A 55,467-nucleotide genomic window follows, 5' to 3' on the forward strand; every position below is an offset into this window, starting at 1 on the left:
GTCCGGCTGTTTTTGAACGCTGCCTTCCTCGACCAGCCCGCCCAGGCGGAAGTTGCGGTCGCCCACATGCTGGGCCTGCAGCTGGCTGGGGCTGTAGAAGAAGACGATGTTGTCCTGGAAGGCGGTCAGCGCCAGGGCGGTCGCCGTACCCAGCCCGAGAAGGGCGAGGCCCAGCATGTAGAGGCGGCGTTTCTTGCGGGTCATCCTTCGCTCGCTTCCGCCGGCGTTCCGGCGTTCTGATCGGCCGCTTTACGGCCGGCATTGCGGGTGCGGCGGCGGGCCGGGCGGGCGCTTTCCAGCGCCTTCAGCGTCGCCTCGGCGTTGCGCAGCCCCTTCCAGGTGGCGGCCAGCAGGCCCAGCAGGACCAGGGTGGCGATGCCGTAGGCCGGCCAGACGTAGGCGGCGTACCCGCCCATGTGGAAGAATTCGCTCATCATCCTTACCCCCGCATCCCGTCCGCCACGCCGCCGTCACCAGCGACCGAAAGCCGCAGCGTCTGGATTTTGCGCTGGGCGATCTCGGTGCGCACGCGCAGCATGACGACCGACAGGAAATAGGCGGTGAAGGCGCCGGCCATCACCAGCAGCGGCGTCAGCATGCTGGCGTCGATGCTGGGGCCGCCCATCCGCACGACGCTGGCGGGCTGGTGCAGCGTGTTCCACCAGTCGACCGAGAACTTGATGATCGGCACATTGACGATGCCGACCAGCAGCAGGACGTTGCCGGCCTTCATGCCGCGCTGCGGATCGTCGAAGGCGTTCACCAGGGCCATGTAGCCGAGATAGAGGAAGAACAGGATCAGCACGCTGGTCAGCCGCGCGTCCCACACCCACCAGGTTCCCCACATCGGCGCGCCCCACAGTGACCCGGTCACCAGGCAGACGAAGGTGAAGCCGGCGCCGATGGGGGCGGCGGCCTTGGCGAACAGGTCGGCCAGGGGATGCTTCCACACCAGACCCACGCCTGCGGCGATGGCCATGTTGGTGTAGATGAACATGCTCATCCAGGCGGCGGGCACATGGATGTACATGATCCGCACCGTCTCGCCCTGCTGATAGTCGGGCGGCGAGCCGAACAGGCTGAGCCACAGCCCGAGGATCGTCAGGATCACGGTCGCTCCAGCGCACCATGGCAGCAGCACGGCCGAGAGGCGCAGGAAGCGGGCGGGGTTGGCGAAACGATGCATAGAACGATGGCCCCGGTACAAGGTGACCTTGGTCAGGCTTGCGGACGATATAAGCGCATGTATGGCGGACTGCGAGGGGTTTCGCCTTGATCTCGGTCAGGAAGAGTCGTCGTTCATTCGTACTCTTATACAAAGGTATCAGGCAACTCTAATGGTTCCAGACGCCTGTTTCACCCCTCGTCGGACGCCGGCGGCAGGGCTTTTCATCCCTGTCCGCCGGTGATTTTCATCCGATCAGGCTGCCAATTCCTCCCGCACCGCCGCCCGCATGGCCTCGGCGATCCGGTCGAAATCGCCCTGGCTGACCGACAGCAGGCCGAAGCGGAAGGGATAGCCCCAGTTCCGCACCCCGGCGGTCAGCTCAAGCCGGTCCAGCAGCGGCTGGATCGGCGCTTCCTCCGATGGCCACCAGGACACGTCGCGCCGGAATGGGATGAAGCCGTCGCCCATGTCGAACTGGTAGGGCTCTCCCGGCAAGACGGTGCCGATGGCGGTGAAGGACTTCAGCCCGTCCGCCGCGCCGAACCGGTCGGTGGGGGAGTAGTAGACCACCCGGTCGCCCGGCCGGATCCGCCGCAGCGGGGCCGCCTTGCCGTGGCAGACCTGCATGAAGCCGCCGGCCCGGCCGCGCCGCACATGCTCGGCGCTGGCGACTGCGATCCAGGCTGCGATCGGGGCGCCGGTGCGCGTGGTTCCGCCGCTCACGACCGCACCTGTTCGGCCTTGGCTTCGTGCTGGTTGGCTTCCTCACCCTGGTTGGGGGCGAACACACGCAGACGGTGGCCGTCGGGGTCCTGTGCAACGAAGGTATGACCGAAATCCATCGCCGTCGGCTGTTGCAGGATGGTCAATCCACGGGCGCTCCAGTCGGCGTGCAGCTCGCGCACCGCGGCCTCGTCGGCGACGGTGAAGGCAATCTCGCCGCCGCCGGGCGCGGTCGCCGCCGGTTCCACCGTGTGGCGCGACCACAGGCCCAGCATCAGCCCGTCACCCGCCTTGAACATTGCGAAGGTGGGCGAGGCTTCCACCGCCGGCCGGCCCAGCAGGTCGGCATAGAAGGCGGCGCTGGCGGCCGGGCTGTCGACATAGAGCAGGACGAAATCGAGGGCGAGAGCAGCGGCGGAGGTCTTGGCGGCAATGGCGGTCATGGTCGGCTCCGGTCTTGAAGGATTGGGGTGGGGCGGTCGGTTCGATCCGTTCGTCGCCCTCACCGGCAAAGCCAAGACTAAGCCGACATGCTGACAGTTTCCGTCAGCATGGTGTCAGCCCCCAATCCAACCCTTATTGCGGGATGCCCTCCGCCGTGCGCCACTCTTTCAGCATCGCCTGCCGGCGGCGAGGATAGCGGGTCTCGGTGGCGGTCAGCGCCAGGATGCGGTCGGTGCGGAAATGCCGGAAGGACTGGCGCAGCTCGCACCACGCCACCATCACCCGAACCCGGTCGAAGAAGCCCAGCGCGAAGGGCCAGACGACGCGCCGGCTTTCCGACCCGTCGCGGTCGCGATAGGCGATCTCCAGCTTGCGTTCGGTCCGGATGGCGCTGCGGATGGTCGCCAGTTCGGCATCGCCGGCCGGGATGGGCTCGCCCGGACCGACCAGAAGGGCGGAACCGTCCAGCCCCTCGCGCTTGTCCGGCGGCAGCACCGCGGCGATCTTGGCAAGCGCGTTGCGCGCTGCACCGCCCAGCCGGCTGTCGCCGCGGTCCACCACCCAGCGCGACCCCAGCACCAGCGCCTCCACCTCCTCTTCGGTGAACATCAGCGGCGGCAGCAGGAAACCGGCACGCAGGAGGTAGCCGACGCCCGGCTCCCCCTCGATCATCGCGCCCTGCGCCTGCAGAGTGGCGATGTCGCGATAGAGCGTGCGCAGGCTGACCCCCAGCTCGCCGGCAAGCGACTTGCCGCTGACCGGCTGGCGATGCCGCCGCAGAACCTGCATCAGATCGAGGAGACGTTCGGCGCGGGACATGGGGGAACTGCGAAAAGGAAGGGGGCTCATAATGACAAGGGGCGCTCCCCGATGGGAAGCGCCCCTCTTCATGGCAGGTTTCGCCCGGCGGTTGCCCGGCGTTCCCGAACCCTATCGACGGATCACTCCGCCTTCTTGGTCAGGTCTTCGCCGGTGGCCTGGTCGACCTGCTTCATCGACAGCTTGACCTTGCCGCGGTCGTCGAAGCCGATGACCTTGACCTTCACCGAGTCACCCTGCGACACGACGTCCGACACCTTGCCGACGCGCTGCTGCGCCAGTTCGGAGATGTGGACGAGGCCGTCGCGCGAGCCCAGGAAGTTCACGAAGGCGCCGAAATCGACGACCTTCACCACCTTGCCGGTGTAGACGACGTTCATCTCCGGCTCGGCGACGATGCCCTTGATCCACTCGATGGCGGCGTCCGACTTCTTCTGGTCGACGGCCGAAACCTTGACGGTGCCGTCGTCGTCAATGTCGATCTTGGCGCCGGTCTGCTCCACGATCTCGCGGATCACCTTGCCGCCGGAGCCGATCACGTCGCGGATCTTCTCCTTCGGGATGTTGATGACGGTGATGCGCGGGGCGTTCTCGTTGACGCCTTCGCGGGCGCCGGTCAGCGCCTTGGCCATCTCGCCCAGGATGTGCAGGCGGCCGTCCTTGGCCTGGCCCAGCGCGATTTTCATGATCTCCTCGGTGATCGAGGTGATCTTGATGTCCATCTGCAGCGCGGTGACGCCGACCTCGGTGCCGGCGACCTTGAAGTCCATGTCGCCCAGGTGATCTTCGTCACCCAGGATGTCCGACAGGACGGCGAAGCCGTGGTCTTCCTTGATCAGGCCCATGGCGATGCCGGCGACCGGACGGGCCAGCGGCGCGCCGGCGTCCATCAGCGACAGCGAGGTGCCGCAGACGGTGGCCATCGAGGAGGAGCCGTTGGACTCCGTGACTTCCGACACGACGCGCAGCGTGTAGGGGAAGTCTTCCTTCTTCGGCAGCAGCGGGTGGATGGCGCGCCACGCCAGCTTGCCGTGGCCGATCTCGCGGCGGCCCGGGCTGCCCATGCGGCCGGCTTCACCCACCGAGTACGGGGGGAAGTTGTAGTGCAGCATGAAGTGCTCGCGGTACTCGCCTTCGAGCGCGTCGATGATCTGCTCGTCCTGGCTGGTGCCCAGCGTGGTGACGACCAGCGCCTGGGTCTCGCCGCGGGTGAACAGGGCCGAACCGTGGGCGCGCGGCAGGATGCCGACTTCCGACACGATCGGCCGCACGGTCTTGGTGTCGCGGCCGTCGATGCGGCGGCCGGTCTTCAGGACGGCGCCGCGCAGGATGTCGGCCTCAAGCTCCTTGAACTCGAAACCGATCGACTGGGCGTCGAATTCCTCGGCCAGCGTCTCGAGCGCCTTCGCCTTGGCGGCGCCGACCTTCTCATAGCGGGACTGCTTCACCGTCTCGGTGTAGGCGGCCTCGACGTCCGAACCGACGGTCTCGCGCAGGCGGGCCTTCAGGGCCTTGCGGTCATAGGCCGGCTCCGGCAGGTCCCACGGGTCCTTGGCGGCTTCCTCGGCCAGGTCGATGATCATGTTGATCACCGGCTGGAAATTGGTGTGGCCGAACATGACGGCGCCCAGCATGACCTCTTCGGTCAGCTCCTTGGCTTCCGATTCGACCATCAGCACGCCTTCGACGGTGCCGGCGACGACCAGATCCAGGTCGCTGTCCTCGACCTCGTCCATGGTCGGGTTCAGGATGTACTGGCCGTTCTTGTAACCGACGCGGGCGGCGCCGATCGGACCCAGGAACGGGATGCCGGAAATCGTCAGGGCGGCCGAGGCGCCGACCATCGCCACGATGTCCGGATCGTTCTCCAGATCATGGCTCAGCACGGTGCAGACGACCTGCGTCTCGTTGCGGAAGCCATCGGCGAACAGCGGACGGATCGGACGGTCGATCAGGCGGCTGACCAGCGTTTCCTTCTCGGTCGGACGGCCTTCGCGCTTGAAGAAGCCGCCGGGGATCTTGCCGGCCGCGAACGCCTTTTCCTGGTAATTGACGGTCAGCGGGAAGAAATCGACGCCCGGCTTCGGCGCCTTGGCGGCGACGGCGGTGCACAGGACGGTGGTGTCACCATAGGTGACCAGAACCGCGCCGTTGGCCTGACGGGCGATCTTGCCCGTTTCCAGGACCAGCTTGCGGCCGCCCCATTCGATTTCTTTGCGATGAACAGTGAACATGGATTCTTTCCTTCCATCCGACACCCTGCAACGGCCGGATTGCCGCCCAAGGCCGGGGCCATCGGTCGTAGGACCCCGCGAGAAAACTGGAGATATGGTGTTCGACAACAGGACTAAACGAATCAAGATAGAAGTGTCGTGGATGCAAAAAAGGCCGGTCCCCGAATAATCGGGCCGGCCTGTCCGTCACGAAACGCTCAAGATCGAGTTTCTATTGCCAATAACCAATGAGGTGTTCCGGAACGATACAGGGGAAACGCATCTTTGATAGTCCGCTGGACTGGACGGGAAACCCCCGGCCGTTGGCCGGCCAGGGGAACCCGAACCCGTCAGCGGGACAGCGCAGCCGTTAGCGGCGCAGGCCCAGACGCTCGATCAGAGCGGCGTAGCGCGACTGATCCTTCTTCTTCAGGTAGTCGAGCAGACGGCGGCGCTGACCGACCATCACCAGCAGACCACGGCGGGAGTGGAAGTCCTTCTTGTGGCCCTTCAGGTGATCCGTCAGGTTGCTGATGCGCTCCGTCAGGATCGACACCTGGACCTCGGGCGAACCGGTGTCGTTGGTGCCGCGGGAAAATTCCTTGATCAGCTCTTGCTTGCGCTCGGGCGTAATCGACATCGGGGTCTCCTGAATCACGTGAGGTTGAGTACGCGCACCGGACGGACCTCCGCCCCCTCGACACGGGCCAACGCCACCGGCGTTCCGCCGAAAAGCGCAATGACGGTGCCATCCCCACCGTCAGCACCCTGAACGGCCATCAGCCGTTCACGATCCTGCCGGGTGAGGAGAGCGACCGTCTGGCCGTGCCTCAGTCGGTGCGCTTCCGCTTCCGTCAGGGCCAGCGCCGGGATGTCGTCCAGCGCGGTCTCGATCGGCAACAGAAGTCGTTCGACGGCCGCACCTTGCTCCATGGCGGCCAGTTCGTCCAGGGAAATCGCGCGGTCCAGCGTGAAGGACCCGACGCGCAAACGGCGCAGAAGCCCGACATGGCCGACCGTGCCCAGCGCTTCCGACAGGTCGCGGGCCAGCGAGCGGACATAGGTGCCCTTGCCGCAATCGACCTCGAACACCGCATGGTCGGCGTCCGGTTCCTCGACCAGCTCGAAGCGGTCGATGCGCACGGTGCGGGCGGCAAGATCGACCGCGTCGCCTTCGCGCGCGATGTCATAGGCACGCTCGCCGTCGATCTTGATGGCGCAGAATTGCGGCGGCACCTGCTGGATCTCGCCGAGGAAGGCGGGAAGGGCGTCGCGGATCGCCTCGGTCGTCGGCCGGTGGTCAGAGCGGTCGATGACCGCGCCTTCGCGGTCGTCGGTGGTCGTGCGCTCGCCCCAGCGGATGGAGAAGCGGTAGGTCTTGGCGCCGTCCATGGCGTAGGAGACGGTCTTGGTCGCCTCGCCCAGCGCGATCGGCAGGATGCCGGTCGCCAGCGGGTCCAGCGTGCCGCCATGCCCCGCCTTCTCGGCGTTCAGCAGGCGGCGCACCTTCGACAGCGCCTGGGTGGAGGTCATGCCTTCCGGCTTGTCCAGCACGATCCAGCCATGGATCGGCGTACCCTTGCGCTTACGAGCCACGACGGCCGCCCCGGCTCTCACCCCGGCTCTCGTCGTTGCCCTCCCCCTTGTCCTCGTCGTCGAGCATGGCCTGGTCGTCGTCGAGATCGTCTTCCTCGTCCGCATCGTCGGGATCGAGATCATCCTCCTCGTCCGCCTCTTCGTCCCAGGAATCGTCCTCATCCTCGTCATGGTCGTCGTCGCCATTGACGCGGCCCAGCGGATGGCCGCTCAGGTCGCGGGCGACCTCCGGGCTGTGCAGGATGCTGTCGATGCGGTGGGCGTAGTCGAAGGAGGTGTCGGCCTCGAAGCTCAGCGTCGGGGCGTGGCGCAGGTTGACCATGCGCGCGACCTGTCCGCGCAGGAAGGCGGCGGCCCGCTTCAGCGCGACCTGCGCCTCCTCCATCCGCTCGCCGCCCAGCGTCGCGTAGAAGACGGTGGCGTTGGACAGGTCGGGGCTGATCCGCACCTCGGTGACCGTGACGTTCAGCGAGGCCAGCTCCGGATCGTGGAAATCCCCGCGGCGGAACAGATCGGCGAGGGCGTGGCGCACCTCCTCGCCGACGCGCAGTTGCCGTTGGGACGGGGGCTTGCCGGCGATGAACGCGCCGCGCTTCTTGCTGGCCATGGTACGTGTCTTTCGTCGATGTCACTGGGCCGGGCCGCTTCAGCTCTCCGGCCGGGCACTCGGGATCGGGGAGCCGTCGCTCTCCCACCCCAATATAGGAACAGGGCGCAGGAATCGATCCCGCGCCCTTCAAAGCGAAAAAGGCTACCCGATCCATCCCGGCGGATGCCGGAAGGGATCGGGTGAACTGTAAAGGTCACAGCTCGCGGGCGATTTCCTCGATCTCGAAGGCTTCGATCTGATCGCCGGCCTGGATGTTGTCGTAGTTCTCGAAGGCCATGCCGCACTCGTAACCCTCGCGCACGTCCTTGACTTCGTCCTTGAAGCGCTTGAGCGTCTTGAGCGTGCCTTCGTGAATGACGACGTTGTCGCGCAGCAGGCGGACGCCGGCGCCGCGCTTGACGGTGCCCTGCGTGACCATACAACCGGCGACCTTGCCGACCTTCGTGATGTTGAACACCTCGCGGATGGTCGCGTAGCCGATGAAGCGTTCCCGCAGCGTCGGAGACAAGAGACCGGTCAGCGCCGCCTTCACGTCGTCGATCACGTTGTAGATGATCGAGTAGTAGCGGATTTCGACGCCGTCGCGCTTGGCGAGGTCGCGGGCCTGCGGGTTGGCGCGGACGTTGAAGCCGATGATCATCGCGTTGGACGCATTCGCCAGCGTGATGTCGGACTCGTTGATCGCACCGACCGAGTTGTGCAGGACGCGGACCTTGACCTCGGTGTTCTCGGCCGTGAGCTTCTCCAGCGAGCTGGCGATGGCTTCGATCGAGCCCTGCACGTCGCCCTTGATGACGACCGGCAGTTCCTTGGCCTCGCCGGCCTGGATACGGCTGAACATGTCCTGCAGCGAACCGCGGGCGGAGGCCGCCACCACCGCTTCGCGCTTCTTGCGCTGACGGAACTCGGCGATCTCGCGGGCACGGGCTTCGGACTCGACGACGGTGAAGTCGTCGCCGGCCATCGGCGTGCCGTTCAGGCCCAGGACCTCGACCGGGACGGCCGGGGCCGCCTCGTTGACGTTCTGGCCGCGGTCGTTGATGAGGGCGCGGACGCGGCCCCATTCGGCACCGGTCACGAACACGTCGCCGACCTTCAGCGTGCCGCGCTGGACCAGCACGGTGGCGACCGAACCACGGCCACGCTCCAGCTTCGCCTCGATGACGACGCCTTCGGCGGCGCGCTCGGGGTTGGCCCGCAGCTCCAGGATTTCGGCCTGGAGGAGGATCGCCTCTTCCAGCTTGTGCAGGTTCAGCTTGGCCTTGGCCGACACCTCGACGTCGAGCACGTCGCCGCCCATCTCCTCGACCACCAGCTCGTGCTGGAGCAGTTCCTGGCGGACACGCTCCGGACGGGCGTCCGGCAGATCGCACTTGTTGATGGCGACGATGATCGGAACCTTGGCCGCCTTGGCGTGGCGGATGGCCTCGATCGTCTGCGGCATGACGCCGTCGTTCGCGGCGACCACCAGCACGACCACGTCGGTGACGTTGGCGCCGCGGGCACGCATCTCGGTGAAGGCGGCGTGACCCGGCGTGTCGATGAAGGTGATCTTCGCACCCGACTCCAGCTGCACCTGATAGGCGCCGATGTGCTGGGTGATGCCGCCGGCCTCGCCCGACACCACGTCGGTCTGACGCAGCGCGTCGAGCAGCGAGGTCTTGCCGTGGTCGACGTGGCCCATGATGGTGACGACCGGGGGACGCGGCACCAGGATGGCGCCCTCTTCCTCGGTGGCACGCAGGCCGATTTCGACGTCGGACTCCGACACGCGGCGGACGCGGTGGCCGAACTCGGTGATGACCAGCTCGGCGGTGTCGGCGTCGATGGTCTGGTTGATGGTCGCCATCACGCCCATGCGCATCAGCGACTTGATGACGTCGGCGCCGCGCTCGGCCATGCGGTTGGCCAGTTCCTGGACGGTGATGACTTCCGGCAGCACGACGTCGCGGGTGACCTTCGCCGTCTCCTGACGGCTCATCTGACGCAGGCGTTCACGTTCGCGGGCACGGCGCACCGCGGCCAGCGACCGGGTACGGTCACCGCCGTCGTCGCTGAGCGCCTGCGAGACGGTCAGCTTGGTGCCCTTGCGGCGGTCGGCGCCGGCGGGAGCCTTGGCGGCAGGACGGGCGGGAGCGGCCTTGGCCGGAGCGCCACCACGACCGCCCTTGCGGCGGTTGTCGTCCTCTTCCTCGACGGCGCGGGGGGCCGGAGCACCGGCACCCGGCAGGGTGCGGCCGGGAGCGGCATCGGCGGCGGGACGGGCGGAGGCACCGCCGGGGCGCTGGTCGCCGGCCGGACGGGCACCGGCCGGACGCGCGCCGTCACGGCCCGCACCGTCGCGGGCGCCATCGCGGCGGGGCGCCGGTTCGGCGTCGCGGCGCTTGGCGTCCTCGGCTTCCTTGCGCTTGGCCTCTTCCTCCTTGCGGCGGCGTTCGGCCTCTTCGGCGACCTTGCGGTCTGCTTCCTGGATGGCGCGCATCTCGTCCAGCTCGCGCTGGCGCAAGGTCTCGGCGTCCAGAATGATCGGCGGCATTTCCGGCGCGGTCTGGGCCGGGGATTCCGCAGCGGCCGGAGCAGCGGCTTCGGAGGGGACGGCCGGAGCGGCTTCGGGCTCCTCGGCGGCGCGGGCGGCGGCCTCGGCGGCGCGCGCTTCGGCGCGGACCGCTTCTTCCTCGGCTTCGATCCGGCGCTGTTCCTCGAACGCCGCGGCGCCGCGAAGCGCACGCAGGCGCGATTCCAGCTCCTCGCGGGTCAACTGGCGCCCGGCAGGGGCACCGCCGCCGCGGGGCCGTTGGCCCTGCGCACCGCGCATGGGCAGGCCCTGGGCAGCTTGACGCGCGGCGGCGCCGCCGTCGGCGACACCGGGCACGGCGCCCTTTTCAACATGACGCTTGCGCTTGACCTCTACGGTCACCGCTTTTGACCGGCCATGGGAGAAGCTCTGCCGGACCTGGGTCTCGACCGGCTTCTTCGACTCCAGCTTTCCTTTGCTGGCGCCGGTTAGGTGCAAGACTTTCTTCTGGTCCTGGTCGTTGCTGTCGGTCATCGGTTCCCGAATGGTCAGACGTTACATCGCAGGCCGGCCGGCCGTATCGCCGACTCCCAAGCCCTTATCAGAATCCTGGTGCGCATCCCGGTCCCCTTGGGGACCTTTCAGGTCCAGGTGCCCCTGGGGACCTTTCAGCCCCCGCAAGCGTGCCGCTTCGCGGACCAGCCCAGCGGCCAGCCTGCCTCGCGCCACCACGGCATGCACCGCGTGATCACGCCCGAGCGCCGCGGCCAAGGCCGAGGACTCGAACAGGTCGATCACCGGCAGCGACGGTGCGAGCGCCGTCACCTTGCCGCGCTGGTCCAGCGAGCCGTCCGCGGCTTCGACCAGCAGGGCCGGCGGGGGACCCGCACGGCCGACCTGGTTGGCCCTCAACGCCTCGCGCACCTTCTCGTATCCCGCCAGAACGTGGCCGGCACGGCGGGCAAGGCCCAACGCGTGCAGACAACGCCGTTCCAGCAGCCGTTCCAGCCTTTCGGCCAGATCGGGCGGTACTTTCACCGCCCGTCGGGCCGCCTTGGCGAAAACGGATTTCCCCATGGCTTTCGCCAGGGCATCCCTGTCGGCCGTGACCCAAAGGCCGCGACCGGGCAGACGTTCCTCCAGGTCCGGCACCACCTCGCCGTCGGGGCCGATCACGAAACGGATCATGCCCTCTTTCGGCCCGACCGTACCCGACGCGATGCAGCGGCGCAGAGGCCCCTTCTCGTCGGCCGGCAGGCGGTCCGTCCCGGCACCGTCATCCGGTGCCAATTCCTGATCCGGCACCGCATCCGCGGCGGCGGTCGGTGTCCGTTCGTCGTTCCGTTCGGTCATCCGATCGTCATCCGCTCGCGCGGTCCCGAATAATCGTTCCTGTCGGGCGCAGTTCCAACCGGCATTGCTGCCGGTCAGGCCTGCGCGCCCTGACCACCGGCGCTGCCATCTGCCGCAGGGGCCGTGGCGGCGCCGTCCTGTTCCTCACCCTCGAACCAGTGGGCGCGCGCGGCCATGATGATCGCGTTCGCTTCCTCTTCGGTGGGAGCGTCCTTGGCGCCGTCCTTGCTCAGGATCTCGACCAGTTCGTCGCCGGCCAGATCGGCCAGGTCGTCCAGCGTCTTCACGCCGTTCTCGCCCAGTTTCACCAGCTGCGTGGCGGTAAAGCCGGTCAGTTCGGCGACGATGTCCTCGACGCCCAGTTCCAGGCGGCGCTCGTTGGCCTGCTCGTCCTGCACTTCCAGGAAGGCGAGGGCGCGCTGCTTCAGTTCGTCGGCGACCGACTCGTCGAAGCCCTCGATCTCGGCCAGTTCCTCGGTCTCGACGAAGGCGATCTCCTCGACGGAGGTGAAGCCTTCGGCGACCAGAAGGTGGGCGATCACGTCGTCGACGTCCAGGGCCTGCATGAACAGGGCGGAGCGGTTGTGGATTTCCTCCGACCGGCGCTCCGACTCTTCCTGTTCGGTCAGGATGTCGATGTCCCAGCCGGTCAGCATCGAGGCGAGGCGCACATTCTGGCCGCGGCGGCCGATGGCCAGCGACAGCTGGTCGTCGGGCACCACCACCTCGATGCGGCGGTTGTCGTCGTCGAGCACGACCTTGGCGACCTCGGCGGGGGCGAGCGCGTTGACGACGAAGGTCGCCGCCTCGCCCGACCACGGGATGATGTCGATCTTCTCGCCCTGCAACTCGCCGACGACCGCCTGGACGCGGCTGCCGCGCATGCCGACGCAGGCGCCGACCGGGTCGATGGAGCTGTCGTTGCTGTGCACGGCGATCTTGGCGCGCGACCCCGGATCACGGGCGACCGCCCGGATCTCGATGATGCCGTCGTAGATCTCCGGCACTTCCTGGGCGAACAGCTTCGCCATGAACATGGGATGCGTGCGCGACAGGAAGATCTGGGGCCCGCGCGGTTCCTCGCGGACATCGAAGATATAGGCGCGGACGCGGTCGCCGTTCTTGAAATGCTCGCGCGGCAGCAGCTCGTCGCGGCGCAGGATCGCTTCGGCGCGGCCCAGGTCGACGGTGACGTTGCCGTATTCGACGCGCTTGACCAGACCGTTGACGATCTCGCCGTTGCGGTCCTTGTACTCGTTGAACTGGCGCTTGCGCTCGGCGTCGCGCACCTTCTGCACGATCACCTGCTTGGCGGTCTGGGCGGCGATGCGGCCAAAATCGATCGGCGGCAGCGGGTCGACCAGGAAGTCGCCGATCTTGGCGCCGGGCTTGCGGCGCAGGGCGTAGGGCAGGGTGACCTGCGTCGCCTCGTTCTCCACCGCCTCGACCACCTCCAGGTGACGGGTCAGATGGATATCGCCGGTCTTGCGGTCGATGCGGGCGCGGATGTCGTGCTCGTGGCCGTACTTGGAGCGGCCGGCCTTCTGAATCGCCTGCTCCATCGCCTCCAGGACTTCGTCCCGGTCGATGTTCTTTTCGCGGGCGACCGCGTCAGCGACTTGCAGCAGTTCCATCCGTTACACTTCCTGAGTCGGTCTTGTGTGATGCCGGTCTTGCGTGATGTCCGGTCGGGTCGGCGGGGTGGGGGCAGGCAATCTGGGCCAGGCAATCCGATGGCGCGTCCTGATGGACGGGTCCGTCAGTTCTGCAGGTCCTCCTGCTGCTCCTGGCTGGCGCGGATCAGCTCGTCCGTCAGCACCAGCTTGGCGCGCAGGATATTGTCGAACTCCAGCCGGGCGGCTCCCTGTTCGGTGTCGATGCACACGAGGCCGTCCTCGACGCCCTTCAGCATGCCCTTGAAGCGCTTGCGGCCATCGATGGCCATGCGGCTTTCCAGCCGGGCTTCGAAGCCGGCGAAGCGCTCGAAATCCTTGAGCCGGGTCAGCGGCCGGTCGATGCCGGGGGAGCTGACCTCCAGCGTGTAAGCCTCGCGGATCGGGTCTTCCACATCCAGCAATGCCGAGACGGAACGGCTGATGTCGGCGCAATCCTCGACGGTCATGGGCGCGCCGTCGGCGCGCTCCGCCATGATCTGGAGGATCGCCCGCTGGCCGCCGGAGATCTGTACGCGCACGACCTCATAGCCCATGGCTTCGACCGACGGCGTGATGATCTGTTCGATGCGACCTGTAGCGTCCATTCCACCTGACCCAAAGCCTGCGGCCGGGATCGAACCGGACGAGGTTTCCACAACAGAAGGTTCAACAAGCGCGTGCTTCCACACGCTCATAAAAAAATAAGTGGGCAAAAGCCCACCCGCAAAGCGTCTCGCCGGCCCGGTTGCCCGGGCCGCCGATCCGTATGGGTTCTCAGCGGTGAATATAGTCATTCCGTCCGATGCCGCAAGCCTTTTCCGGTCCGATCGCTGTGGTCGGCCGGAATCTCAAGCGGAACGGGTATGCGTCAGCCTCGCGGGCGGCGGACGAAGCGCATGAACACCGGCTTGCGGCCGGCGGCGATGGCCTTTTCCTCGTAGCGGGTGGAGGGCCAGTCGTCGGGGCGGATGCGCCAGTCCGACGGACGGCGCGCCGTCCATTCGAAATCGGGATGCTTCACCGTGTGTTCAAGCATCCAGCGAACCAGACCCATGTCGTCGCTGGCCAGACGCAGCTCCGCACCGTCCTTCAGGACGCGGGCGAGCCGCGGCAGATTCTCCGGCCCGATGAAGCGGCGGTCGGCGTGGCGCTTCTTCGGCCAGGGGTCGGCGAACAGCACGAAGGCGCGGCCGATGGAGGCGTCGGGCAAGGCGTCCAGCAACGGCCGGGCGTCGTCGGGCTGGATGCGCACATTCCGCAGATCGTCGTCATCGACCATGCCCAGCAGGCCGGCGATGCCGTTGAGGAAGGGTTCCGCGCCGATGAAGCCGACATCCGGATGGTGCCCGGCCTGCCAGGCGAGGTGGTGGCCCATGCCGAATCCGACCTCCAGCCAGACCTCCCGTTTCGGGCTGTCGAACAGGCCGGCGGGGTCCAGCCTGTCGCCGGGCTGCGGCAGCGTGATCTGGAGCTGCGGCAGCAGAACGTCGATCAGTTCCGTCCGGCGCTTGCGCAACGGCCGGCCCTTGCGGCGCCCGAACAGGCGGTTGGAGCTTTCGGAGAGAGGGCCGGAGGTGCTGTCGTCGGTCATGTCGGAACGCTGTATCGGGAAAGGGATGGGCCTCAAAAGAAAGCAGGGGCCGTTGCCAGCCCCTGCCGTCCATCCGCCTTGCGGCGGGTCCTATGGTGCGAACGCGTGTTTACAGGAGGGCGCTGCGCAGGTCGCCGACCAGATCGGTCTTCTCCCACGAGAAGCCGCCGTCCACCTCCGGCTCGCGGCCGAAATGGCCATAGGCGGCGGTGCGGGCGTAGATCGGCTTGTTCAGGCCCAGATGCGTGCGGATGCCGCGCGGGGACAGGTCCACCAGCTGCTGCAGCACGTCGGACAGGCGATCCTCGTCGACATTGCCGGTGCCGTGGGTGTCGACATAGACCGACAGCGGCTTCGACACGCCGATGGCGTAGGAGACCTGGATCGTGCACTTCTCCGCCAGTTCCGCCGCGACGACGTTCTTGGCGAGATAGCGGGCGGCGTAGGCGGCGGAGCGGTCGACCTTCGTCGGGTCCTTGCCGGAGAAGGCGCCGCCGCCGTGCGGAGCGGCACCGCCGTAGGTGTCGACGATGATCTTGCGGCCGGTCAGGCCGGCGTCACCGTCCGGGCCGCCGATGACGAAACGGCCGGTCGGGTTGACGTAGAGGTACTTGGGATCGCACATCCAGCCTTCCGGCAGGCAGTTGACGATGTGCGGCAGGACGATCTCGCGCACGGCGTCCTGGTCCAGCCCCTCGGCATGCTGGGTCGACAGCACGATGGCGGTGGCGCGGGTCGGGCGGCCGTCGATGTACTGCAGGGTGACCTGGCTCTTGGCGTCCGGGCCCAGCTGTGGGGCGGCGCCGGAATGGCGCGCCTCGGCCAGCGACTTCAGGATGGCGTGGCTGTAGTAGATCGGCGCCGGCATCAGGGCCGGAGTCTCGCGGCAGGCGTAGCCGAACATGATGCCCTGGTCGCCGGCACCCTCGTCCTTGTTGCCGGCGGCGTCGACACCGACGGCGATGTCGGCGGACTGGGAGTGGACGAAGCACTTGACGTCCATCTTCTCCCAATGGAAGCCGTCCTGCTCGTAGCCGATGTCCTTCACCGCGGCGCGGGCGACTTCGACCAACTGGTCGGCCTTGATGCTGTCGGGGCCGCGCACCTCACCGGCCAGGACGACCTGGTTGGTGGTCGCCAGCGTCTCGACGGCCACGCGGGCCTGCGGGTCGTGCGAAAGATAAAGATCGACGATGGCGTCGGAAATGCGGTCGCAGACCTTGTCGGGATGACCTTCCGACACGGACTCGCTGGTGAAGACGTAGTTCAGCTTTGCCACGGGAAACCTCGGCATTCGGCGGCACGCTATTTCATGAGCCGAAACGGCAGACCGGTACAGCGGCCGCAGACACCGATCCAAAACGGGTTGTGACAAGGAATTCAGCCGGGGTCAAGAAATCTACCGGCGGTAGGGGCCCGGACCGAATATCGCAGGCACCGCACGAAGGGGGAGCACGGTCGAGCCCGTGCCATCCCCGTTCGGTGGGTATCACATGCCGTGTGGCAACCGGCAGGAGTTACCTGACGGCGTTACTCCGCGGCTTCCGCAACGGCGGCGCTGGCCACTGCCTTGGTCAGTTCGAACAGACGCTTGCGCACCGACGGATCGCTGATCTTGTAGTAGGCGCGGACCAGCTCCAGCGTCTCGCGCTTGGCCATCGGATCGGGCTCGTAGGTGCTGGCGGAGCGCTCTTCGGTCGCACCGGACTCGTCTTCGTCGTCGACGCGGGCGGCAGCCGCTTCGGCCGGCATGTCGTCGAAGAAGAAGGAGACCGGCACATCGAGGACGCGGCTGAGGTCGAACAGACGCGACGCGCCGATGCGGTTGGCGCCGCGCTCGTACTTCTGCACCTGCTGGAAGGTCAGGCCGATCGCCTCGCCGAGCTTCTCCTGGCTCATGCCGAGAAGCGTGCGGCGAAGACGGACGCGGGATCCGACATGGACATCGATGGGATTCGGCTTTCCGGTCTTCGGACGGCCGGCACCCGCACGGCGCCCGCGCGGCGCCCCAGTTTCAGTCTGCATCTCGTTTATCCCTGCAACGGTTGTGCAACCTAGTTACGACATATCCACGTATGCAGTCAAGCCCGCTCCGGTCAAGCCGGTTACACGAAATTGTTCTGCCTGTGGCGGACGGATTGCCCGTATTGCTGCGTCACCGGTGATATCGCGAGGCCAAGGCCGCCATAAAACAGCCTAGAAGCACTATGCCGAAAATCCAGTCTCCCATGCGGGCATAGGCTGTGACGCCATCAGACGCTTTCGGCAACGTGGTATCGATGAAGCCACGCTCACCCAGACCGAGCAATTGTTGCACACGACCGTAGGAGTCGACCACCCCGGATATTCCCGTATTCGCCACCCGGACGAGGGGCAGCCCTTCCTCCACCGCACGGACCTGATTGATCGCGAAATGCTGGTGCGGGCCGGCGGTGCGTCCATACCAGGCATCGTTGGTCAGGTTCAGCAGCCAGTGCGGCCGGTCCGCGGTGTCGACCACGGCGCCGGGGAAGATGCTCTCATAGCAGATCAGCGGACTGAAGGACGGCAGGCCGGCCACACGACTACTTAGATGCAGGGTGCGCGGACCGGGGCCAGGGGAGAATTCCGCCCCGTTGCCGGCGATGGCGCCGACGGGCAGCCATTGCCGCAGCGGCATGTACTCGCCGAAGGGCACGAGGTGGAACTTGTCGTAGTCGGCGACCGCCGCGCCGCTGCCGTCCACCGCCACCATGCCGTTGAAATACCGACGCTCGCCGTCCGCATCCACCGTCGTGCGCGGCGCCCCGGTGATCAGCAGGCCGCCCGGCGGGATCACGGAGGCCATCGCCTGGCGCACCCGCGCATCCTCCTCGACGAAGAAGGGGACGGCGGTTTCCGGCCAGATGATGACGTTGGGCGGCGCGGCCGACGGATCGGCCGGCGGGGCGGCGGACAGGGCGAGATGGTTCTGGAAATTCTGCACCCGCTCGGCCGGCGCCCATTTCAGCCGCTGGTCGATCGCCGCCTGGACCAGCCGCAGCCGGACGCCCGGCACCGGCTCGTCCACCGCGCCGGCCAGCCTCCAGGCGCCCCAGCCGCCCAGCGCCGCCAGCAGCGCCAGCCCGGCGGCGACGCCGGCCCAGGCGCGGCGCGGCGTGGTGTCGCGGTCGGGCAGGGCGGCGGGCAGGCTGGCCACCAGTACCGTTACCAGCGTCAGGCCGTAGATGCCGACCAGCGACGCGGTCTGCAGCACCGGCAGAACCCCGACCCAGCCATAGCCGATCAGGTTCCAGGGAAAGCCGGTGAAGACATGGCCGCGCAGCCATTCCCACAGGCACCAGCAGGCGGCGAACAGCAGAGGCCGCCCCAGCCCGACGCCGAAGCCGCGCCGGCGCAGCAGATGGAAGGCCAGGGTGGCGCCGCCGCTGAACATCGCCAGCAGGACCGGCAGACCGACGGCCGACAGCGGCAGGGCCCACCAGAAGCGCTCGATGTCGGTGAACAGCGCGGCGCTGATCCAATAGAGCCCCAGCAGGTGATGGCCGAAGCCGAAGAACCAGCCGACGGCGAAAGCGCCCTTCTTCGTCTCAACCCCGTCGAGCAGCCAGATCAGGCCTGGAATGGCGACCAGCAGCACCGGTATCAGATCGGCCGGCGGTACCGCCAGCGTGGCGAGCCCGCCCAGCAGCGCCGCGGCAGCCAGCCGGCGCCAGCCGGTCAATGCGGCCAGCCGCGCGGAAACACGGCCCAGCCGGGCGGGGACGGGCAGCGCATCGGTGACGGTCAAGACGGGAAACTCCGGCAGCGGCAAGGAATGGCGGGCGGCGCCATAGGTAATGCGGCCGGAGAGGGGCGCCAAGGCTGTTGTGGGCGGGGCTGTGTTGTGGGGGTGGGGAGAGGTGTCAAGCCCCCACCCCGATCCTCACGCCGTCTCCGCCAGCTCGGAACTGTTGGCCGGGACGTTGTGGACGCGCAGGCGTTTCAGGCGGCGGGAGTCGGCGTCGACGATCTCGAACTCCAGGCCCGAGGGATGGATCAGCCGCTCGCCCAGCCCCGGCACGCGGCCGGCGATGGAAACGACCAGACCGCCCAGCGTGTCGATGTCCTCGCGCTCTTCCTCGGACAGGACCAGGCCGACGCGGTGCTCGAAATCCTCGATGGGCAGGCGGGCATCGGCGATCAGGCTGCCGTCGGGGCGCTCGACCAGACGCGGCGCCGCGGTCTCGTCATGCTCGTCCTCGATCTCGCCGACGATCTCTTCCACCAGATCCTCGATGGTGACGAGGCCGTCGATGCCACCGAACTCGTCCACCACCAGCGCCATGTGCTGGCGGGTCTGGCGCATCTGCACCAGCAGGTCGAGCACATGCATGGAGGGGGCGACGATCTTCGCCTCGCGGATGATGCCGGTCAGGTCCGGCTTCTGGCGCAGGCCTTCGGGGGAGGCGGCCTGCTTCGCCAGCAGGGTCAGCACGTCCTTGATGTGGATGATGCCGACCACGTCGTCCAGCGTCTCGCGGTACACCGGCAGGCGGGAATGACCTTCCTCGGCGACGCGCTGGACCAGGGCGGGGAAGGGGGTGTCGATGTCGACGGAGATGATGTCGGCCCGCGGCACCATGACGTCGGCGACGGTGCGGTCGCGCAGCTTCAGGATGTTGGTCAGCAGCGCCCGCTCGCCGGCGCCCAGCGAATCCTCGCCGTCCTCGCTCGCGGCATCGTCCAGGCCGGAGATCAGCTCTTCGATCGTGCCGCGCAGGGAGTTGTCCTCGCGGCCACCCCAGACGGTGCGGAGCCACCCCTTGAACAGGTGGCCCAGGGAATGGTCTTCGGCCCCGTGGTCATCACGGGGCGTGCGACTGTCGGATATCTCGCTCATCGGTCCGGCGGTTGGTGGTTGGCGGCATAGGGGTCGGCGATTCCGAACGTGGCGAGCAGCCGGGTTTCCAGCGCCTCCATCTCCTCGGCCTCGTCGTCCGTCTCGTGATCATAACCCAGCAGATGCAGAACACCATGCATCACAAGGTGAGTCATGTGGTCTTTGAAGCTTTTCCCCTGTTCGGACGCCTCGCGGGCGACCGTTTCATAGGCGAGGATGACGTCGCCCAGCATCACCGGCACGCCGTCCTGCGCTTCCGGCTCCTCCGCCTCCGTCAGGGCGAAGGACAGGACGTTCGTCGGCTTGTCCTTGCCGCGATACTCGCGGTTCAGCCTGTGGACCAGGGCGTCGTCGGCCAGCACGACCGACAGCTCGGCTGGGCCTTCCTCGTCGTCATAGGCCGCACCCAGGGCGGCGAGCGCCGCGCGCTCCGCCAACCACTCGGCATCCTCGGCCCAGTCGCCGGCTTCACGTGAAACAGTGACGTCAACCGCGCTGGTCATTCCGGATCTCCAACGATACCGGCCTCGCGGTCGTTCGTTCCGGGTTCGGAACCGGCACGGCGGGCCTGCTTGCGCGCCGCCTCGCGGGCATCGGCCTGGTCATAAGCGCGGATGATGCGGGCGACCATCGGGTGGCGGACGACGTCGGCGTCGGTGAAGCGGACGAAGCGCACGCCCTCCACCCCGCGCAGGATGTCCAGCGCGTCGCGCAGGCCCGACCGGGTGCCCGACGGCAGGTCGATCTGCGAGATGTCGCCGGTGATGACCATCCGCCCGCCTTCGCCCAGACGGGTCAGGAACATCTTCATCTGCATCGGCGTGGTGTTCTGCGCCTCGTCCAGGATGACGAAGGCGTTGCCCAGCGTCCGGCCGCGCATGAAGGCCAGCGGCGCGATCTCGATCTCGCCGGACTCCAGCCGCTTCTTCACCTGTTCGGCCGGCAGCATGTCGTGCAGCGCGTCGTAGAGCGGACGCAGGTAAGGATCGACCTTCTCCTTCAGGTCGCCGGGCAGGAAGCCCAGCCGTTCGCCCGCTTCGACCGCCGGGCGCGACAGCACGATGCGGTCGACCTGACCGGTGGTCAGCAAGGCCACCGCCTGCGCCACCGCCAGATAGGTCTTGCCGGTGCCGGCCGGGCCGAGCCCGAAGACCAGTTCGCTCTCCGCCAGGGCTTGCAGATAGGCGGCCTGGGTGGGGGAACGCGGGGTGATCGGGCCGCGCCGGCGGGTGCGCAGCGCAATCTCGGCGCGGGTGATGGTCGCCTGCGGGCCGGGGGCGCGGGGCTCCTCACTGGTCGCCACGCCGGCGAAACCGGGATCGGCGGCCGCCATGCGGACGGCGCCGTCGACCTCGCCGCCGTCGATGGTCTGGCCGCGGGTCAGTCGCAAGTACAGGCCGTTCAGCGCCGACTGGGCCGTTTCGGCGGCATCGGACGGGCCCGAGATGGTCAAGGTGTTGCCGCGGGAAATCAGCGACACGCCGAGAAGGGATTCGATGCGGGCGAGGTGGCGGTCATGCTCCCCGTACAGCATCGGCAGAAGCCGGTTGTCATCGAATTGAACGTCGATACGCCGTTCGGGCAGACCGTTCAAGCGCTTGCCTCCAAGGTTACGGCAGGCTGGAAGGAAGAGGCGGTGGTGTGTTCGCCCGTGACCACGGTGCCGGCGAGGCTGTTGGCCAGCGCCGCATCGACCCGCACCTCGACGATGCGGCCGAGCAGCCGTTCGTTCGCCTCGGCATGGACCGACTGCATCCACGGGCTGCGGCCCAGCAGCTGGCCGTCGCGGCGTCCGACGCGGTCGAACAGGACCGGCACGCTGCGGCCGATGAAGCTGTGGTTGAAGGCGACCTGCTGGGCGTTCAGCAACTGGTGCAGAGCCGCCAGGCGGGATTCCTTCAGCTCTTCGGGCACCTGGGATCCCTCGACCGAGGCCGGGGTGCCCGGACGCGGGCTGTATTTGAAGGAATAGGCCTGGGCATAGCCGATGTCGGTGACCAGCTTCAGCGTCGCGGCGAAATCGGCGTCGGTCTCGCCGGGGAAGCCGACGATGAAGTCGCCGGACATCGCCAGATCGGGCTTGGCGTCGCGCAGCCGGTCGACCAGACGGCGGTAATCGTCGGCGGTGTGCTTGCGGTTCATCGCCGCCAGGATACGGTCGGACCCCGCCTGCACCGGCAGATGCAGGTAGGGCATCAGCTGCGGCACCTCGGCATGGGCGCGGATCAGGTCGTCGGCCATGTCGCGCGGGTGCGAGGTGGTGTAGCGGATACGCTCCAGCCCGTCGATCTCCGCCAGCTGGCGGATCAGCCGGCCGAGGCCCCAGGTGGTGCCGTCCGGCCCGTCGCCATGCCAGGCGTTGACATTCTGGCCCAGCAGGTTGATCTCGCGCGTGCCGCCGGCGACAAGCCGTTTCGCTTCCGCAATGATCTGGTCGGCGGGGCGGGAGAACTCGGCGCCGCGGGTGTAGGGCACGACGCAGAAGGTGCAGAACTTGTCGCAGCCCTCCTGCACCGCCAGGAAGGCGGACACGCCCTGGCTGCCGGCTTCCTCCGGCAGGAAGTCGAACTTGGATTCGGCCGGGAAATCGGTGTTCAGCACGCTGCCGGCGGCGCGGCTGGCCTTCGCCACCATCTCCGGCAGGGTATGGTAGGTCTGCGGGCCGAAGACCATGTCGACGAAGGGGGCGCGGGCGACGATCTCCTCGCCTTCGGCCTGGGCGACGCAGCCGGCGACCGCCAGGATCATCCGGCCGTCCTCGGCCTCCGCCTTGCGGTCCTTCATCTGGCGCAGCCGGCCCAGTTCGGAAAAGACCTTCTCGGCGGCCTTTTCGCGGATGTGGCAGGTGTTCAGGATCACCATGTCGGCGCCGTCCGGCTCATCGACCGTTTGGTAGCCCAGCGGTGCCAGGACGTCCGCCATCCGGGCGGAGTCGTACACGTTCATCTGGCAGCCCCAGGTCTTGATGAACAGCTTCTTGGTCAACCCGCACCCTTCCGCTCAGAACAAAAACGAATAGCGCGCTCACGATGCTGCGTGGCGCGCGGCACGCCGTCCGTCCGGCGTCGCTCCTGAAAAGATGATATCGCGTGTGGGGCGAATCGAGTCAATCCCGCTTCGCCCCACCCATGTTTGCAAGCTTACGCTTTCCGCACTTCGGACCAAGGGCCGGAATGGTCACGCCGCGCCGGCCTGCAGGCCGTCGCGCCAGAACCAGTCGGTCCTGCGCACACGGTCAGTCCAAAGTCGCTCCGCCGCCGTCCGGCTGAACAGGGCGCTGAAAGGGGCGGGGGTGTCTCCCGCCAGGACGGGCGCATTCGCAGCCGGGGCGGCCAGCACCGAGGCCATCACCGGCGTGGCGCCGATGGCGACCTCCTGCGCGTCCGCCTGTTCCGGCTTGCCGATCATGCCGGCGGCGCCGGCCAGCGAGCCTTCGACCAGTTCCAGGCCCAGCAGCCGGCTCATGTCCACCGGACCCGGCATCTGCATGCCCAGGGTCAGGGCGCGGGAGAAACCGAACCGCTCGTAATAGGGAGCGTCGCCGACCAGGATCACCGACTTGTGGCCCAGCGCCACCGCCTTGTTCAGGCTCATCCGGATCATCTTGCTGCCCAGCCCGCTGCCCTGAAGATGGGCGGCGACCGCGATGGGGCCGAGCAGAATGGACTGGGTGGTGCCGCCGACCAGGATCGGCCAGTAGCGGATGGTGCCCACCACCACCTCGCGCCCATGCTCGTCATGCTCGATGGCGACGAGGTTCAGGGCGGGGATGGACTCGACGCCGTCCCGCAGCCGGTAGGCGGTCTTGGCGAAGCGGTCGGGACCGAAGGAGGCGTCCAGCAGGGCTTCGATGGCGGCGGCGTGCTTCGGCTCTTCGACGGTGATGATCATGCGTGGGGCTCCCGGCGGGAAGAAAGTCTTCTCAGAAGGCTTTTGGAGGGCGGATCGCGCCGCCGCCGGAAGGCCGGGGGTGTCAGGTCCCCGTTGTGCCTTTGGCGTTCGCACGCGACCCAAGGACGGCCGCAACCGCGATGCGCGGTGCGAGGCTCCGTCGTCGGATGCGAAGGACGTGCGAACGAGACATGGACAAGGCTCTTCGGCCGTTGCTGGGACTTGCGCATATATCATCGTCTCCCCCCTGTCGCAAGACCATGCAGACCCGGTGACTGCGCATGACTGTGTCCATCCCAGTGCGGGCATGTCGCATCATTGTCCGGCCGCGTTCTGGACAGTGCGGAGAGGTGACTTTATCCTGCGCTGAACCGCCGCCCGGCCGCCCGGAACCCCCAGCCGGAACCCCCAGCCGCCGGCCCGTTTTCGGCCGGCGCCGTTCATCGGACCGCCCGCCATGTACACCGCCATCACCCACGACATCCGCGTCACCGTCCAGCCCGTTTTCCTGGAAGACCAGTCGGCTCCGGCCGAGGGGCGCTTCGTCTGGGCCTATCACGTCCGCATCGAGAACGAAGGCAGCGAGACAGTGCAGCTGCGCACCCGCCACTGGCGCATCACCGACGCCATGGGCCGCGTGCAGGAGGTACGGGGCCCCGGCGTGGTCGGCGAGCAGCCGGTGCTGGAGCCGGGCGACCATTTCGAATACACCAGCGGCACCCCGCTCGGCACGCCGTCCGGCATCATGGCCGGCACCTATGGCATGGAGGGGGAGGACGGGCGCGCCTTCGACGTGACCATCCCGGCCTTCTCGCTGGACAGTCCGCACCAGCCGATGCAGCTGAACTGATCCAGGATCGGGACGCGGACAAATAATACAATGGAATGTGTGTGGATATCTGGGGAAATTAACACGCACCTTTGACAATCCGCATGGCTGTCCGTACTTTGTCCATCGCTTGACGGTCATAGGTCGGACCCTATCTACGGACTTATGAATGGCGCCAGGAGACGAAAACCGGGCGGAAACGGAAAGGCGGGCGCCGCCACTCCGTTTATTGATAGCTCCTTTTCGTCTTACGAGCCGTTCGGTTGATCCGCCGAGGCATCGGCTCCGTACTGACGCCAGACACGATGGGCGTGTTGCGCGACGGCCGTCGGATTGCGGTCATCGGCTTCGCGCAGGGTGTTTCCCAGTTATGGAAAGGATGTTCCCGTGACGGCTACCAAGACCCCGCACGCCAAGCCCCCGGTCGCCGACAACGTGCTTCGCGGCCCCGGCCTGTCCCGGCCCGACGCCGTCGCCCGTCCGTCCCGCACCGAGGCGGAAGAGGCCGTGCGCACCCTGATCCGCTGGGCCGGCGACGACCCGGCGCGCGAAGGGCTGGTCGGCACGCCGGACCGCGTCGTCCGCTCCTACGAGGAATTCTTCGCCGGCTACGGCATCGACCCGGTCGAGATCCTGTCGCGCACCTTCGAGGAGACCGACGGCTATGACGAGATGGTCGTGCTGCGCGACATCCGGGTGGAGTCCTACTGCGAGCACCACATGGTGCCGATCATCGGCAAGGCGCATGTCGCCTATCTGCCGCGCCGCCGCGTCGTCGGCATCTCCAAGTTGGCGCGCCTCGTCGAGGCCTATGGCAAGCGCCTGCAGATCCAGGAGAAGATGACGGCGCAGATCGCCAACACCATCGACGAGGTCCTGCAGCCCGAGGGCGTGGCCGTTGTGGTGGAGGCGCAGCACCAGTGCATGACCACCCGCGGCGTCCACAAGACCGGTGTGACCATGGTGACCAGCCGCATGCTGGGCGCCTTCCGCACCGACCCGTCGACCCGCCGCGAATTCCTGACGATGATCGGCAACCCGTCCTCGCGCGGGATGGAGTGAGGTCCGGAGGGCTTTACACCCGTAACGCCGCCTGCCAAGCTCCCGCCGCTGTTTGTCAGTGAGCGGTGTGGAATTCGGGGTGTGAGGTATGGCGGCGAAGGTGACACCGGCGGTCAACGCGGCGAAGGCGGCTGGCGTCGCCTTCCGGCTGATGGAGTATGAGTACGATCCGTCGGCCGACGCCATCGGACTGCATGCGGCCGAATCGCTGGGGCTCGACCCGGCCATCGTCTACAAGACCCTGATCGTCCAGCTGGAGCCCAAGGCGCTGGCCTGCGCCGTGATTCCGGTCGCGGCCAAGCTGGATTTGAAGGCCATCGCCGCGGCGGCCAAGGCGAAGAAGGCCGACCTTGCCGACCCGGCGCTGGCGGAAAAGACCACGGGCTTCCTGGTCGGCGGCATCAGCCCGCTGGGCCAGAAGAAGGCGCTGCCGACCTTCATCGACGCGAGCGCCGAAGCGCTGCCGGAAATGGTGGTGAACGGCGGTCGGCGCGGCCTGCAGATCGTGCTGTCCCCGGCTGATCTGGAGAAGGCGACGAAGGCTGTGGTCTGCGCCATCGTCGCGCACTGAACGCCGCGAACCGAATAAGCTGCGGGCGGAAGTGGTGACCCCGGCAGGACTCGAACCTGCTGCCTCAAGTTTAGGAAACTCGCGCTCTATCCTGATGAGCTACGGGGCCACTTGCGCCGCACCTTAACGGTTTCGCCCGCAAGGTGAAAGTGGCTTTTGGTGAATGTGCCGCTTCGCCGTATCAATCGGAATAACGTTCCTCCAGCCACGGATCGGCGTGGTTGTTGTAGCCGCGGACCTCCCAATAGCCCTTGCGGTCTCCGGCCAGCAGTTCGATCCGCTTCACCCACTTGGCGCTCTTCCAGAAATACAGCTTGGGCAGCACGATCCGCACTGGGCCGCCATGGTCGCGGCTGATCGGCTGGCCTTCCCAGCTGGTGGCGAGCAGCACGCCGTCGTCGTCGAAGTCGGACAGGGCGACGTTGGTGGTGTAGCCGTCGAAGGAATGGAAGACGACGAAACGCGCCTCCGGCTTCGGCCGCGCCAGCTCCAGCAGGCGGCGGGCGCTGACGCCCTCCCACCGGTTGTCGTAGCGCGACCAGGTGGTGACGCAATGGATGTCGGAGACGAAGCTGTCCTGCGGCTGAGCCCGGAAATCCTCCCAGGTCCAGGACAGCGGGTTCTCCACCAGCCCGTCGACGGCGAGCGTCCAATTCGCCGTCGTCACCTTCGGTGTGATGCCGAGGTCCAGCACCGGCCAGTCGGTCACCAGACGCTGGCCGGGCGGCAGCCGGTCGCGCGCCGGGTCGGCGGCACGACCGGTCAGCGCGCGGCCGTCGCGCGCCCATTGTTCCTTGGTGGCGACCAGCTTGTCGCGGATGGCGCCATCCCGTTCCACCTCCCGGTCCGGCTCTTGGTCCGGGTTTGGGCCGGTGGGGCCGTCAGATCCGGCGGGCGTATCGTTCATGGCTTGACCTCTTCTGCATTTCCGGCTTAGCCGGCGGGGCTCCCGCTTAAAAAAGGAACAGCCGGTCGGGTTGGCAAGCGGAAGCGGGAGAACTAACTTCCCGAGGCCCGGCATATTGGAGCCATAGTTCCGCGCCAGGGTTCCGCTTTGCCGCCTTTTGCCACCGCTTTCCGAAGACCAGCCGAGTGATTTGCCGATGATCCGGTCCGCAACGCCTGCCGCACCCGCCCTTGCACGGGGCTGGCGTTTGTTCCTGTCCGGCGGTTTCGCCGTCCTGCTGCTCGCGACTCTGCTCGCCGGGGCAGGGCTGGCGGGGTCCGCCGCGCTGGCCGCGTCGCCGGCGCCGGCCGCCGCCGCCCCGACCGCCGCCCCGGCCACCGGTGCCGCCGCTCCCGCCGCTTCCGCCGCCCCGGTGGTGGTCGACGAGGGGACCGTGCAGCAGCTGGAGGCGCTGGTCGGCACTCTGGAGAACCAGGATGCGCGCACCCAGCTGGTCAGCCAGCTGCGCAACCTGATCGCCGCCCAGCGCGGCCTCGCCCAGGCCAAGGAGGCGGAGGGCGAGTCGGCGCTGCCGCAGACCCTCGGCGCCCGCGCGCTCTCCTTCCTGGCTGCGCGCATGGATGTGGTCAGCCGCCAGCTGGTGCAGGTCGCCAACGTCTTCTCCGACCTGCCGGGGGCGCTGTCCTGGGTCCAGCGGCAGGCGCAGGACGACACCGCCCGCGAACGCTGGGTGCAGATCGGCATCCGGTTGGCGATGATCCTCGGCATTGGCGCCGCTGCCGCCCGCGGCATCGGCTGGCTGCTCAGCCGGCCGCGACGGGCGATGGCCGCCCGCCATGTCGGCTCCACCCTGCTGCGCATCCCGATGCTGCTGGGCCGCGCGGTGCTGGAACTGGCGCCGATCCTCGGCTTCATCGTCGTTGCCTACACCATCCTGTCGGTGACGGAGCCGGCGCCGCGCGTGCGGCTGGTGGCGCTGGCGGTGGTGAATGCCACCGTCATCACCCAGGCGTTGCTGATCCTGGTGCGGATGCTGTTCGCGCCCGATGCGCCCAACCTGCGGCTGGTCCACACCAGCGATGCCGGCGCGCGCCGCTGCTATATCTGGTCACGCCGGCTGATCGCGGTTGCGGTCTACGGCTATTTCCTGGCGGAGGGCGCCTATGTGCTGGGCCTGCCGCTGGGCGCCTACGGCGCGCTGCTGAAGCTGCTGGGCGTGGTGATCGCCGGCATGCTGATCGCGCTGATCCTGCAGAACCGCGTCGGCGTCGCCGATTGGATGCGCGGCAACCCGCTGTCGGGCGACGGCGACCCGCTGGCGACCGCCCGCCGCGAGGCGGAAGGGCAAGGGGCGGTCCTGCGCACCGCGCGCCGCCGCTTCGCCGAGATCTGGCACGTCCTTGCCATCCTGTACGTCGTGGTGACGCTGGGCGTGTGGGTGCTGAACGTCTATGGCGGGTTCGAGTATCTGGCCCGCGGCACCGTCGTGACCGTGCTGTCGGTGGTGGTGGCGCGGCTGCTGGTGACCGGGCTGAATCGGACGCTGCGCCGTGGCCTGACGATGAACCGCGAGCTGGCCGGCAACCTGCCGCAGCTTCACACCCGCGCCTTCCACTATCTTCCCATCGTCCAGCGCATCGGCAAGGTCATCATCTGGCTGGTGGCGCTGGGCGTCGCCCTGAACGGCTGGGGCATCGACACGCTGGGTCTGGTGGAATCCACCGCCGGACGCCGCGTCGTCGGCAGCGCCATCTCCATCGGCCTGCTGCTGGCCGGCGCCATCATCGCCTGGGAGGTGGTGAGCGCGCTGATCGAGCATCTGCTGCGCGCCACCGACAAGAACGGTACCCGCATCGAACGCAGCGCCCGCATGCGCACGCTGCTGCCGCTGCTGCGCAACGCCTTCCTGATCCTGCTGGTGACGATGGTGTCGCTGATCACCCTGTCGGAACTGGGCGTCAACATCGCGCCGCTGCTGGCCGGTGCCGGTGTCGTCGGTCTGGCCATCGGTTTCGGATCGCAGACGCTGGTCAAGGACATCATCACCGGCCTGTTCATCCTGTTCGAGGACACGGTGTCGGTCGGCGACGTGGTGGATGTCGGCGGCGGCCATTCCGGCACGGTGGAGGCGATCTCCATCCGTTCCATCCGCCTTCGTGACGGGGCCGGCGCCGTCCATTCCGTACCCTTCAGCGCCGTCACCACCGTGAAGAACATGAGCAAGGACTTCTCGGTCACCCTGTTCACCGTCACGGTGTCCAACCGCGAGGATCCTGACCGCATCATCGCCGTGCTGAAGGAAACCGGCGCCGAGGTGCAGGCCCAGCCGCAGTTCGCCGCCGATATCCTGAACCCGCTGGAAGTGCTGGGCGTCGACAAGCTGTCCGACACAGGCATCAACATCCTGGCCCAATTCAAGACCCGCCCGACCCGCCAGTGGGGGGTGACCCGCGAGTTCAACCGGCTGCTGAAGAAGAAGTTCGACGAGCTGGACATCGCCATGCCGACCCAGTCGATGCAGCTGGTCGTCGGCCAGAGCCCGCACGACCGTGCGCTGGCGGAAGCGCTCAGCCAGGGGTCCTGACTGTCGAGGTCCGAACCAAGGGCCAGGCTCCGACTGTCCCGGAAAGGGAACCGCCCGGCTTTGCCGGGCGTTTTCCTTTGTCCGTCCGATGAATCGGAGCTGCCGCAAAATGCTCAGCGATGCCTTTTCCCGTTTTGCCCGCTGGATGGAGCGCCAATCCGGTCGGCCGGGTGCGTTCGTCACCGCCTTCGCGGTCGTGCTGGTCTGGGGCCTGACCGGGCCGCTGTTCCACTTCTCCGACACATGGCAGCTGGTGATCAACACCGGCACCACCATCGTCACCTTCCTGATGGTGTTCATCATCCAGAACGCCCAGAACCGCGACACCCAGGCCATCCACCTGAAGCTGGACGAACTGATCCGCGTCACCCATTCCGCCCGCAACGGCATGATCGACCTGGAGGAGATGCCCGACACCGAGTTGGCGAAGGTGAAGCGCAGCTTCGAACACCTCGCCAAGACGGCTGAGTGCCTGGACCACCGCATCGACGAGAAGGTGGAACGCGCGGTCGAGCGTGAGGTTGACGAGGAACTGGACGAACGCGGGCTGCCCGATCCGGCGGATCGGCGATAAAAGATTTTCCGGCGGATCGGCGGTAGGAGGCCCTTACCCCGCAGGGGCCGGCGGGCAGGGCGGACGGCGCCAGGCGCGCAACGCATCGTCCAGCGCGCGGGCGAAGGTGGAGCGTTCGGCCGGCGACAGGAAGGACCCGACCCCCACCGACTGGCCATGCGAACTCAGCGTGACCTGCCCGGCCGGGCCGCGGCGGTCGTGGTCGGCACGCTCGTCGTGGGTGATCCGCAGCCAATAGGGATGGAAGCACCAGCGGCGCTCCGGCGCCTTCCAGTGGACGCGCTGCACCGTCAGCGCGCTTTCGGTCAGCTGCACCCGCTCATACTGGCGGGCGGAGCGGTAGCTGACGCGGAAGGCCAGCCACAGCGCCAGCACGTCCAGTCCGCAGAAGGGCACCACCGGCCAGGCGCCATGGGATACGAAGATGCCGGCGACGATCAGGTTCATCACCACCACCACGCCCATCAGGATCCGGAAGCCGGTGCGGCCCAGGCTGCGGTGCGGATGAAGGATGGCGTCGAAGAACACGCGCACGGCACCGCTTCCGCCGCCGCTCTCCGCAGGGGCGGGGCCGTCGCCGGGCTGGCCATCAGGCTGGGGGCCGCTGATGTCGATGGGCATGGCCGCATCCTAACCCAGCGGAGGCCGGCAAAAAACCGTGCGGAAGTCGGGGTTATGCCGCCTTGGACACCATCGGCACCGCGCCGCCGTTCAGCACCCAGGCCATGGCGCTGTCCATTCCGGTGAAATCGGCCCCTGATTGACCGGTAGCGGAGAAATTGGCGGCCGGTCCGCCGTCAAGCTCCCCGGCGAGGTCGCCTTCGGCCGGCGTCACCTTGGCCTGGACGAAAATCCGCGCCTGATCGTCGGTGCCGGCGGCGATCATCGCATCGGCCATCACCGAGGCCCAGTTCCAATCGGTCATCACCACCGCGCAGCGCAGTTGGCCGCAGCGTCGCGCCAGTCTCATCAGGGCGACGAGGATCTCCGGCCGGAAGCCATCGGCCTCGAAGCGGTCGAACTCGACGAGGCTGCTCCATGGCGTGCCGCGGGCGCCCAGGTTGGCGCATTGCACCTCCACCTGCCGGGCGACGGCGTCGCGCTGCTCCATCGACAGGGTGCCCTGCAACCGGACATGCAGGCCCCAGTCCTTTGTTTCCACAAGATAAGACGCGCTCATTTCAAAATACCCTTATCCGATCCGAACGCCACAACCAGGGTGATCCATGGTTCGATTGACGGCGTTCAAACGGTGTCTTGGCAGTCAGCAAATCATACGCCACTGCCGAAGGAGCCGGAAAGCGGTATTCCTGCGACCAAATCTGTTGGATTGACGTCAATTACTCCAATTTTTGTCGCAAATTGCGACGCAACGCTGCAGTTTGGACACCGACTGAAGACTGGGGCTCAAGACCGGCCGCCCTCCGATCGTGACGGCACGTCCGGCCTCTGGCGCAAGCCCGGCCGTTGCGGCTATGGTGGCGGCCATGAAGCCCGCCGCCGTCCAGGAATTCTTCCGCCGCCTGTCCGCCGCCAACCCGGAACCCCGGAGCGAGCTGGAATACGTCAATCCTTACACGCTGCTGGTCGCCGTGGTGCTGTCGGCCCAGGCCACCGATGTCGGCGTGAACAGGGCGACCGGTCCACTGTTCAAACTCGTCACCACGCCCCAGCAGATGGTGGCGCTGGGCGAGGAAGGGCTGCGCCAGTACATCAAGACCATCGGCCTGTTCAACACCAAGGCCAAGAACGTCATCCGCCTGTCGGAACTGCTGATCGAACGCCATGGAGGCGAGGTGCCGCGCGACCGCGAGGCGCTGGAACAGCTTCCCGGCGTCGGCCGCAAGACGGCGAACGTCGTCCTGAACGTCGCCTTCGGGGAGGAGACCATCGCGGTCGACACCCATATCTTCCGCGTCGGCAACCGCACCGGGCTGGCTCCCGGCAAGACGCCGGACGCGGTGGAGGCGAAGCTGCTGAAGGCGGTGCCGAAGCTCTACCGCCGCCACGCCCACCATTGGCTGATCCTGCACGGCCGCTATGTCTGCAAGGCGCGCAAGCCCGACTGCCCGATCTGCCCGGTCGCCGACCTCTGCGGCTTCAAGGACAAGATCATCGCCTGATCCTTGACGGGAAACGCAAAACGCCCGGCATGGCGGAAGCCGGCCGGGCGTTGCTTTGCGTGCCTTGCGCTTCGAATAGGCGTGTCAGACGGCCTCGGCCGCCGGAACCTGCCCGACGGGAGCCTGGGCCGGCGCCTGAACCGCGGCCGGGGCCGGAGCGGCGGCGAGCTTCGCGCTGTACAGCTGGATGTCGCCGATCAGCTGGCCGCCGGCATCGACCGCCAGCTCGCCGAAGCGGATCGAGCCGGTGATCCTGCCGGTGGAGCGGACGGTCAGACGGCCGCGGACGGAGATGTCACCCTCGAAGCGGCCGGCGATGTCGGCCTCCTCGATCTCGACGGAGCCCTTGAACAGGCCGCTCTCGGCGATCTCGACCGAGCGGCCTTCGCGCAGCTTGGCCTCGACCGTGCCCTCGACCACCAGCACGTCGCAGGAGCCGATCTCGCCGGTCAGGGAGATGTCGCGGCCGACGGTCAGGCGGCGCTGCTCCGGCATGGCGGGAGCCATCGGGGCCTGGGCGACCGGAGCCTGCACGGGGGCCTGGGCGGCGGGCGCCGACGGGGTGGCGACGGGGATCGACGGCTGGCGCGGGGCGGAGCCCGGCATGTCGACGACCCGGCGCGGCACGTCGGGCTTGAAGCCGGCACCCGGCATGGACGGCGCGGACGGGGGCTTGGGGATGCTGTTCATGTCGGGTCCCTTCGAGGCGGAAGGCATGTCGGGATAGGCCGGAGAGGCGCTCTGCGGATCGGTCAGGGCGTGGGCCATGCTGGGTGCGGCGGCTCCGGCCGCCACTGGAGATACCGGGGCGGATGCCGGATAGTGTCCAGGAGCCTGCGCCGGATTGTTGAGGGAGGCGAGCGGCGACGAGACGGCGCCGGGCTCGGCCGGGGTGTACGGACGGACACCCGGCTGCGGCGGGACGGGGCTGTCGGCCTTGGGAGCGGCGGGCGGTGTCTTTCGTCCGAACAGCATGAGCGGTTCCCCCAATCTGGACATGCGGGTGGCGGGATGGCCTGGAAGTCGAAAGGCCCGGTGCCGGAAGCGCGCCGCCGTGAAGGCGGACGCCACAGTCGGTGTCCGGGCGGCCGGTTTCCGGGCAGGCGATGGCGTGCGGCCGTGCCGCCTAGCGGCGTATCACGGTCGTCCGGCCCGCCGCAAGGGGAGCCGACATGGACTGTAGGACATGAACCATGAAGGCGCTGGCGACGACCGGGACCAGCAAATTGACGAAGGGGATTGTCGAAAGGAAGGCAATGAGGGTTCCGGCCAAAAAAGGTTTCAGGGGCCGGGCCCGCCGCATCGCCCGCGCCGTGGCGCGGTCCATCCGGCGGTGCGCCACCATCTCGAAATACTCCCGCCCCAGCAGGTAGCCGTTGACGGTGTAGAAGACGATCAGGTTCAGGCCGGGCGCGAAGATGTAGACCGGCAGCGCCAGCAGGTTGATCGCCAGCACCAGCAGCAGGAACCGCAGCGCCGTCGCCAGTTCCTCCATCCAGCCGGCATGGCGCGGGGCGGGCAGGGCGGGGTAATGCCGCGCCTCCACCCGCTCCACCACCTCGTCCAGGAAGAAGCTCGACACCGTGCCGACGGTGGCCGGGAACAGCAGCCACGCCAGGACCAGAACTCCCAGACCGCCCAGCACGTCGATGGTGGCGTCGACCCAGCCGTAACCGGTCAGCGGCGTCACCGACAGCGCCCACCATGCGCCGCCGGCCAGCAGGGCATAGGCGATCACCGAAACGAGCACCCCGGTCCACACCACCTGGCGCACGCGCGGGTCGGACAGCTGGGCGAAGGCAAGCACGAGGGCGCGGATCATCGGCGGTCCGTAGGCGGTTGGGGCAAGGGCGCGCGGCCGCCCGCATATCTACGGTGGCCGGGCGCCGGGTTCCAGTCCCCCCTTCCGCCATCCCCTCAGGCCACGGGGCTGAATACCAGCGCCGCGTTGGTTCCGCCGAAGCCGAAGCTGTTCGACAGGACGTGCCGGATGCGCCGTTCCTTCGGCCGCAGCGGGACGAGGTCGAGGTCGCACCCTTCCGACGGCGCCTCCAGGTTCAGGGTGGGCGGCGCCACCTGATCGCGCAGCGCCAGGATGGCGAAGATCGCCTCCACGGCGCCCGCCGCTCCCAGCAGATGGCCGGTCGCCGACTTGGTCGATGACATGGAAAGGCCGGCCGCCGCCGGACCGAACAGGCGCTTGACCGCCACGATCTCCACCGGATCGCCGGCCGGCGTGGAGGTGGCGTGAGCGTTGACGTAGTCGATGGCGTCCGGCGCCAGCCCCGCCCGTTTCAGCGCGGCGCGCATGGCACGGAAGGCGCCGTTGCCGTCCTCCGCCGGCGAGGTGATGTGGTAGGCGTCGCCCGACAGGCCGTAGCCGGTCACCTCGGCGTAGATCCTGGCGCCGCGCCGTTTGGCATGCTCCAGCTCCTCCAGCACCAGCACGCCGGCCCCTTCGCCCATCACGAAGCCGTCGCGGTCGCGATCCCAGGGGCGCGACGCGCGGGCCGGGTCGTCGTTGAAGCCCGTCGACATCGCGCGGGCGGCGCAAAAGCCGGCAATCCCGAGCCGGCAGATCGCCGCCTCGCTGCCGCCGGCCAGCATGACGTCGGCATCGTCCATGGCGATCAGCCGGGCCGCGTCGCCGATGGCGTGCGCCCCCGTCGCGCAGGCGGTAACGGCGGCATGGTTCGGTCCGCGGAAGCCGTGGCGGATCGAGACATGACCCGACGCGAGATTGATGAGGGTCGACGGCACGAAAAAGGGCGAGATGCGGCGCGGCCCCTTCCCGTGCAGGGTCAGCGCCGCCTCCGCCAGCCCCGGCAGGCCGCCGATGCCGGAGCCGATCATCACCCCGGTGCGCTCCTGCGCCTCCGCGTCGGTCGGGCGCCAGCCTGAATCGGCCACCGCCTCGTCCGCGGCGGCGAGCGCCAGCAGGATGAAGCGGTCCATCTTGCGCTGGTCCTTGGGTGGCACCACCGCATCGGCGTCGAGGGCGGCCCCGAAGGCTTCGTCCGCGCTTTCCGGCACCTGGCCGGCGATGCGGCAGGGCAGGTCGGCGGCATCGACCCCGCTGACCGCCCGAATGCCGCTCCGCCCGTCCAGCACGGCGCGCCAGTTCGGCACCACGCCGGCCCCGAGCGGGGTGACAGCGCCCAGACCGGTGACCACGACTCGTCTCATTCGGTTTCGTCCTTTGCAGGGATCGTGAATTCCGGACGCAGCCGCTCCGGCCGAACCGCTTCGCCCGTGGTCCGGTCGATCAGCACCGGTTCGACGGGCAGGCCGGTCTCGCGGTCGACCAGCCGGAACGCTCCGCCGGGCAGCAGCCAGCGGCTGCCCCAGTCGGCCATGGCGACCAGAACCGGCAGGAAATCCCGTCCCTTGTCGGTCAGATGATAGCCATGGCGCAGCGGGCGTTCCTGGTAAGGCCGCTTTTCAAGCAGCCCGGCCTCGACCAGGGCCTGCAGTCGCCGGGTCAGCATGTTGGTGGCGAGTCCGATGCTGCGCTGGAACTCGTCGAAGCGGGTCAGGCCGCGCATCGCATCGCGCAGGATAAGCAATGACCACCATTCCCCGACCTCGTCGAGGCCGCGGGCGATGGGGCAGGGGACGTCGGTCAGCCGGGTGCGTCGCATGGCGGCGACTGTCGCACAGTCACTTTCATCATGCAAGTTACTGGCGGACGGTTCGACTTCGGAGACCATCGACGGTGCTTCCAGGAGCCGCACTTGTGATGCGGGCAGCGGCGGCTATACTCGCGCCGCAATTTTGCCCTTACCGCAAGACCCCTCAGGAGAGCCCATGGCCACGTCCACCCACGATGCCGCCTACGACGTCACCGGCATCGGCAACGCCATTGTGGACGTGATCGCCCACGCCGACGACGCCTTCCTCGCCGCCAACACCATCGAGAAGGGGGCGATGACACTGATCGACGCCGCCCGGGCGGAGGAGCTGTACGGCCGGATGGGTCCGGGCGTCGAGGTTTCCGGCGGTTCGGCCGGCAACACCATGGCGGGCATCGCCATGCTCGGCGGGCGCGGCGCCTATATCGGCAAGGTCGCCAAGGACCAGCTGGGCGACGTGTTCCGCCACGACATCCGGGCATCCGGCGTCGCCTTCGACAGCGCGCCGCTGCTGGGTGGGGCGCCGACCGCGCGCTGCCTGATCCTGGTCACCCCGGACGCCCAGCGCTCCATGAACACCTATCTCGGCGCCTGCGTCGAGCTGGGACCCGAGGACATCGACGAGGCGCTGATCGCCGGGTCGCAGGTCACCTATCTGGAAGGCTATCTGTGGGACCCGCCCCGCGCCAAGGAGGCCTTCCGCAAGGCGGCGGAGATCGCCCACGCCGCCGGCCGCAAGGTGTCGCTGTCGCTGTCCGACAGCTTCTGCGTCCATCGCCACCATGCCGAGTTCGTCGATCTGGTGGAGCGCCATGTCGACATCCTGTTCGCCAACGAGCACGAGATCGGCGCCCTCTACGGCACCGACAAGTTCGAGGATGCGCTGGCGGCGGTGAAGCGTCTGGGCAAGACCGCGGCGCTGACCCGCAGCGAGAAGGGCGCCGTCATCGTTTCCAACGGCGAGGTGGTCGAAGTGGCGGCCGAGCCGGTGGAGCGGGTGGTCGACACCACCGGCGCCGGCGACCTCTATGCCGCCGGCTTCCTGTTCGGCCATACCCGCGGCCTGCCCCCGGCGGTGTGCGGCCGTCTCGGCGCCGTCGCCGCGGCGGAGATCATCAGCCATGTCGGCGCCCGGCCGGAGGTGAACCTGCGCGAGCTGGTCACCGCCAAGGGCCTGCTGGCGTAAGCCATCCCCCGAGGCGCGATTTGCGCGTCAAATCGCAAAGACGTTGCCGGCCGCATTGCATTCTGCAACTGCGGCCGGTCCCGTTTTGGGGGGTCAATTCAACTGGTCATCGATCACGGGACGGTCCGGCACCGTGGTCCTGGCGCACAGCAGCGCCATCGCCGTTCCGCTGTCCGGGGCGGCCACCGCCCAGCGATCCGGCCGGTCCGGCCGCGGGACGCTCAGCAGCCACAGCCGGTCCTTCTCGCCGAAGCGCTCATTGAAAAGCGTGTATTCGCGCGGCCCCTGCCGGCGCAGGTCGTTCAGCCGGGTCTGCAACTCCACCGCCTGGGCATTGCGCACGCCGATGGCCTCTTCCAGCTGGCGAAGCTCGGTTTCCTGGCGTCGCAGGTCGCGGCGCAGGGAGTCTGTGGTCTGGGTCAGCTCCGTCCGTCCCTGATGCAACTGCGAGCGGCGGCGCTGGACGGCGGCGATCCGGTTGCCGATCCGCAGGATGGATACGGTGATCCAGCTGAGGCAGGCCATCAGGATCACCATTTCCAGCACGAGCAGCAGCGGCGTCTGCGCGCTCATCGTCCCTCCGCTCCTTCGGCACGCTCCTTGCGTGCTTGCGCCGGCGTTTCAGCAACGGGCATGCCAAGATCGGCTGCGCGAGCGTCGGGGCGATAGGCCGGGCGATGGGCCGAACGATGGAGTGGTGATGGAGGCGGTCCGGACGATCCTCGACTCGGCGGTTCCGCTGGTGGCGGCCCTGGCGGTGCTGTGCCACCTGTGCTGGGTCGGCATCCGGCGCAGCTGGGACCGGGTCGCCGGGTTGGACCGGCTGCGCCAGTCGGTGGTGCCCCTGAAGGAACGCCAGCGCGTGGAGACCGAGGCGCTGGCCGACCTGACCTGCCGGCTGGAGGAGGCGAGGGGCCGGCTGTCGGCCGGCGAACAGCGCGTCGGCCATCTTCAGCGCCAGATCGATGCGGTGGACAAGGAGCCGCCGGTCTTCCTGCACATCCTGGGCACGTCCGGCGGCAACCGCAGCACCTTCCGGGCGGAAGTGCAGTACGACACCGCGGTCGCCACCGCCGCACGGGCCGCCGGAAAGCCGGTGAACCCGGTCTGGCGCTATGACAACCGGGTGCTGGTCCATGCGCTGGACCTGCAGTCCGCCCGGCGCGAGGCGGAGCACCTCTTTCCGCACAAGGCCGGCTTCAAGGTCTTTTTCCATGCGCCGGTGCCCTGATAGCTCCCCCTTGCACCGGGATTCTAGCCCCAAAGGCCGGCTCTGCGGTCTTCCGCCACAGCATCGGCTCGGGTAAGCTGCCGGTCCCGCCGCCCATCCTGAACATCCCGACAGATTGCCCAATCATGCAAGTCTACCTGCCGATTGCCGAGATGTCGGTCAACGCGCTGCTGGTGCTCGGCATGGGCTGGCTCGTGGGGTTCCTGTCGGGGATGTTCGGCGTCGGCGGCGGGTTCCTGATGACGCCGCTGCTGATCTTCATCGGCGTTCCCCCCGCCATCGCCGTCGGCACCCAGGCCAACCAGCTGGTCGCAGCCAGCGTGTCGGGCGTTCTGGCCCATTGGCGGCGCGGCAACGTCGACGTCAAGCTGGGCGTGGTGATGCTGGGCGGCGGCGTGGTCGGCACCGCGGTGGGGGTGTGGATCTTCGGCATCCTGCAGCGGCTGGGCCAGATCGACATCGCCATCACCCTGTCCTACGTCTTCTTCCTGGGCACCATCGGCGGGATGATGCTGGTGGAAAGCAGCCGCGCCATCCTGCGCCGCCGCGCGCCGACGGCGAAACGCGGCAAGCTGCACCGCCACATCTGGCTGCACGGCCTGCCCTTCAAGATGCGGTTCCAGCGGTCGAAGCTCTACATTTCCGCCCTGCTGCCGGCGGGGATCGGGGCGATCGGCGGCATGCTGGTGGCGATCATGGGCATCGGCGGCGGCTTCCTCCTGGTGCCGGCGATGATCTATCTGCTGAACATGCCGGCCGGGCTGGTCGCCGGAACCTCGCTGTTCCAGATCATCTTCACCACCGCGGCGGCGACCCTGCTGCAGGCCGCCACCAACCAGACGGTGGACGCCATGCTGGCGCTTCTGCTGCTGATCGGCGGCGTGATCGGCGCCCAGTTCGGAACGAAGGCGGGCAGCCGCCTGCGCGGCGAGACCGCCCGGCTGGCGCTGGCGACCATCGTCGTGGCGGTGGCTCTGAAGCTGGCCTGGGACCTGTTCTCCCGTCCCGACGACCTGTTCACCCTGACCACGGGATTGCGATGATGGCGGGGGTGATGAAACGCCGGCCGACCAGGCGCATGCTGATCCAGGGCGCCGCGGCGCTGGCCGGGCTGCTGCTGGGCGGCACGGTGGCGGCGACGGTGTGGGCGCAGCAGCTGGTCGCCGACCTGTCCAGCCATCTGATCGCCATCACCACCGGCTTCACCGGCACGGAGGTCGTGCTGTTCGGCACCACCGACGGGCCGGGCGACGTTGCCATCGTCGTCACCGGCCCGCGCGGCCCCGCCACCGTCCGCCGCAAGCAGCGGGTGGCCGGCATGTGGATGAACACCGACAGCGTGCGCTTCGAGCAGGTGCCGAGCTTCTACACGGTGGCGGTCAGCCGGCCGCTCGACCAGTTGGTCGGCCGCCCGGTGCTGGAACGCCAGCAGCTGGGGTTGCCGCAGCTGCAATTGCCGGCCGACGCCACCCTGCCGCCGGACGAGCTTGCCGCCTACCGCAGCGCGCTGATCCGCAACAAGCAGCGCCAGGGGCTGTACGCAATTTCCATGGGACAGGTCGCCTTCCTGGGCGAACGGCTGTTCCGCACCAACATCTATTTTCCGGCAAACGTTCCGACCGGGCTGTACAATGTCGAAGCCTTGCTGATTCGTGACGGCGACGTGGTCAGCGCCCAGACCACGCCGCTGGTGGTGTCCAAGATCGGGTTCAGCGCCGAAGTGTCGGACTTCGCCCGCAACCGCCCGGTCATCTACGGGGTGGCCGCCGTCGTCGGCGCCATCGCGGCCGGCTGGGCGGCCGGCGCCGCATTCCGCCGGATCTAAGCCGAGAGGGTGATCGAGATGAGCGACGCGACGCAGTCCACGACGCCGGAAACGCCCGCCCAGCCGCCGGCTCCCAAGCCGGTGCGCATCTTCCTTGTGGTGGTCGACGACAGCCCGGAGCTGAAGGTGGCGCTCCGCTATGCCTGCCTGCGCGCCCGCAAGTCGGGCGGCAAGGTGGCGCTGCTGACCGTCCTGGAAAAGGGCGAGATGCAGCATTGGCTGGCGGTGGAGAACCTGATCCGCGAGGAACAGCGCGCCGAGGCGGAGCAGATGCTCCAGAAGCTGGCGCGCGAGGTCAACCAGCTGACCGGCACCCTGCCGGCGCTCTATGTCCGCGAAGGCAACCGCACCGAGGAGGTGCTGGCCCTGATCGGGGAGGAGCCGAGCATCTCCATCCTGGTGCTGGCCGCCGGCACCGATCCGGAGGGCCCCGGTCCGCTGATCTCCTACTACACCGGGCGCGGCCTGGGGCGCCTGCGCATCCCGCTGACCATCGTCCCCGGCGGGCTCAGCAACGAGGCGCTGGACGCGATCACGTAAGTGGGGGCACGCAGGTAAGGATAGGCGCCGCAGGGACAGGCCGCGCATGCCGGATGCCGAATACCCACACAAGCGGGGTCCTTGATCCGCCCGGCGTTTCGGCCCAAATTTCCACCCAATCGTTCCGCGTCCCGATCCCGGGCGCGCCGGCGGTTCCAATCCGCCGCCGATGGAGGACCAGACCATGTTCATTCAGACCGAGCAGACGCCCAACCCGGCGACTCTCAAGTTCCTGCCGGGGCGTGACGTGCTCGGACGCGGCACCGCCGACTTCACCAGCCGCGAGGATGCCGCCCGTTCGCCGCTCGCCCAGCGCCTGTTCGAGATCGAGGGCGTCGTCGGCGTCTTCCTGGGCGCCGACTTCATCACCATCACCAAGACCGACGCGCGCGACTGGTTCCTGCTGAAGCCGTCGATCCTCGGCGTCATCATGGAGCATTTCACCGCCGACCGCCCGGTCCTGCTGGAAGACGGCGGCGACGGCCATGCCGCGGCGTCGAACGCCGATGACGAGGAGATCGTCGAGCAGATCAAGGAGCTGCTGGACACCCGCGTCCGCCCGTCGGTTGCCCAGGACGGCGGCGACATCACCTTCCAGGGCTTCGAGAAGGGCGTCGTCTATCTGGCGATGAAGGGGGCCTGCTCCGGCTGCCCCAGCTCCACCGCCACGCTGAAGCACGGCATCGAGAACATGCTGCGCCATTACATCCCCGAAGTGGTCGAAGTCCGCTCGGTCCAGTAATCCGCTCTCCGGTTATGCCGGTCCGCCCTTGATGCGGCGGGCCGGCATTCCCATGCTGGCGGGATGATCATCTCCGCCAGCTACAAGACCGACATTCCCGCCTTCTATGGGCGCTGGTTCCTGAACCGCCTCGACTCCGGTTATTGCCGGATGGTCAATCCCTATGGCGGCCAGACCTACCGCATCGACCTGACCCGGCCGGCGGTCGACGGCTTCATCTTCTGGACCAAGAATCTGGGACCGTTCCTCGGCGCGCTCGACAGCGTGGCGGAGCGGGGTTTTCCTTTTATCGTACAGTACAGCGTCACCGGCCTGCCCACCGCGCTGGAACGCTCGGTTCCCGATTGGGAGACGGCGGCCGGCCATATGGCGCGGGTGCGCGAGCGCTGGGGACCGCGGGCGGCGGTCTGGCGCTACGACCCGATCGCGCTGACCGACGCGACCCCGCCGGACTGGCACCGCGAGACCTTCGCCCGGATCGCGCGGGCGCTGCGCGGGGTGACCGACGAGGTGGTGGCTTCCTTCCTCCAGCCCTACCGCAAGACCGCCCGCAACCTCGCCGCCGCCGGCATCGGCTGGAGCGATCCTGAGGCGGAGGAGAAACGGTCGCTGCTGGCGGATTTGGCCGGGACCGCGGCGGGGGAGGGAATGGCGCTGACGCTCTGCACCCAACCGGAACTGGTCGGCACACTCGGCACGGCGCCGGCCCGCTGTGTCGATGCGGTGCGGCTGTCGGATGTCGCGGGGTATCCGGTGGCGGCGCGGGAGAAGGGAAATAGGCCCGGTTGCCTGTGCGCCGAAAGCCGTGACATCGGCGATTACGACAGCTGTCCGCACGGCTGCGTCTACTGCTATGCCGTTGCCGACCGTGGCAAGGCCCAGCAGCGCTTCGCCGCGCATGATCCTGAGGGGGAGTTTCTGGTGGCGCGGCGGTCAGCCACCGCCTGAGAGTGACGGCCCCGCCCGTCCAGGCGGGGCCGCTTCCCTCACGCTACTGAACGCAGGCGATGGTCGCCGGCCAGATCGGCAATGCTGACGATGGGCAGATCGTGCTCCACGGCGAAGGCAACCAGCTCCGGCAGGCGGGCCATTGTGCCGTCGGGGTTCATCACCTCGCACAGGACACCGGCGGGCTTGCGGCCGGCCCGGAACATCAGGTCGATGGTAGCCTCGGTATGGCCGCGGCGGGCGGCGAGGCCGCCGGGATTGGCGCGGATCGGGAAGACATGGCCCGGCCGCGCTAGGTCCTCGGGCCGGCAATCTTCAGCTATGGCCGTTCGGATGGTGGTGACGCGGTCGGCGGCCGATACCCCGGTGGTGACACCGGTTCGGGCCTCGATCGACACCGTGAAGGCAGTGCCGAAGCGGGCGCTGTTGGCCGACACCATCGGCGGAAGATCGAGCCTTTCCAGTCGTTCTTCCGGCAGGATCAGGCAGACGATTCCGCTGCAGGTCCGGATCAGGAAGGCCATCTGGTCGATGGTGATGGCATCGGCCGGGTAGATGATGTCGCCTTCGTTCTCGCGGTCGTCATCGTCGACTACGATGACTCCGCCGCCCTTGCGGATGCGCTCGACTGCGAGGGCGATCCGCTCTTCCGGCGTACCGAAACGGGAAAGAAGGCCATCATGGGTCTGGGGCTGATTCATGGTTCTCACTCCAAAAATTGGGCGAGCCTGAATCAGGGCGCAAAAGAGATCCCCCGGCATCGGGAAGCAATGCATCCACGGTGTCGGCGCAAGCCATCGCCGGCACCCCGGCCCAGGCTTTACGCCCGGCATGGGTGGCTGCGTAGCTAGCTCATTCTCTTCCATCCGGACTGTAACCGTCGGCCCCGGCCTTGCACCGGGTCTGCTGTCCCCGTGGCGGGTGCCACGGGCGCTCGCGGGCTCCCCTTCAGTTGAAGGGATACCGCCGGTCGGGAGTTTCACCCTGCCCTGAGAACAAGCATATGTCGCCGCCCTTTTGCGGACGGCGGCCTCAGCTTCGTGGGCGGAGTGGTGTCTGTCAAGGGTGCGGGTGACGGGTGCGCACAGGCTTTACGGACAAACCTTCCGCACCGTCTCGACCAGCTTTTCCGGGTTGAACGGCTTCACCAGCCAGCCGGTGGCGCCGGCTTCGCGGCCGGCGGACTTCTTGGCTGGGTCGGCCTCTGTGGTCAGCAGCAGGATCGGGGTGGTGCGGTTGAGGGCCGAGCCGCGGATGGCGCGGGTCAGCGCCAGCCCGTCCAGACCCGGCATGTTCAGGTCGGTGATGATGCAGTCGAACTTGCGCTGGTTGACCAGGGCGAGGCCGGCATTGCCGTCCGACGCCTCCGCCACCTCATAGCCGGCGCCTTTCAGCGTGAAACCGACCATGTCGCGGATGGTCTTGGAATCGTCGACGGTCAGGACGCTCTTGGGCATGGAACGCGGCTCCGGTTGCTCGGCCGAAAGGAATAAGGGAAAGGCCTAGGCAATTTCCCGGCGACCGTCAACCGCTGGCATCCCCTATCCCGAACAAGGCCAAACCCCCGGTCCGGCGGATCGCCGCTGAACCGGAGGTTTGGCAGAGGCTGTATGGTTACGCCTTCGTATCGACGTGCTGACCGCCGGCGTCACCGCCCTTGGCGACGCCGACCATCGCCTCGCGCAGCAGGCGGCCATGGATGGTGTAGCCGGGCTGCAGCACCTGGACGACGGTGCCGGCGGCCTTGCCGGTGTTCTCGATCTCGAACATCACCTGATGGAAGTTCGGGTCGAACGGCTCGCCGGCCGGGTCCAGCTTCTTGATGCCGGCGCGTTCGAAGGCGGCGAACAGCTGGCGCTCGGTCGCCTCGACGCCGACGGCAAGGCCCTTCAGCATCTCGTCCTGCTCGCGGCCCTCGGCCGGGACGGCGTCCAGCGCGCGGCGCAGGTTGTCGGCGACCGACACCAGCTCCTTGGCGAAGCTGGACACGGCGAACTTGCTGGCGTCCTCGCGGTCGCGCTGGGCACGGCGGCGGGTGTTCTCCGTCTCCGCCATGGCGCGCAGAAGCTGGTCCTTCAGGCTGGCGACCTCGGCCTCCAGCTTGGCGACGCGGTCCTCGGGCGAACCGGCTTCCGCACCGTTGGGGGCACCGTTGGCGGTCTCGGCGGTGGCCTCGGTCGGCTCCACCGTGGCGTCGGAGGGCTTGTTCTGCTCTTCGCTCATGGTTTTCTCAATTCTTGCTTCGTCAAAAGGCGGAGTGAGTGAGGGAGGCGGCGCTCAGCCGATCAGCCGGCTGACCACCTTGGCGGTGTAATCCACCAGCGGAATGATGCGGGCGTAATTGATGCGGGTCGGGCCGATGACGCCGATGGCCCCGATCACCTGTTCCCGGCTGTTCTGGAAGGGAGAGATGATCATCGAACAGCCGGAATGGCTGAACAGCACATTCTCGGCCCCGATGAAGATCTGCACGCCGTCGCCGCGTCCGGTGGCGTCCAGCATGCGCAGCATCGTCTCCTTGGTCTCCAGCGCCTCGAACAGGCCGCGCACCCGCTCCAGGTCGGAGAGCGCAGTGACGTCCTCCAGCAGGCGGGACTGGCCGCGGACGATCAGCTGGCCGGCGTTCGACCCGCCGCTGCCGGCCCAGGTGGCCAGACCGGCGGCGACCACCTTGCGTGACAATTCGTCCAGCTGGGTCTTCTGCTGCTCGATCTCCTGCAGCACCTCCTGCCGCGCCTCGTCCAGCGTGCGGCCGGCGAGCTTGGCGCTGAGGAAGTTCGACACCGTCTGCAGGGTGGAGGTCGGTACCCCCATCGGCACCTCGATCACCCGGTTCTCGACCAGACCGTCCTCGTTCACCAGGACGACCAGGGCGCGGCCGGGGCCGAGCGACACGAACTCGATGTGCTTCAGCGGCCGGTCGGTCTTGGGCGCCACCACCAGGCCGGCGCAGTGCGACAGGCCGGACAGCATGGTCGACGCCTCGCCCAGCACGTCGGCGAAGGCGCGGCCGGAGGCGGAGCATTTCGCTTCGATCGAGGCGCGCTCGTCCTCGGTCAGCGACCCGATCTCCAGCAGGCCGTCGACGAACATGCGCAGGCCGGCGTCGGTCGGGATGCGGCCGGCCGAGGTGTGCGGGGCATAGAGCAGCCCCTGCTCCTCCAGGTCCGCCATCACGTTGCGGATGGTCGCGGGCGACAAGGCCATGCCAAGCCGCCTGGAGATCGTGCGCGAACCGACCGGCTCGCCGGACGCGACATAGGCGTCGACGATCAGCCGGAAAATCTCGCGCGATCGCTGGTTCAGCTCGTTGATCATGGAGGTCGGGCGGTCGGGCTCTGTTCGGGCTGGTCGGCTGCGGAACGGGAGTTCCGTCAACCGGTCCGAATTTAGGCAGGTCCGACCGCCGAATCAACGTGCGGGGAGAAGAAGCAGAGCAATGGCTTGAAGGTGGCCTTGCGACCCTATGGCAGCCTTTACTGCTCCGCCAGGAAGGCGCGGTACTGCGTGGCGATGGCGCCGACCGCCGCCTCGTACAGCTGCCGGCCATGCTCCGGGCGGGCGAGGCCGGGGGCGGAGCCGATGCGGCCGTCCGGATAGCGGCGGCGGAAGTCGCGGGCGTCGTGGAAGCCGCCGGCCGGCGCCTGTTCCGGCTCCAGCGCCGCGGTCTTGATCGAGTCGGGATAGGCGTACTGGGTCAGCGACACCTCGCTGGGGGTGGCGTGCGAGCCTTCCTTGCCCTGGTACAGCTCGCGCGACAGGCGGGCGACCTCGCCATTCTCCCACCAGCTCGCCAGGGCGCAGCGCAGGTCCGGCGCGTCGCGGCCGCGCAGCGCCCGGTTCTCCGCATGGATCTCGTAGAAGGCGGCGCGGACGGTGGCGATGTTGCCGCCATGGCCGTTGACGAAGAAGAAGCGCTCGAACCCGTGTTCGGCCAGCGAGCCGACATAGTCGCGCAGCAGGGCGATCAGCGTCGACGGCTTCAGCGTCATCGAACCGGGGAATTCCATGTGGTGGACGGCCATGCCGACCGGGATGGTCGGGCCGACCAGCGCGCCGGTGGCGTCGCCGACGCCCTTGGCGATGACCTCGGCACAGATGGCGTCGGTGCCGACCAGCCCGTTCGGCCCATGCTGCTCGGTCGAGCCGATCGGCATGATGATGCCCTTGGAGGTCTTGAGGTAGGTTTCGACCTCGGCCCAGGTGCTCAGGTGAAGCTGCACGGTGGCGGATCCTTTTCGACGATGCGTGCCGGAAATGCGTTTGCCCTCATGTTAGGCGCCCGGACGGCCGCGACAACCGCTCCCTGCGCCGGGCGGGCATGAACGAGCTGTCGGACGGGCGGCACTCATCCCGTGCTGGCGCAATGGTCCTGCGGTGACTACACTCGCGTGCAATTTGCCCGGATGGGCGTCTGTTTCGGGGTGCGGTGGTGGTTGCGCGCGTCAACACGGTGGCGTTCCAGGGCATCGAGGTGCTGGGGATCGACGTCCAGGTCCAGATGTCCGGCGGAATCGTCGCCTTCACCGTCGTCGGCCTGCCCGACAAGGCGGTGGGCGAAAGCCGGGAGCGGGTGCGCGCCGCGCTGCACGCGCTGGGGCTGGCTCTGCCGGCCAAGCGCATCACCGTCAACCTCGCCCCCGCCGACGTGCTGAAGGAGGGCAGCCATTTCGACCTGCCGATCGCGCTCGGCCTGCTGACGGTGATGGGGGTTCTGCCGGATGCGGAGATCGCCCGCTACGTGGCGCTCGGCGAACTGGCGCTGGACGGTGCGCTGACTCCGGTGGCCGGCGTGCTGCCCGCCGCCATCGACGCGCTGGCCAACGACCGCGGCCTGATCTGCCCGGCGGCTTGCGGCGGCGAGGCGGCCTGGGCCGGTCCCGACCTGGACGTGCTGGCGCCGGCCAACCTGCTGGCCCTCATCAACCATTTCAAGGGCACCCAGGTGCTGACCCCGCCCAAGCCGCGGCTGCAGGAACAGGACGCGCCGCCGCCCGACCTGCGCGACGTGAAGGGCAACGAGACCGCCAAGCGCGCGCTGGAGGTTGCCGCCGCCGGATCGCACAACCTGCTGATGATCGGGCCGCCCGGCTCCGGCAAGTCGATGCTGGCCGCCCGGCTGCCCGGCCTGCTGCCGCCCCTCGACCCGGCGGAGGCGCTGGAGGTGTCGATGATCCATAGCGTCGGCGGGCTGCTGGAGGGCGGTCGCCTGCTGCGCCAGCGCCCCTACCGCGCGCCGCACCAGTCGGCCAGCCTGCCGGCGCTGGTCGGCGGCGGAACGCGGGCCAAGCCGGGGGAGATCTCCCTGGCGCACCAGGGCGTTCTCTTCCTCGACGAACTGCCGGAGTTTCCCCGCGCCCTGCTGGAGGCGCTGCGCCAGCCGCTGGAAACCGGAAAGGCGGTGGTCAGCCGCGCCAACCACCATGTGACTTATCCGGCCCGTGTGCAGCTGGTGGCGGCGATGAACCCCTGCCGCTGCGGCCATCTCGACGACGCCTCGCTCGCTTGCGCGCGAGCGCCGAAATGCGCAGCGGATTATCAATCTAAAATTAGTGGGCCGCTGTTCGACCGTATCGACCTGCACATCGACGTGCCGGCGGTCAGCCCGGCCGACCTCAGCCTGCCGCCGCCGGCGGAGGGCAGCGCCGACATCGCCGCCCGCGTCGCCGTCGCCCGCGCCATCCAGGCGGAACGCTATGGCGGCTTCGGTCCTTACCCGGCCGGGCGGGCTGTGCGGACGAACGCCGAGGCCGATGGCGAACTGCTTGAGAAGGTCGCGTCCCCCGACGCCCCCGGCCGCGCTCTTCTGACCGAGGCGGCGGAACGGCTGAAGCTGTCCGCACGCGGTTACCACCGGGTGATGCGGGTGGGGCGGACTCTGGCCGATCTGGATGGGGTCGAGGGGGTCAGGCGCCGCCATATCGCCGAGGCGCTGAGCTACCGGCGGATCGCGCCGGGGCGTTGAGGGGGCACCCGTAGGCGACGCCTTCACGGCCCCTCGAACACCGGCGGCTTGGCCGCCCCCGGACAGACGGTCGCCGGCACCGTCTCCTGCTCCACGAAGGTCACGGCGGCGGCCATGGCGCAGTCCTCGCTGGAGGTCACGATGTGGCTGGCGGCGCGGAAGACCAGATGGCGGCTCTTCGGCAGGGTAGCGGCGGCACGGTCGCCCCAGTCCGGCGGGGTGACGGGGTCGTAGGCGCCTGACAGCAGCAGCACCGGCACCGGGCTGGCGACCGGCAGGCGCTCGGCCGGTTCCTGGTGGCCGGCGGGCCAGAGACGGCAGACGCGCCGGCCCGGATCGTCGGCGGCGACAAGCCCGTAGGGGGCATAGCGGCTGGCGTTGTCGGCGCGCTTCTGCGGGTCGGCGGTGTTGACCGACTCGCGGCATTCGACCGAAAAGGCCAGCCCGTCGGCGACCTCCGGATCGCCCAGCCAGTTGGTCGGCGCCCATTCGGCCAGGGTGGCGTATTGGCCGCGGATGGCGCGGTCGAGCATGATCGGCAATGCCGGCACCGCTTCGCCGACCGCCATCGCCTCCAACCCGGCGGCGATGATCGCTCCGCCGGTCAGCCGCAGGGCACGGCGCGTTTCATGATCGCCGACGACGATGTCGACGGGGTTGCGGTCCAGCCGTTCGACCAGGGAGAGGAAGCGCTTCTCCAGGTCGGGAAAGGCGGAGCGGCAGCTCCGGTTGGCGGCGCAGTCGTCGAACAGCCGGCGGTAAGTTCGCTGGGCCAGCCCGGCCATCTCCTCCTGCGCGTTGACGTCGGGCGGATAGATGCTGTCGAACACGACGGTGCGGACGCGGCCGCCCTGCCGCCGCAGGATCTCCAGCCCGACGCGCGTGCCGTAGGACACCGCGAACAGATTCACCCGTTGGGCGCCCAACGCGGTGGCGATGTCCAGGGCATCCTCCGCCGCGACCGGGGAGGAGAACTGGGTGGTGTCCAGCTCGGCCGCCTGCTGCCGCGCGACGCAGGCGCTGATTGCGGACCGTTCCTCCGCCGCCCGCTGTTCGCGCGTCTGCGGCCGGGTGCCGCGGGTGGCGCCGACGGCGTCCAACTCCGGGCAATCGGTATCCGGCTCCGCCCGGCCGACGCCGCGCGGATCGAACAGGATCAGGTTGCGGGTGCGGCGGAAGGGGGCCGACAGCTCCCACCACACCTCCATCCGCTCTTCCGTCGCCTCGCCGGTGCCGAAGGGGGAGGCGCCGGGACCACCCTCCAGAAACAGCACCGGGTCCGGGTCGGGCTGGCGTGCGGTGCTGAGCAGCACGGCGACCGGCAGGCGCAGGCTGCGGCTGTTGGCGCGGTCGCGCCGTTCCGGCACCGCCACCGTCCCGCACAGCGCCGCTTCTCCATCGGGAACGGTGAACCAGCAGGGGCCAGGGGTGAAGCGCGCCTCCGCCGCCGCGGGCAGGACCCACAGCATTCCCATCACCACGGCGGCCGCCGCGAGCGCAGCCCGCAGCTTGCGGGCGGAGCGCACCGCTGTCGGCCATGCGGGAGAGGGGAGGATGGACACGGACGGACGACCTGAACCTGATGGATGGAGTACCGCGGACGGCCTTGGGCGGCGGCTTTGTGTTTGACCGAGCGACCTTCGCTTGTCCAGAGGCGCCCGGCGCCATCCCGACGGATAGCCGAACGGCGGCAAAACGGCGGCTGAGTGATGCCGAATTGCAACAGGCGTGCGGCAAAGATCACGCCATTGCCGGACGGACGGGTTGACGGAACACATCCGCACGCGGAATTATTTCGCCACCAGAGGCCCGACGGACGGTGCCTCTCTTTCTCAGGAGCAGATCATGCCGACCTTATGGACGGCGATGCGGAGCCGCTGGCTCGATTCCGGGGCATCCTCCGGACCGGGCCGATTGTGCGACCACCTGCGGCGCGACGTCGGACTGGCGGACGGGGAGGCCGTGGATGGAGAAGAGCCTCCGCTCGGCCGTCGTCTTCCGCCTTTTCACATCCGCGATCGGAACCTATCGGACGCGCGGACATTTTTGACCTTGCAACCGTATCGCTGACCGGCGATACCGGATCCGCCGGCCTCTCACGCCGGCATCACTCAACCCCTGGAGAGTATCGATGAAAGCCATCGTAACCACCGCCTGGACTCGCCGATCGGGCGACCCGGCCATCACCGCCGCCAATTGGGCCGCCCATATGGCCGCCAATCATGCCCAGCCGGCCCGACTTCTTCCTGCACCCTTCGAACGTGAATTCCGGATATCGAGAGGATCCCATGTGTGTCTTTCTGGGTTTTTGCGGTCACCGTCTCTTCGTTGAACACGCCCGCTGGGCATCGCCGGCCGGGTCCTTCGACCTGCGGCGTGAAAACGGGGAAGTCATCCTATGGCTTGGACGCCTGAACATCATCTACACACCGGCCCGTTGGGGACCACCCTCCCGCGCTGCATAGCGCGCGGCGCCGCGGAGACCTGCTGAATGCCGGCCCGCGTTCGCCATGACGAGGTCCTTACCGTCGTCCAGGTGCTTGAGGCGTTCCGCAAGCTCGACCCCGACCTGCCCATCCAGTATGCGCTGAGTTTCATGACCATCGCGCAGAGCGAAGGCATCTCCATCGGCGAACTGGCGGAACGCCTGGGCATCGCCCAATCCTCCGCGTCGCGCAACGTCGCGGCGCTCAGCCGCTGGCACAGCTTCGGCAAGGCCGGCCTCGATCTGGTGCAGGCGCAGGAAGACCCCCGCGAGCGCCGCCGCAAGATCGTCACCCTGACCGACAAGGGCCGAGAGTTCCTGGACGCGCTGCGCGCCATCGTGAACCCGCCCGAGCAGCGCCGCGCCGCCAAGACAGCCTGATTTTTATCGTCAAGCGATCCCGTTCAGCGCCGTGCGCAGCATTCCCACCAGCGTGCGCACCGCCAGTTCCTGCCGCTCCAGCGCCAGACCGCCGAAGCGTCGCAATTCCTTGGCTCGTTCCGGCAGCGGCGGCATGTGGAAGAAGCCGTAGGGGATATCCAGGTCGGCGCTCTCGATGATGTGGCGCGCCCGGTAGAACAGGTGGTTGCCGAGGAAGCCGCCGGAGAAATCGCCGAAGGTCACCGGCAGCCCGGCCATCGACAATTCCCGTATCACCCGCGGAACCGGCAGGGTGCTGCCATAGGCGGTCGGCCCGTCGGGGACGATGTCGGCGTGTTCGCGCACCGTGCCGGCCGCATCGGGCAGCGGGCTTTCGTCGCGGTTCCAGGCCAGCCGCTCCAGCCGGATGTAATCGCTCGACTCGAGGTAGGCGAAGCCGAGCGCCGCCAGTGGCCGGTGTTCCGCCAGCAGCTCGGCGAAGGCTTCGCCGCAGGCGTCATAGAGAGGGGGCAGGGTGGCGGTGACGACCCCCGGCTCTCCCGACAGCCGGTCCATCAGCAGGCCGGTCGGATCGGCTGCCCAGGGGTGAGGGACCGGATCGAGGTCCGGCTCGCCGTCCGGGAGGGTCCCGAACGGCGCGAAGCCGGTGAGCAGGATGGGGGCCGTCACGGGCAAGACATCCTTACGGTCACATCCTTACGGCCGCAGCAGGCCGATGATGTCCTTCACGTCGTTCAGGTTCTTCTCCGCGATGGCGGCGGCGCGCTCGCCGCCCTTCTTCAGCAGCCGGTCGATCTCCGCCTTGTCGGCCAGCAGCTCCTTCATGCGGGTGGTGATCGGCGCCAGCTTGTCCACCGACAGGTCGACCAGCGACTTCTTGAAGTCGGAGAACTGGGATCCTGCGAACTGCGCCAGCACCTGCTCGCGCGACTGGCTGGCCAGCGCGCCATAGATGGTGACGAGGTTGTCGGCCTCCGGGCGGGCCTCCAGCTCGGTCACGGTTTCCGGCAGGGGCTCCGGGTCGGTCTTGGCCTTGCGGATCTTCTGCGCGATGGTGTCGGCGTCGTCGGTCATGTTGATGCGCGAATATTCGGACTCGTCCGACTTCGACATCTTCTTCTTGCCGTCGCGCAGGCTCATCACCCGCGTCGCCTCGCCCAGGATCTGCGGCTCCGGCAGCGGGAAGAACTCGGTCTCATAGCGGCGGTTGAAGGCGCCGGCGATGTCGCGCGCCAGTTCCAGATGCTGCTTCTGGTCCTCGCCCACCGGCACATGGGTGGCCTTGTACAGCAGGATGTCGGCGGCCATCAGCGTCGGGTAGGCGTACAGGCCCAGATTGGCCATGTCCTTCTGCTTGCCCGCCTTTTCCTTGAACTGCGTCATGCGGTTCAGCCAGCCCAGCGGCGTGTGGCAGGACAGGATCCAGCCAAGCTCTGCATGGCCCGACACGACCGACTGGTTGAACAGGATGTTCTTGTCCGGGTCGATGCCGGCGGCGATGTAGGCCGCGGTGACCTCGCGGATGTTGTTGCGCAGGACCTCGGGGTCCTGGTCGATCGTCAGCGCGTGCAGGTCGACGACGCAGAAGATGCACTCGTAGCTGTTCTGCAGATCCACCCAGTTGCGCAGCGCCCCCAGATAGTTGCCGAGGTGAAGCTGCCGGGTCGGCTGCATGCCGGAGAAAATGCGGTTCACGGGTGGTCTCGCTCGAAAACTCTGGGAGGCGGCAGTTATCGCCCCCCGAAGTCCGCCGGTCAAGGCACGGCGCGCTCACGGCTGGCGTCCCGCGCGCATCGTCGCGGACGGGTGGTCCCGGTTGTATTGAATGCGCTTGTGTGCTACCGCCGCGTTTGTGTGGTTGGGAGGGGGCGGACCCGCCGCCCCCGCCACACGAGAAGGAGAAGAAGGATGAAGCAGATCCTTACCCTTCTGGTCCTTGTCCCAAATCCATTTACTGGGAGATCATCAAGCGTCTGCTTGAACTCTGCCAGGGCTAAGGCTGGACCAGGGAGCGGCGGGATAGCAGCCCGTCGCTCCCACAGTTCAAGGTAATATCAACCCCCATGCCCTGCAAGGGTATGCGGGCCTCCGCTTCCCGAAAAGATTGCACAACACCCCGTAACGCTCCCGCGCGTCGTATCCTTACTTGGCCGCGCGGCGGCGCTCGATGGCGTCCCACAGCAGGGATTCAAGCTGCACGCCGTCCAGCCGGTTGATCTCCTGGATGCCGGTGGGGGAGGTGACGTTGATCTCTGTCATGTAGTCGCCGATCACGTCGATGCCGACGAAGACCAGACCCTTCTCGCGCAGCACCGGGCCGATGGCGGCGCACATCTCGCGCTCGCGCGCCGTCAGCTCGGTCTTCCGGGCGCTGCCGCCGGCGTGGAAGTTGGCGCGGGCCTCGCCCTCCAGCGGCATGCGGCTGACCGCGCCCACCGGCTCGCCGTCGACCAGGATGATGCGCTTGTCGCCCTGGCGGATTTCCGGCAGGTAGCGCTGGACGATCACCGGCTCGCGGTAGAGCTGGGTGAACAGCTCCAGCAGCGAGCCGAGGTTCTCGTCGTCGGGCTTCAAGTGGAAGACGCCGGCGCCGCCGTTGCCGAACAGCGGCTTGACGATGATGTCCTTGTGCTCCGCCCGGAACTCCAGGATGGCCTGCTTGTCGCTGGTGATCAGCGTCGGCGGCATCAGGTCGGGGAACTTGGTGATGAACAGCTTTTCCGGCGCGTTGCGCACCTCGGCCGGGTCGTTGACCACCAGAACCTTGGGCTGCACATGCTCCAGCAGGTGGGTGGAGGTGATGTAGGCCATGTCGAAGGGCGGGTCCTGCCGCAGCAGGATGACGTCCATCGTCGACAGGTCGGTCATCACCGGCTCGCCCAGCGTGTAATGGGCGCCGCGCTGGCGCACCACCGTCATCTCGCGCACGCGGGCGGTCAGGCGGTTGCCGGTCAGGATCAGGTCGCGCGGGTGGTAGTGGTACAGGCGATGGCCGCGCTTCTGCGCCTCCAGCGCCATCATGAAGCTGGAATCGGTGTCGATGTTGATCGACTCGATGGGGTCCATCTGGAAGGCGACGGCGAGGCTCATGACGGGTCTCCGGACCTCTGCGAACGGGGTCAGTTCAGGCGGTTCTTCAACTGCTGGATCAGCGAGGCGGTCTGGTGGCGGTGATGGTCGTCGCCGGTCAGCGCCATGAAGGTCTCCAGCGCGGTGATGGCGTCCTTCAGGTTGCCGGCATGGGCCTCCAGAAGGCCGGTCTCGCGCCACAGCGACGGCTCGTGCGGGGCGAACAGGCGCATCGCCTCCAGCACCTCCAGTGCCTTCGGCACCTCGTGGGCCGACAGGTGGCGCAGCTTGATGTTGTTCTGCAGGCGCAGCAGCACGTCGCGGTTCGACACCGGCTGGTAATGGCCGGGCTCCAGCTCGGCGGCACTGCCGGCGGTGGCCTTCAGAAGGTCGCGCAGGTCGACGACGCTGCGGGTTTGCCCCTCGTTGAAGGGGTCGATGATGGCGCGCGCGCCGTCCTTCTCGATGCGGACCAGGAAATGGCCGGGGAAGTTCAGCCCGACCATCGGCCAGCCCTGCGACCGCGCGGCATGCATATAAAGGATGCCGAGCGCCACGGGCAGGCCGCGCCGGCGGTCGATCACCCGCAGCAGGTTGGCGTTCTGCAGGTCGTCGTAGGTGTCGTGGTCGCCGGAATAGCCGTGGCGCCCGCCGATCACCGCATGCAGGTGGGCGATGCGCGTCTCCAGCCTGTCGTCGGCCGGGTCCTGCGCCGCGACGCGGGCGGCCAGATCCTCGACGATGGCGCGGATATGGGCGCGGTAGGGGGCAAGATCGGCGTTCGGCAGCTCCAGCGCGCCAAGCGCCAGGGCGGCTTCGGCCAGATCGATCTCGTCGTCCGGCTGGTCGCCGATGCGGCGCAGGATATCGCGGGCTTCCGCGCGGTTGCTCAAGACTGTCGCCCCCTCAAATTCGTCCCCTCACAGTCTCCAGGCATCGACCAGATGACGGGGCCAGGCCCAAGGGGTAACCAGCATCACGTCGAAGCGCAAGACATAGCCGGCATAGCGCGGGTTGGCGCCGAGGAAGGCATGGGCGGCGCGGGCCAGCCGGCCGCGCTGGCGGGCGTTCAGCGCCTCGTTGGCGGTATCCCAGTCGCCGCGCGCCTTCACCTCGACGATGGCGATGGTCTTGCCGCGCTTGGCGACGATGTCGATCTCGCCCATCGGCGTGCGCAGGCGGCTGGCCAGGATGCGGTAGCCGCGCAGCCGCAGCGACAGGCGGCACAGCGCCTCCGCCCGGCGGCCGAGGCTTTCGGCGCGCAGGCGCCGCGCATCCAGGTCCGTCATTTGCCTTTCATCTCCCTTGGCTCCTCCCGCTGCAGCTCCAGCGCGCGGGCGTAGACGGTGCGTTTGTGCTGGCCGGTGCGGGCGG

Annotated in this window: 57 protein-coding genes, 1 tRNA gene, 1 pseudogene and 1 riboswitch (2 of these 60 only partly in view); of the genes and pseudogenes, 15 read left to right on the plus strand and 44 right to left on the minus strand. The window is 68.1% G+C overall.

Translation table 11 applies throughout. The features are described from left to right. From ccmE to FZ938_RS23575, 23 genes and pseudogenes are all read right to left on the minus strand, one after another. Positions 1–204, minus strand: the 5' end (the start) of a protein-coding gene (ccmE, locus tag FZ938_RS23465) for a cytochrome c maturation protein CcmE (RefSeq protein ID WP_149200840.1). 261 nt of this gene lie to the left of the window's left edge; only the first 204 of its 465 coding nucleotides appear in the window; its start codon is at positions 202–204; the stop codon falls past the left edge of the window. Next, positions 201–434, minus strand: coding sequence for a heme exporter protein CcmD (gene ccmD / locus FZ938_RS23470; RefSeq protein WP_136705810.1), 234 nt, complete (start codon positions 432–434; stop codon positions 201–203). The genes ccmE and ccmD overlap by 4 nt, the downstream gene beginning before the upstream one ends. 5 nt (positions 435–439) lie before the next feature. Further along, positions 440–1,186 (minus strand): heme ABC transporter permease, encoded by a 747-nt coding sequence (locus tag FZ938_RS23475; protein WP_149200841.1) that lies wholly within the window; start codon positions 1,184–1,186, stop codon positions 440–442. 234 nt (positions 1,187–1,420) lie between these two features. Then, entirely contained in the window at positions 1,421–1,891 is a 471-nt protein-coding gene (locus FZ938_RS23480; protein WP_149200842.1) for an EVE domain-containing protein, read from the minus strand. Beyond that, positions 1,888–2,334, minus strand: a complete 447-nt coding sequence (locus FZ938_RS23485; protein ID WP_149200843.1) for a VOC family protein — start codon at positions 2,332–2,334, stop codon at positions 1,888–1,890. The genes FZ938_RS23480 and FZ938_RS23485 overlap by 4 nt, the downstream gene beginning before the upstream one ends. 133 nt (positions 2,335–2,467) lie before the next feature. Next, positions 2,468–3,154, minus strand: a complete 687-nt coding sequence (locus FZ938_RS23490) for a helix-turn-helix transcriptional regulator (protein ID WP_149200844.1) — start codon at positions 3,152–3,154, stop codon at positions 2,468–2,470. A 122-nt stretch (positions 3,155–3,276) separates the two neighbouring features. Next, positions 3,277–5,388, minus strand: a complete 2,112-nt coding sequence (gene pnp / locus FZ938_RS23495) for a polyribonucleotide nucleotidyltransferase (RefSeq protein WP_149200845.1) — start codon at positions 5,386–5,388, stop codon at positions 3,277–3,279. 349 nt (positions 5,389–5,737) lie between these two features. Next, entirely contained in the window at positions 5,738–6,007 is a 270-nt protein-coding gene (gene rpsO / locus FZ938_RS23500) for a 30S ribosomal protein S15 (protein WP_063635662.1), read from the minus strand. A gap of 14 nt (positions 6,008–6,021) precedes the next feature. Continuing rightward, positions 6,022–6,963, minus strand: coding sequence for a tRNA pseudouridine(55) synthase TruB (truB, locus tag FZ938_RS23505; protein ID WP_149200846.1), 942 nt, complete (start codon positions 6,961–6,963; stop codon positions 6,022–6,024). 139 nt (positions 6,964–7,102) lie between these two features. Beyond that, a pseudogene (gene rbfA / locus FZ938_RS23510) lies at positions 7,103–7,570 on the minus strand (30S ribosome-binding factor RbfA); the annotation flags it as partial. A 196-nt stretch (positions 7,571–7,766) separates the two neighbouring features. Further along, positions 7,767–10,622, minus strand: coding sequence for a translation initiation factor IF-2 (gene infB, locus FZ938_RS23515; RefSeq protein ID WP_149200848.1), 2,856 nt, complete (start codon positions 10,620–10,622; stop codon positions 7,767–7,769). Between the two features lie 21 nt (positions 10,623–10,643). Further along, positions 10,644–11,441, minus strand: a complete 798-nt coding sequence (locus FZ938_RS23520; protein WP_149200849.1) for an RNA-binding protein — start codon at positions 11,439–11,441, stop codon at positions 10,644–10,646. Between the two features lie 74 nt (positions 11,442–11,515). Further along, positions 11,516–13,075, minus strand: coding sequence for a transcription termination factor NusA (nusA, locus tag FZ938_RS23525; protein WP_149200850.1), 1,560 nt, complete (start codon positions 13,073–13,075; stop codon positions 11,516–11,518). 125 nt (positions 13,076–13,200) lie between these two features. Further along, positions 13,201–13,701 (minus strand): ribosome maturation factor RimP, encoded by a 501-nt coding sequence (rimP, locus tag FZ938_RS23530; RefSeq protein WP_149200851.1) that lies wholly within the window; start codon positions 13,699–13,701, stop codon positions 13,201–13,203. Positions 13,702–13,964: 263 nt separating this feature from the next. After that, positions 13,965–14,687, minus strand: a complete 723-nt coding sequence (trmB, locus tag FZ938_RS23535; protein ID WP_149200852.1) for a tRNA (guanine(46)-N(7))-methyltransferase TrmB — start codon at positions 14,685–14,687, stop codon at positions 13,965–13,967. A gap of 109 nt (positions 14,688–14,796) precedes the next feature. Next, the gene (metK, locus tag FZ938_RS23540; RefSeq protein WP_149200853.1) at positions 14,797–15,966 is read right to left on the minus strand and encodes a methionine adenosyltransferase; all 1,170 of its coding nucleotides are present in this window, start codon (positions 15,964–15,966) and stop codon (positions 14,797–14,799) included. A 251-nt stretch (positions 15,967–16,217) separates the two neighbouring features. After that, a complete protein-coding gene (locus tag FZ938_RS23545) occupies positions 16,218–16,712 on the minus strand; it encodes a helix-turn-helix domain-containing protein (protein ID WP_109074892.1) in 495 nt (164 codons plus the stop codon). A gap of 130 nt (positions 16,713–16,842) precedes the next feature. After that, positions 16,843–18,456 carry an apolipoprotein N-acyltransferase gene (gene lnt, locus FZ938_RS23550; RefSeq protein ID WP_149200854.1) on the minus strand — a complete coding sequence of 538 codons (1,614 nt, stop codon included), beginning with the start codon at positions 18,454–18,456 and terminating at the stop codon, positions 16,843–16,845. A 135-nt stretch (positions 18,457–18,591) separates the two neighbouring features. Beyond that, positions 18,592–19,548: a hemolysin family protein gene (locus FZ938_RS23555; RefSeq protein WP_149200855.1), complete on the minus strand. Its 957-nt coding sequence runs from the start codon at positions 19,546–19,548 to the stop codon at positions 18,592–18,594. Further along, entirely contained in the window at positions 19,545–20,051 is a 507-nt protein-coding gene (gene ybeY, locus FZ938_RS23560) for an rRNA maturation RNase YbeY (protein WP_149200856.1), read from the minus strand. The genes FZ938_RS23555 and ybeY overlap by 4 nt, the downstream gene beginning before the upstream one ends. Next, positions 20,048–21,142, minus strand: coding sequence for a PhoH family protein (locus FZ938_RS23565; protein ID WP_149200857.1), 1,095 nt, complete (start codon positions 21,140–21,142; stop codon positions 20,048–20,050). The genes ybeY and FZ938_RS23565 overlap by 4 nt, the downstream gene beginning before the upstream one ends. Further along, entirely contained in the window at positions 21,139–22,533 is a 1,395-nt protein-coding gene (gene miaB, locus FZ938_RS23570) for a tRNA (N6-isopentenyl adenosine(37)-C2)-methylthiotransferase MiaB (RefSeq protein WP_149200858.1), read from the minus strand. The genes FZ938_RS23565 and miaB overlap by 4 nt, the downstream gene beginning before the upstream one ends. 192 nt (positions 22,534–22,725) lie before the next feature. After that, the gene (locus FZ938_RS23575) at positions 22,726–23,439 is read right to left on the minus strand and encodes a GNAT family N-acetyltransferase (RefSeq protein WP_149200859.1); all 714 of its coding nucleotides are present in this window, start codon (positions 23,437–23,439) and stop codon (positions 22,726–22,728) included. Positions 23,440–23,896: 457 nt separating this feature from the next. Between FZ938_RS23575 and apaG the strand changes: the two genes are divergently transcribed. The 3 genes from apaG to ybaK all read left to right on the plus strand — a co-directional run bounded on the left by apaG (position 23,897) and on the right by ybaK (position 25,901). Beyond that, entirely contained in the window at positions 23,897–24,289 is a 393-nt protein-coding gene (apaG, locus tag FZ938_RS23580; protein WP_149200860.1) for a Co2+/Mg2+ efflux protein ApaG, read from the plus strand. A gap of 414 nt (positions 24,290–24,703) precedes the next feature. Beyond that, the gene (gene folE / locus FZ938_RS23585) at positions 24,704–25,330 is read left to right on the plus strand and encodes a GTP cyclohydrolase I FolE (RefSeq protein ID WP_174757361.1); all 627 of its coding nucleotides are present in this window, start codon (positions 24,704–24,706) and stop codon (positions 25,328–25,330) included. An 88-nt stretch (positions 25,331–25,418) separates the two neighbouring features. Continuing rightward, positions 25,419–25,901, plus strand: a complete 483-nt coding sequence (gene ybaK / locus FZ938_RS23590; protein WP_174757198.1) for a Cys-tRNA(Pro) deacylase — start codon at positions 25,419–25,421, stop codon at positions 25,899–25,901. A 32-nt stretch (positions 25,902–25,933) separates the two neighbouring features. On the opposite strand, the gene FZ938_RS23595 is transcribed toward ybaK, so the two are convergent. Beyond that, positions 25,934–26,010 (minus strand) — tRNA-Arg (locus tag FZ938_RS23595). Between the two features lie 72 nt (positions 26,011–26,082). Beyond that, entirely contained in the window at positions 26,083–26,808 is a 726-nt protein-coding gene (locus tag FZ938_RS23600; RefSeq protein WP_211101148.1) for a sulfite oxidase-like oxidoreductase, read from the minus strand. A gap of 196 nt (positions 26,809–27,004) precedes the next feature. Here FZ938_RS23600 and FZ938_RS23605 point away from each other — a divergent pair, with 196 nt between their 5' ends. Together FZ938_RS23605 and FZ938_RS23610 are read left to right on the plus strand one after the other, a co-directional pair. Then, a complete protein-coding gene (locus tag FZ938_RS23605; RefSeq protein ID WP_149200861.1) occupies positions 27,005–29,392 on the plus strand; it encodes a mechanosensitive ion channel domain-containing protein in 2,388 nt (795 codons plus the stop codon). Between the two features lie 109 nt (positions 29,393–29,501). Further along, positions 29,502–29,966 (plus strand): low affinity iron permease family protein, encoded by a 465-nt coding sequence (locus tag FZ938_RS23610; protein ID WP_149200862.1) that lies wholly within the window; start codon positions 29,502–29,504, stop codon positions 29,964–29,966. Between the two features lie 33 nt (positions 29,967–29,999). Here FZ938_RS23610 and FZ938_RS23615 read toward each other — a convergent pair whose 3' ends face one another. Together FZ938_RS23615 and FZ938_RS23620 are read right to left on the minus strand one after the other, a co-directional pair. Continuing rightward, positions 30,000–30,587, minus strand: a complete 588-nt coding sequence (locus FZ938_RS23615) for a DUF2244 domain-containing protein (protein ID WP_149200863.1) — start codon at positions 30,585–30,587, stop codon at positions 30,000–30,002. A gap of 52 nt (positions 30,588–30,639) precedes the next feature. After that, positions 30,640–31,146 carry a hypothetical protein gene (locus tag FZ938_RS23620; protein WP_149200864.1) on the minus strand — a complete coding sequence of 169 codons (507 nt, stop codon included), beginning with the start codon at positions 31,144–31,146 and terminating at the stop codon, positions 30,640–30,642. A gap of 307 nt (positions 31,147–31,453) precedes the next feature. Here FZ938_RS23620 and nth point away from each other — a divergent pair, with 307 nt between their 5' ends. Then, on the plus strand, positions 31,454–32,089 hold the full coding sequence (gene nth / locus FZ938_RS23625) for an endonuclease III (RefSeq protein ID WP_149200865.1): 636 nt from the start codon (positions 31,454–31,456) through the stop codon (positions 32,087–32,089). 84 nt (positions 32,090–32,173) lie between these two features. On the opposite strand, the gene FZ938_RS23630 is transcribed toward nth, so the two are convergent. The 4 genes from FZ938_RS23630 to FZ938_RS23645 all read right to left on the minus strand — a co-directional run bounded on the left by FZ938_RS23630 (position 32,174) and on the right by FZ938_RS23645 (position 35,730). Further along, positions 32,174–33,064, minus strand: a complete 891-nt coding sequence (locus FZ938_RS23630; RefSeq protein WP_149200866.1) for a bactofilin family protein — start codon at positions 33,062–33,064, stop codon at positions 32,174–32,176. Positions 33,065–33,215: 151 nt separating this feature from the next. Then, positions 33,216–33,911, minus strand: a complete 696-nt coding sequence (locus FZ938_RS23635; protein ID WP_149200867.1) for an EI24 domain-containing protein — start codon at positions 33,909–33,911, stop codon at positions 33,216–33,218. A 95-nt stretch (positions 33,912–34,006) separates the two neighbouring features. Next, positions 34,007–35,275 (minus strand): beta-ketoacyl-ACP synthase II, encoded by a 1,269-nt coding sequence (gene fabF / locus FZ938_RS23640; RefSeq protein ID WP_149200868.1) that lies wholly within the window; start codon positions 35,273–35,275, stop codon positions 34,007–34,009. Next, the gene (locus FZ938_RS23645; RefSeq protein WP_149200869.1) at positions 35,272–35,730 is read right to left on the minus strand and encodes a winged helix-turn-helix transcriptional regulator; all 459 of its coding nucleotides are present in this window, start codon (positions 35,728–35,730) and stop codon (positions 35,272–35,274) included. Before FZ938_RS23645 ends, fabF begins: the two co-directional genes overlap by 4 nt. Before the next feature lie 166 nt (positions 35,731–35,896). Between FZ938_RS23645 and FZ938_RS23650 the strand changes: the two genes are divergently transcribed. Further along, positions 35,897–36,907 (plus strand): adenosine kinase, encoded by a 1,011-nt coding sequence (locus tag FZ938_RS23650; RefSeq protein WP_149200870.1) that lies wholly within the window; start codon positions 35,897–35,899, stop codon positions 36,905–36,907. A gap of 93 nt (positions 36,908–37,000) precedes the next feature. Here the strand turns inward: FZ938_RS23650 and FZ938_RS23655 are convergent, their stop codons facing one another. Further along, on the minus strand, positions 37,001–37,480 hold the full coding sequence (locus FZ938_RS23655; RefSeq protein WP_149200871.1) for a hypothetical protein: 480 nt from the start codon (positions 37,478–37,480) through the stop codon (positions 37,001–37,003). 127 nt (positions 37,481–37,607) lie between these two features. Between FZ938_RS23655 and FZ938_RS23660 the strand changes: the two genes are divergently transcribed. The 6 genes from FZ938_RS23660 (at position 37,608) to FZ938_RS23685 (ending at position 42,193) form a co-directional block, all read left to right on the plus strand. Next, positions 37,608–38,138, plus strand: a complete 531-nt coding sequence (locus tag FZ938_RS23660; RefSeq protein ID WP_149200872.1) for a hypothetical protein — start codon at positions 37,608–37,610, stop codon at positions 38,136–38,138. 125 nt (positions 38,139–38,263) lie between these two features. Continuing rightward, entirely contained in the window at positions 38,264–39,181 is a 918-nt protein-coding gene (locus FZ938_RS23665) for a sulfite exporter TauE/SafE family protein (protein ID WP_149200873.1), read from the plus strand. Positions 39,182–39,192: 11 nt separating this feature from the next. Beyond that, positions 39,193–39,963 (plus strand): TIGR02186 family protein, encoded by a 771-nt coding sequence (locus FZ938_RS23670; RefSeq protein ID WP_246457620.1) that lies wholly within the window; start codon positions 39,193–39,195, stop codon positions 39,961–39,963. An 18-nt stretch (positions 39,964–39,981) separates the two neighbouring features. Beyond that, positions 39,982–40,503 carry a universal stress protein gene (locus FZ938_RS23675; RefSeq protein WP_109074873.1) on the plus strand — a complete coding sequence of 174 codons (522 nt, stop codon included), beginning with the start codon at positions 39,982–39,984 and terminating at the stop codon, positions 40,501–40,503. Between the two features lie 184 nt (positions 40,504–40,687). Beyond that, on the plus strand, positions 40,688–41,245 hold the full coding sequence (locus tag FZ938_RS23680; protein ID WP_085090767.1) for a NifU family protein: 558 nt from the start codon (positions 40,688–40,690) through the stop codon (positions 41,243–41,245). Between the two features lie 63 nt (positions 41,246–41,308). Beyond that, on the plus strand, positions 41,309–42,193 hold the full coding sequence (locus FZ938_RS23685; RefSeq protein WP_149200874.1) for a DUF1848 domain-containing protein: 885 nt from the start codon (positions 41,309–41,311) through the stop codon (positions 42,191–42,193). A gap of 38 nt (positions 42,194–42,231) precedes the next feature. Here FZ938_RS23685 and ribB read toward each other — a convergent pair whose 3' ends face one another. The 5 genes from ribB to FZ938_RS23710 form a co-directional block, all read right to left on the minus strand. After that, positions 42,232–42,894 carry a 3,4-dihydroxy-2-butanone-4-phosphate synthase gene (gene ribB, locus FZ938_RS23690; protein WP_109149747.1) on the minus strand — a complete coding sequence of 221 codons (663 nt, stop codon included), beginning with the start codon at positions 42,892–42,894 and terminating at the stop codon, positions 42,232–42,234. A 149-nt stretch (positions 42,895–43,043) separates the two neighbouring features. Further along, positions 43,044–43,194, minus strand: a riboswitch (FMN riboswitch). A 90-nt stretch (positions 43,195–43,284) separates the two neighbouring features. Then, positions 43,285–43,650, minus strand: coding sequence for a response regulator (locus FZ938_RS23695; protein ID WP_149200875.1), 366 nt, complete (start codon positions 43,648–43,650; stop codon positions 43,285–43,287). A gap of 157 nt (positions 43,651–43,807) precedes the next feature. Further along, the gene (grpE, locus tag FZ938_RS23700) at positions 43,808–44,416 is read right to left on the minus strand and encodes a nucleotide exchange factor GrpE (RefSeq protein WP_149200876.1); all 609 of its coding nucleotides are present in this window, start codon (positions 44,414–44,416) and stop codon (positions 43,808–43,810) included. A gap of 54 nt (positions 44,417–44,470) precedes the next feature. Further along, entirely contained in the window at positions 44,471–45,511 is a 1,041-nt protein-coding gene (hrcA, locus tag FZ938_RS23705) for a heat-inducible transcriptional repressor HrcA (protein WP_085090505.1), read from the minus strand. Between the two features lie 158 nt (positions 45,512–45,669). Beyond that, positions 45,670–46,416 carry a creatininase family protein gene (locus FZ938_RS23710; RefSeq protein ID WP_149200877.1) on the minus strand — a complete coding sequence of 249 codons (747 nt, stop codon included), beginning with the start codon at positions 46,414–46,416 and terminating at the stop codon, positions 45,670–45,672. A 209-nt stretch (positions 46,417–46,625) separates the two neighbouring features. Here FZ938_RS23710 and FZ938_RS23715 point away from each other — a divergent pair, with 209 nt between their 5' ends. Beyond that, positions 46,626–48,158, plus strand: coding sequence for a YifB family Mg chelatase-like AAA ATPase (locus FZ938_RS23715; protein WP_149200878.1), 1,533 nt, complete (start codon positions 46,626–46,628; stop codon positions 48,156–48,158). Positions 48,159–48,181: 23 nt separating this feature from the next. Here FZ938_RS23715 and FZ938_RS23720 read toward each other — a convergent pair whose 3' ends face one another. Further along, on the minus strand, positions 48,182–49,720 hold the full coding sequence (locus FZ938_RS23720) for an alpha/beta fold hydrolase (protein WP_246457622.1): 1,539 nt from the start codon (positions 49,718–49,720) through the stop codon (positions 48,182–48,184). Between the two features lie 929 nt (positions 49,721–50,649). On the opposite strand from FZ938_RS23720, the gene FZ938_RS23725 reads away from it, so the two are divergent. Continuing rightward, positions 50,650–51,024, plus strand: coding sequence for a MarR family winged helix-turn-helix transcriptional regulator (locus tag FZ938_RS23725; RefSeq protein ID WP_109074864.1), 375 nt, complete (start codon positions 50,650–50,652; stop codon positions 51,022–51,024). A gap of 9 nt (positions 51,025–51,033) precedes the next feature. Here FZ938_RS23725 and FZ938_RS23730 read toward each other — a convergent pair whose 3' ends face one another. The 6 genes from FZ938_RS23730 to rsmI form a co-directional block, all read right to left on the minus strand. Next, on the minus strand, positions 51,034–51,693 hold the full coding sequence (locus FZ938_RS23730) for a pyroglutamyl-peptidase I (RefSeq protein ID WP_149200879.1): 660 nt from the start codon (positions 51,691–51,693) through the stop codon (positions 51,034–51,036). Between the two features lie 27 nt (positions 51,694–51,720). Then, the gene (trpS, locus tag FZ938_RS23735; protein ID WP_149200880.1) at positions 51,721–52,719 is read right to left on the minus strand and encodes a tryptophan--tRNA ligase; all 999 of its coding nucleotides are present in this window, start codon (positions 52,717–52,719) and stop codon (positions 51,721–51,723) included. 447 nt (positions 52,720–53,166) lie between these two features. Beyond that, a complete protein-coding gene (gene gshB, locus FZ938_RS23740; RefSeq protein WP_149200881.1) occupies positions 53,167–54,114 on the minus strand; it encodes a glutathione synthase in 948 nt (315 codons plus the stop codon). Positions 54,115–54,143: 29 nt separating this feature from the next. Next, a complete protein-coding gene (locus tag FZ938_RS23745) occupies positions 54,144–54,986 on the minus strand; it encodes a SirB1 family protein (protein WP_149200882.1) in 843 nt (280 codons plus the stop codon). Positions 54,987–55,013: 27 nt separating this feature from the next. Continuing rightward, positions 55,014–55,382: a YraN family protein gene (locus FZ938_RS23750; protein WP_085090497.1), complete on the minus strand. Its 369-nt coding sequence runs from the start codon at positions 55,380–55,382 to the stop codon at positions 55,014–55,016. Continuing rightward, positions 55,379–55,467 carry the end of a 16S rRNA (cytidine(1402)-2'-O)-methyltransferase gene (rsmI, locus tag FZ938_RS23755; protein WP_246457624.1) on the minus strand. 829 nt of this gene lie beyond the right edge of the window, so the window shows 89 of its 918 coding nt (coding positions 830–918); its start codon lies off the right edge, out of view; its stop codon occupies positions 55,379–55,381. Before rsmI ends, FZ938_RS23750 begins: the two co-directional genes overlap by 4 nt.

It is taken from the genome of Azospirillum oryzae, assembly GCF_008364795.1.
Classification (GTDB): domain Bacteria; phylum Pseudomonadota; class Alphaproteobacteria; order Azospirillales; family Azospirillaceae; genus Azospirillum; species Azospirillum oryzae.

What these genes read in the sequence shown, in the direction of transcription:
- ccmD (WP_136705810.1), bottom strand. Translation starts at nt 434, where the DNA reads ATGAGCGAATTCTTCCACATGGGCGGGTACGCCGCCTACGTCTGGCCG.
- FZ938_RS23475 (WP_149200841.1), bottom strand. Translation starts at nt 1,186, where the DNA reads ATGCATCGTTTCGCCAACCCCGCCCGCTTCCTGCGCCTCTCGGCCGTG.
- FZ938_RS23485 (WP_149200843.1), bottom strand. Translation starts at nt 2,334, where the DNA reads ATGACCGCCATTGCCGCCAAGACCTCCGCCGCTGCTCTCGCCCTCGAT.
- FZ938_RS23490 (WP_149200844.1), bottom strand. Translation starts at nt 3,154, where the DNA reads ATGTCCCGCGCCGAACGTCTCCTCGATCTGATGCAGGTTCTGCGGCGG.
- pnp (WP_149200845.1), bottom strand. Translation starts at nt 5,388, where the DNA reads ATGTTCACTGTTCATCGCAAAGAAATCGAATGGGGCGGCCGCAAGCTG.
- rpsO (WP_063635662.1), bottom strand. Translation starts at nt 6,007, where the DNA reads ATGTCGATTACGCCCGAGCGCAAGCAAGAGCTGATCAAGGAATTTTCC.
- infB (WP_149200848.1), bottom strand. Translation starts at nt 10,622, where the DNA reads ATGACCGACAGCAACGACCAGGACCAGAAGAAAGTCTTGCACCTAACC.
- FZ938_RS23520 (WP_149200849.1), bottom strand. Translation starts at nt 11,441, where the DNA reads ATGACCGAACGGAACGACGAACGGACACCGACCGCCGCCGCGGATGCG.
- nusA (WP_149200850.1), bottom strand. Translation starts at nt 13,075, where the DNA reads ATGGAACTGCTGCAAGTCGCTGACGCGGTCGCCCGCGAAAAGAACATC.
- rimP (WP_149200851.1), bottom strand. Translation starts at nt 13,701, where the DNA reads ATGGACGCTACAGGTCGCATCGAACAGATCATCACGCCGTCGGTCGAA.
- trmB (WP_149200852.1), bottom strand. Translation starts at nt 14,687, where the DNA reads ATGACCGACGACAGCACCTCCGGCCCTCTCTCCGAAAGCTCCAACCGC.
- FZ938_RS23545 (WP_109074892.1), bottom strand. Translation starts at nt 16,712, where the DNA reads ATGCAGACTGAAACTGGGGCGCCGCGCGGGCGCCGTGCGGGTGCCGGC.
- FZ938_RS23555 (WP_149200855.1), bottom strand. Translation starts at nt 19,548, where the DNA reads ATGAGCGAGATATCCGACAGTCGCACGCCCCGTGATGACCACGGGGCC.
- ybeY (WP_149200856.1), bottom strand. Translation starts at nt 20,051, where the DNA reads ATGACCAGCGCGGTTGACGTCACTGTTTCACGTGAAGCCGGCGACTGG.
- FZ938_RS23575 (WP_149200859.1), bottom strand. Translation starts at nt 23,439, where the DNA reads ATGATCATCACCGTCGAAGAGCCGAAGCACGCCGCCGCCATCGAAGCC.
- apaG (WP_149200860.1), top strand. Translation starts at nt 23,897, where the DNA reads ATGTACACCGCCATCACCCACGACATCCGCGTCACCGTCCAGCCCGTT.
- ybaK (WP_174757198.1), top strand. Translation starts at nt 25,419, where the DNA reads ATGGCGGCGAAGGTGACACCGGCGGTCAACGCGGCGAAGGCGGCTGGC.
- FZ938_RS23600 (WP_211101148.1), bottom strand. Translation starts at nt 26,808, where the DNA reads ATGAACGATACGCCCGCCGGATCTGACGGCCCCACCGGCCCAAACCCG.
- FZ938_RS23605 (WP_149200861.1), top strand. Translation starts at nt 27,005, where the DNA reads ATGATCCGGTCCGCAACGCCTGCCGCACCCGCCCTTGCACGGGGCTGG.
- FZ938_RS23610 (WP_149200862.1), top strand. Translation starts at nt 29,502, where the DNA reads ATGCTCAGCGATGCCTTTTCCCGTTTTGCCCGCTGGATGGAGCGCCAA.
- FZ938_RS23615 (WP_149200863.1), bottom strand. Translation starts at nt 30,587, where the DNA reads ATGCCCATCGACATCAGCGGCCCCCAGCCTGATGGCCAGCCCGGCGAC.
- FZ938_RS23620 (WP_149200864.1), bottom strand. Translation starts at nt 31,146, where the DNA reads ATGAGCGCGTCTTATCTTGTGGAAACAAAGGACTGGGGCCTGCATGTC.
- nth (WP_149200865.1), top strand. Translation starts at nt 31,454, where the DNA reads ATGAAGCCCGCCGCCGTCCAGGAATTCTTCCGCCGCCTGTCCGCCGCC.
- FZ938_RS23630 (WP_149200866.1), bottom strand. Translation starts at nt 33,064, where the DNA reads ATGCTGTTCGGACGAAAGACACCGCCCGCCGCTCCCAAGGCCGACAGC.
- FZ938_RS23635 (WP_149200867.1), bottom strand. Translation starts at nt 33,911, where the DNA reads ATGATCCGCGCCCTCGTGCTTGCCTTCGCCCAGCTGTCCGACCCGCGC.
- fabF (WP_149200868.1), bottom strand. Translation starts at nt 35,275, where the DNA reads ATGAGACGAGTCGTGGTCACCGGTCTGGGCGCTGTCACCCCGCTCGGG.
- FZ938_RS23645 (WP_149200869.1), bottom strand. Translation starts at nt 35,730, where the DNA reads ATGCGACGCACCCGGCTGACCGACGTCCCCTGCCCCATCGCCCGCGGC.
- FZ938_RS23650 (WP_149200870.1), top strand. Translation starts at nt 35,897, where the DNA reads ATGGCCACGTCCACCCACGATGCCGCCTACGACGTCACCGGCATCGGC.
- FZ938_RS23655 (WP_149200871.1), bottom strand. Translation starts at nt 37,480, where the DNA reads ATGAGCGCGCAGACGCCGCTGCTGCTCGTGCTGGAAATGGTGATCCTG.
- FZ938_RS23660 (WP_149200872.1), top strand. Translation starts at nt 37,608, where the DNA reads ATGGAGGCGGTCCGGACGATCCTCGACTCGGCGGTTCCGCTGGTGGCG.
- FZ938_RS23665 (WP_149200873.1), top strand. Translation starts at nt 38,264, where the DNA reads ATGCAAGTCTACCTGCCGATTGCCGAGATGTCGGTCAACGCGCTGCTG.
- FZ938_RS23670 (WP_246457620.1), top strand. Translation starts at nt 39,193, where the DNA reads ATGAAACGCCGGCCGACCAGGCGCATGCTGATCCAGGGCGCCGCGGCG.
- FZ938_RS23675 (WP_109074873.1), top strand. Translation starts at nt 39,982, where the DNA reads ATGAGCGACGCGACGCAGTCCACGACGCCGGAAACGCCCGCCCAGCCG.
- FZ938_RS23680 (WP_085090767.1), top strand. Translation starts at nt 40,688, where the DNA reads ATGTTCATTCAGACCGAGCAGACGCCCAACCCGGCGACTCTCAAGTTC.
- FZ938_RS23685 (WP_149200874.1), top strand. Translation starts at nt 41,309, where the DNA reads ATGATCATCTCCGCCAGCTACAAGACCGACATTCCCGCCTTCTATGGG.
- ribB (WP_109149747.1), bottom strand. Translation starts at nt 42,894, where the DNA reads ATGAATCAGCCCCAGACCCATGATGGCCTTCTTTCCCGTTTCGGTACG.
- FZ938_RS23695 (WP_149200875.1), bottom strand. Translation starts at nt 43,650, where the DNA reads ATGCCCAAGAGCGTCCTGACCGTCGACGATTCCAAGACCATCCGCGAC.
- grpE (WP_149200876.1), bottom strand. Translation starts at nt 44,416, where the DNA reads ATGAGCGAAGAGCAGAACAAGCCCTCCGACGCCACGGTGGAGCCGACC.
- hrcA (WP_085090505.1), bottom strand. Translation starts at nt 45,511, where the DNA reads ATGATCAACGAGCTGAACCAGCGATCGCGCGAGATTTTCCGGCTGATC.
- FZ938_RS23725 (WP_109074864.1), top strand. Translation starts at nt 50,650, where the DNA reads ATGCCGGCCCGCGTTCGCCATGACGAGGTCCTTACCGTCGTCCAGGTG.
- gshB (WP_149200881.1), bottom strand. Translation starts at nt 54,114, where the DNA reads ATGAGCCTCGCCGTCGCCTTCCAGATGGACCCCATCGAGTCGATCAAC.
- FZ938_RS23750 (WP_085090497.1), bottom strand. Translation starts at nt 55,382, where the DNA reads ATGACGGACCTGGATGCGCGGCGCCTGCGCGCCGAAAGCCTCGGCCGC.